The organism is Streptomyces sp. NPDC004051 (assembly GCF_053604275.1).
The window spans coordinates 1-43,823 of sequence record NZ_JBSGHG010000050.1 but is presented as its reverse complement, the minus strand read 5'-3'; the positions used below and the strand labels follow the sequence as shown (position 1 = coordinate 43,823).

The 43,823-nt window shown below is 73.6% G+C and carries 37 protein-coding genes; 13 read left to right on the top strand and 24 right to left on the bottom strand.

The genetic code is table 11. The features are described from left to right. Window positions 1–99: 99 nt before the first annotated feature. The 14 genes from ACWEQO_RS32055 to ACWEQO_RS31990 form a co-directional block, all read right to left on the bottom strand. Window positions 100–906, bottom strand: a complete 807-nt coding sequence (locus tag ACWEQO_RS32055) for an ABC transporter permease subunit (protein WP_452986137.1) — start codon at window positions 904–906, stop codon at window positions 100–102. A 67-nt stretch (window positions 907–973) separates the two neighbouring features. Then, window positions 974–1,930 (bottom strand): ABC transporter ATP-binding protein, encoded by a 957-nt coding sequence (locus ACWEQO_RS32050; protein ID WP_452986136.1) that lies wholly within the window; start codon window positions 1,928–1,930, stop codon window positions 974–976. Between the two features lie 229 nt (window positions 1,931–2,159). Beyond that, window positions 2,160–2,939: an enoyl-CoA hydratase/isomerase family protein gene (locus ACWEQO_RS32045; RefSeq protein ID WP_452986135.1), complete on the bottom strand. Its 780-nt coding sequence runs from the start codon at window positions 2,937–2,939 to the stop codon at window positions 2,160–2,162. Window positions 2,940–2,980: 41 nt separating this feature from the next. Further along, window positions 2,981–3,598 (bottom strand): response regulator transcription factor, encoded by a 618-nt coding sequence (locus ACWEQO_RS32040; protein WP_361459749.1) that lies wholly within the window; start codon window positions 3,596–3,598, stop codon window positions 2,981–2,983. 807 nt (window positions 3,599–4,405) lie between these two features. Beyond that, window positions 4,406–5,659: an FHA domain-containing protein gene (locus ACWEQO_RS32035; RefSeq protein ID WP_452986134.1), complete on the bottom strand. Its 1,254-nt coding sequence runs from the start codon at window positions 5,657–5,659 to the stop codon at window positions 4,406–4,408. 80 nt (window positions 5,660–5,739) lie between these two features. Then, window positions 5,740–7,086 (bottom strand): vWA domain-containing protein, encoded by a 1,347-nt coding sequence (locus ACWEQO_RS32030; protein ID WP_452986133.1) that lies wholly within the window; start codon window positions 7,084–7,086, stop codon window positions 5,740–5,742. Window positions 7,087–7,242: 156 nt separating this feature from the next. After that, the gene (locus ACWEQO_RS32025) at window positions 7,243–8,784 is read right to left on the bottom strand and encodes a PP2C family serine/threonine-protein phosphatase (protein WP_452986132.1); all 1,542 of its coding nucleotides are present in this window, start codon (window positions 8,782–8,784) and stop codon (window positions 7,243–7,245) included. Window positions 8,785–8,787: 3 nt separating this feature from the next. Continuing rightward, window positions 8,788–11,478: a tetratricopeptide repeat protein gene (locus ACWEQO_RS32020; protein ID WP_452986131.1), complete on the bottom strand. Its 2,691-nt coding sequence runs from the start codon at window positions 11,476–11,478 to the stop codon at window positions 8,788–8,790. Window positions 11,479–11,500: 22 nt separating this feature from the next. After that, entirely contained in the window at window positions 11,501–12,847 is a 1,347-nt protein-coding gene (locus tag ACWEQO_RS32015; RefSeq protein ID WP_452986130.1) for a hypothetical protein, read from the bottom strand. 66 nt (window positions 12,848–12,913) lie between these two features. After that, the gene (locus ACWEQO_RS32010; protein WP_452986129.1) at window positions 12,914–13,969 is read right to left on the bottom strand and encodes a glutamate ABC transporter substrate-binding protein; all 1,056 of its coding nucleotides are present in this window, start codon (window positions 13,967–13,969) and stop codon (window positions 12,914–12,916) included. Between the two features lie 11 nt (window positions 13,970–13,980). Then, window positions 13,981–15,423, bottom strand: a complete 1,443-nt coding sequence (locus tag ACWEQO_RS32005; RefSeq protein WP_452986139.1) for a hypothetical protein — start codon at window positions 15,421–15,423, stop codon at window positions 13,981–13,983. A gap of 1,008 nt (window positions 15,424–16,431) precedes the next feature. Continuing rightward, window positions 16,432–17,439 carry an N-acetylglucosamine kinase gene (locus ACWEQO_RS32000; RefSeq protein WP_452986128.1) on the bottom strand — a complete coding sequence of 336 codons (1,008 nt, stop codon included), beginning with the start codon at window positions 17,437–17,439 and terminating at the stop codon, window positions 16,432–16,434. Beyond that, a complete protein-coding gene (locus tag ACWEQO_RS31995; protein WP_452986127.1) occupies window positions 17,430–18,695 on the bottom strand; it encodes a 6-phospho-beta-glucosidase in 1,266 nt (421 codons plus the stop codon). The genes ACWEQO_RS32000 and ACWEQO_RS31995 overlap by 10 nt, the downstream gene beginning before the upstream one ends. 233 nt (window positions 18,696–18,928) lie before the next feature. Next, window positions 18,929–20,014, bottom strand: coding sequence for a mechanosensitive ion channel family protein (locus ACWEQO_RS31990; protein WP_361459739.1), 1,086 nt, complete (start codon window positions 20,012–20,014; stop codon window positions 18,929–18,931). A 323-nt stretch (window positions 20,015–20,337) separates the two neighbouring features. Here ACWEQO_RS31990 and ACWEQO_RS31985 point away from each other — a divergent pair, with 323 nt between their 5' ends. From ACWEQO_RS31985 to ACWEQO_RS31975, 3 genes are all read left to right on the top strand, one after another. Beyond that, entirely contained in the window at window positions 20,338–20,892 is a 555-nt protein-coding gene (locus ACWEQO_RS31985; protein WP_361459738.1) for an HNH endonuclease, read from the top strand. A 226-nt stretch (window positions 20,893–21,118) separates the two neighbouring features. Beyond that, complete coding sequence (locus ACWEQO_RS31980) at window positions 21,119–21,358, top strand: hypothetical protein (RefSeq protein WP_452986126.1); 240 nt, start codon at window positions 21,119–21,121, stop codon at window positions 21,356–21,358. 9 nt (window positions 21,359–21,367) lie between these two features. Next, the gene (locus tag ACWEQO_RS31975) at window positions 21,368–21,772 is read left to right on the top strand and encodes a PIN domain-containing protein (RefSeq protein ID WP_452986125.1); all 405 of its coding nucleotides are present in this window, start codon (window positions 21,368–21,370) and stop codon (window positions 21,770–21,772) included. A gap of 340 nt (window positions 21,773–22,112) precedes the next feature. Here ACWEQO_RS31975 and ACWEQO_RS31970 read toward each other — a convergent pair whose 3' ends face one another. The 4 genes from ACWEQO_RS31970 to ACWEQO_RS31955 all read right to left on the bottom strand — a co-directional run bounded on the left by ACWEQO_RS31970 (window position 22,113) and on the right by ACWEQO_RS31955 (window position 25,117). After that, window positions 22,113–22,463: a hypothetical protein gene (locus tag ACWEQO_RS31970; protein WP_452986124.1), complete on the bottom strand. Its 351-nt coding sequence runs from the start codon at window positions 22,461–22,463 to the stop codon at window positions 22,113–22,115. Further along, the gene (locus ACWEQO_RS31965) at window positions 22,460–22,768 is read right to left on the bottom strand and encodes a hypothetical protein (RefSeq protein ID WP_452986123.1); all 309 of its coding nucleotides are present in this window, start codon (window positions 22,766–22,768) and stop codon (window positions 22,460–22,462) included. The genes ACWEQO_RS31970 and ACWEQO_RS31965 overlap by 4 nt, the downstream gene beginning before the upstream one ends. Window positions 22,769–22,906: 138 nt before the next feature. Continuing rightward, on the bottom strand, window positions 22,907–24,103 hold the full coding sequence (locus tag ACWEQO_RS31960; protein ID WP_452986122.1) for a helix-turn-helix domain-containing protein: 1,197 nt from the start codon (window positions 24,101–24,103) through the stop codon (window positions 22,907–22,909). Between the two features lie 204 nt (window positions 24,104–24,307). Further along, window positions 24,308–25,117 (bottom strand): SDR family oxidoreductase, encoded by an 810-nt coding sequence (locus ACWEQO_RS31955; RefSeq protein ID WP_452986121.1) that lies wholly within the window; start codon window positions 25,115–25,117, stop codon window positions 24,308–24,310. 325 nt (window positions 25,118–25,442) lie between these two features. Here ACWEQO_RS31955 and ACWEQO_RS31950 point away from each other — a divergent pair, with 325 nt between their 5' ends. Genes ACWEQO_RS31950 through ACWEQO_RS31935 form a run of 4 tightly spaced genes read left to right on the top strand, consistent with a single transcriptional unit; the run spans window position 25,443 to window position 28,514 of the window. Beyond that, window positions 25,443–26,870 (top strand): aldehyde dehydrogenase family protein, encoded by a 1,428-nt coding sequence (locus tag ACWEQO_RS31950; RefSeq protein WP_452986120.1) that lies wholly within the window; start codon window positions 25,443–25,445, stop codon window positions 26,868–26,870. After that, window positions 26,867–27,826 (top strand): MBL fold metallo-hydrolase, encoded by a 960-nt coding sequence (locus ACWEQO_RS31945; protein WP_452986119.1) that lies wholly within the window; start codon window positions 26,867–26,869, stop codon window positions 27,824–27,826. Before ACWEQO_RS31950 ends, ACWEQO_RS31945 begins: the two co-directional genes overlap by 4 nt. Before the next feature lie 32 nt (window positions 27,827–27,858). After that, window positions 27,859–28,209, top strand: coding sequence for a YidH family protein (locus tag ACWEQO_RS31940; RefSeq protein ID WP_452986118.1), 351 nt, complete (start codon window positions 27,859–27,861; stop codon window positions 28,207–28,209). Further along, window positions 28,206–28,514, top strand: coding sequence for a DUF202 domain-containing protein (locus ACWEQO_RS31935; RefSeq protein ID WP_452986116.1), 309 nt, complete (start codon window positions 28,206–28,208; stop codon window positions 28,512–28,514). Before ACWEQO_RS31940 ends, ACWEQO_RS31935 begins: the two co-directional genes overlap by 4 nt. Window positions 28,515–28,621: 107 nt before the next feature. On the opposite strand, the gene ACWEQO_RS31930 is transcribed toward ACWEQO_RS31935, so the two are convergent. Next, a complete protein-coding gene (locus ACWEQO_RS31930) occupies window positions 28,622–29,440 on the bottom strand; it encodes an IclR family transcriptional regulator (RefSeq protein ID WP_452986115.1) in 819 nt (272 codons plus the stop codon). Window positions 29,441–29,660: 220 nt separating this feature from the next. On the opposite strand from ACWEQO_RS31930, the gene ACWEQO_RS31925 reads away from it, so the two are divergent. From ACWEQO_RS31925 to ACWEQO_RS31915, 3 genes are all read left to right on the top strand, one after another. Continuing rightward, on the top strand, window positions 29,661–30,644 hold the full coding sequence (locus tag ACWEQO_RS31925; protein WP_452986114.1) for a PDR/VanB family oxidoreductase: 984 nt from the start codon (window positions 29,661–29,663) through the stop codon (window positions 30,642–30,644). Window positions 30,645–30,669: 25 nt separating this feature from the next. Then, on the top strand, window positions 30,670–31,875 hold the full coding sequence (locus tag ACWEQO_RS31920; protein ID WP_452986113.1) for a cytochrome P450: 1,206 nt from the start codon (window positions 30,670–30,672) through the stop codon (window positions 31,873–31,875). Between the two features lie 242 nt (window positions 31,876–32,117). Beyond that, window positions 32,118–33,488 carry an MFS transporter gene (locus ACWEQO_RS31915; RefSeq protein WP_452986112.1) on the top strand — a complete coding sequence of 457 codons (1,371 nt, stop codon included), beginning with the start codon at window positions 32,118–32,120 and terminating at the stop codon, window positions 33,486–33,488. Window positions 33,489–33,562: 74 nt separating this feature from the next. Here ACWEQO_RS31915 and ACWEQO_RS31910 read toward each other — a convergent pair whose 3' ends face one another. From ACWEQO_RS31910 to ACWEQO_RS31890, 5 genes are all read right to left on the bottom strand, one after another. Continuing rightward, window positions 33,563–33,781: a hypothetical protein gene (locus tag ACWEQO_RS31910; RefSeq protein ID WP_452986111.1), complete on the bottom strand. Its 219-nt coding sequence runs from the start codon at window positions 33,779–33,781 to the stop codon at window positions 33,563–33,565. A gap of 779 nt (window positions 33,782–34,560) precedes the next feature. Next, window positions 34,561–35,949, bottom strand: a complete 1,389-nt coding sequence (locus ACWEQO_RS31905; protein ID WP_452986110.1) for an FtsX-like permease family protein — start codon at window positions 35,947–35,949, stop codon at window positions 34,561–34,563. Further along, on the bottom strand, window positions 35,946–36,659 hold the full coding sequence (locus ACWEQO_RS31900; protein WP_452986109.1) for an ABC transporter ATP-binding protein: 714 nt from the start codon (window positions 36,657–36,659) through the stop codon (window positions 35,946–35,948). The genes ACWEQO_RS31905 and ACWEQO_RS31900 overlap by 4 nt, the downstream gene beginning before the upstream one ends. Then, the gene (locus tag ACWEQO_RS31895; RefSeq protein ID WP_452986108.1) at window positions 36,656–37,189 is read right to left on the bottom strand and encodes a PadR family transcriptional regulator; all 534 of its coding nucleotides are present in this window, start codon (window positions 37,187–37,189) and stop codon (window positions 36,656–36,658) included. The genes ACWEQO_RS31900 and ACWEQO_RS31895 overlap by 4 nt, the downstream gene beginning before the upstream one ends. 103 nt (window positions 37,190–37,292) lie before the next feature. Further along, complete coding sequence (locus tag ACWEQO_RS31890; protein ID WP_452986107.1) at window positions 37,293–40,175, bottom strand: beta-N-acetylglucosaminidase domain-containing protein; 2,883 nt, start codon at window positions 40,173–40,175, stop codon at window positions 37,293–37,295. 306 nt (window positions 40,176–40,481) lie between these two features. On the opposite strand from ACWEQO_RS31890, the gene ACWEQO_RS31885 reads away from it, so the two are divergent. From ACWEQO_RS31885 to ACWEQO_RS31875, 3 genes are all read left to right on the top strand, one after another. Beyond that, on the top strand, window positions 40,482–40,757 hold the full coding sequence (locus ACWEQO_RS31885; protein WP_452986106.1) for a hypothetical protein: 276 nt from the start codon (window positions 40,482–40,484) through the stop codon (window positions 40,755–40,757). Between the two features lie 156 nt (window positions 40,758–40,913). Further along, window positions 40,914–43,049 carry a 4-alpha-glucanotransferase gene (gene malQ / locus ACWEQO_RS31880; RefSeq protein ID WP_452986138.1) on the top strand — a complete coding sequence of 712 codons (2,136 nt, stop codon included), beginning with the start codon at window positions 40,914–40,916 and terminating at the stop codon, window positions 43,047–43,049. Between the two features lie 99 nt (window positions 43,050–43,148). Continuing rightward, entirely contained in the window at window positions 43,149–43,436 is a 288-nt protein-coding gene (locus ACWEQO_RS31875; RefSeq protein ID WP_361459724.1) for a hypothetical protein, read from the top strand. The last annotated feature ends 387 nt before the right edge of the window (window positions 43,437–43,823 follow it).

Below are 43,823 nucleotides of genomic sequence, written 5' to 3'. Positions count from 1 at the left end.
GCCGAAGGTGAAACGTGAACGACCGACCCGCAGCGAAAGGTGACCGATGGGCGACACGGACCCCGCCGGGCCGCTTCGGGATGCTTTACGGGGCGTTTCTCAGGCGTTCTTGACGTCCCGTCGGTCCACGGCGTACGTACCGGCGGCGACCAGCGCGACGGCGCCGGCCGCCAGCAGCGCGACCCCGCCCCAGGGGACACCGCCGAGCAGCGGGTCGTTGCCCAGCGCCCACTCCCAGGGCGAGACGCCCGCCAGTGGTTCCAGGGCGTCGGACATCGGCGCGATGGCGTGCAGCAGGTATCCGACGACGAGCACCCCCGCCGCCAGCCCCAGCGCGGGGCCGCGGCCGAGGCCGAACCCGACGGCGGCGTAGGCGACGCCCGCGTGCAGGACGGCCAGCAGGGCGGTGGTCAGCGTCACCGCCGCCACCCCGCCCGCGGAGACGTCCATGTCGAACGAGACGACCGAGCCGTACACCGACAGCCAGACCAGGACGCTGGTGACGGCCAGGCCGAACAGGACGCAGAGGAAGCGCGTCAGGAAGACCTGCCGGCGGGCGACCGGCAGCGCGAGCAGCAGCTCGAGCCGCCCCGCCTCCTCGTCCCCGCCGGTCAGGGCGGTCACGGTGGTCACGGCCATCAGTCCGAGCAGCAGCGGCAGCAGGACCGCGTAGAGGTTCCCCTTGAGGTAGCCGCTCGCACTGCTGATCCGGTCGATCCCGAACGCCGCGGCCACCTCGGGGGAGACGCCCGAGGAGAAGTCCTCCAGCGCGCCGGAGCTCTCCATCGAGGGCCAGGCGCCGACGACGGAGAGCGCGAGCAGGACCAGCGCGGCCGACCAGGCGAGCAGGGTGCGCTTCTGGATCTGTACTCCGCGCCGGAAGATCTCCGAGCTGGGCGATGACATGTGTGTTCCCTTCCGGCCGTCCCGGGGGCGGCCTTGATCACTGAGACCGTCGCGGGTCCGCCCGCGGTCACCGCCGCAGCGGACCGGCGGCCGGGGAGGTCTCCCCGGCGCCGCTCCCGCTGCCCGGGACGTCCTGCCGGTAGTACTCGAGGAACGCCTCCTCCAGGTCCGGTTCGGGCGCGGTGAGCGTCGCGATCCGGTGCCCGGCCAGGAACCGCAGCAGCTCGTCCGGCGAGCCGGTCCACGCCAGGGAGACCTCCCGGCCCTCCGGCCCGCGCGGCTCCACCGCCGACGCGCCCTCCAGGGCGGCCAGCGCGGTGAGCGGCACGTCCCCGCCGTCCGCGAAGGTGATGTGGAAGCGCTGCGCGGCCCCCCTGCGCAGCTCGCGCGTCGGGCCGGAGGCGACGAGCCTGCCGCCCTGCACCACCGCGACCAGGTCCGCGACCCGCTCGACCTCGGAGAGGATGTGCGAGGAGAGCAGCACGCTCTGCCCGTTGTCCCGGGCCTCCTCGACGAAGCCGAGGAACACCTGCTGCATCAACGGGTCGAGCCCGTTGGTCGGTTCGTCGAGGATCAGCAGTTCCGGCCGGGCCATGAAGGCGCCGATCAGGCCGACCTTGCGGCGGTTGCCGGTCGACAGCCCGCGCACCTTGCGGGCCGGGTCGACCCCGAACCGCCGGACCAGCTCGTCCCGGTAGGCGGTGTCGGCCGGCCCCCGCAGCCTGCCCCAGGAGGTCAGGGTCTGCCCGATGGTCAGCCGGTCGTCCAGCCGCAGCTCACCGGGGAGATAGCCGATCCGCCGCCGGACCTCGGGGTCGGTGGGGTCCTGGCCCAGCACCCGGACCCGGCCCGAGGTGGGGCGGGAGAGACCCATGAGCATGCGGATCGTGGTGCTCTTGCCCGCTCCGTTGGGTCCCAGGTATCCGTGGACCACACCCTGGGGGACCGTCAGGTTCAGCCGGCTCAGCGCGGTGAAGTCACCGAACTTCTTGGTGACGTCGGTACATTCGATGAGAGGGGTCACGTCTCTTCTGCTCTCTCCTCTTGCGTCGACGGCTTGTGCGTCCACCGTCGGCCGGAGTCCTCCGGCGGGTGTCTGGGACATCGGGGGGCGGGCCCCGGCGTCCGCCGTACGGTGTGCGCGGCGGGTTCACCGGGGGCCGGATCTGCGGGGCTGGATCCGGTCGGTCTGGTCGGTCTGGTCGGTCTGGTCGACGAAGCCGACGGCGCGGCTCACCGCTGCGGCGAAGCGCTCACCTCCCGTGGCCTTGAAGGCTCCGGCCGGGTGGTGGTGCGGGCGTGCGTCCCGCCGCGGACGCGGCCTGCCACCAGTAACCGTTCTCCACACCGAGCGCCGCCGCGCGGTCCAGATGCCCGGAATCCCGCAGCAGCCTGACGCCCGCCGCCAGGAGCCCCGGGTCCTGGGCGGCCACGGAGGCCGCCAGCGCCTGTGCCTCGGCGAGCGCCCCGCCGTCCGGCACGACGCGTTCCACCGCGCCCAGCCGGGCGAGTTCACCGGCCCGCACGCGCTCCCCGGGAACCAGCAGCAGCCGGGCCGCCACACCGCGGCCGACCCGGCGCAGCAGTGAGTGGACCGCACCGCCGCCCGGCACGGCACCGACCTCCAGCTCCGGAAGGCCGAACAGGGCGCCCTCCCCGGCCACCACCAGGTCGCAGGCGAGCGCCAGTTCGAGCCCGCCCCCGAGCGCGTACCCCTCGACGGCCGCCACCAGCGGGAAGGGGGCTTCGTGCAACGCCGAGAACACCGTGCGGAAACGGGCCCGCCGCACCGCGCGGCGCGACAGGTCCCGCCAGTCGGGTTCACGGGTGTCGGCGCCGCTGGAGAAGGTCCCGCCGGCGCCCGTGAACACCAGCGCACCCGGCGCCTCCTCGCCCTGATGCACCAAATCCTGTAATTCCGAGGCGAGTTGTCCCAGCATGGCGGTGGACATCGCGTTGCGGCGGTGCGGCCGGTTCAGCGTGACCGTGAGGACCCGCCCGTTGCGCTCCGTCAGTAAGGGGCGCTCGCCCATTTCCGTCCTCGCGTCCTTCCCGGTCGCCGTGTCTCGCCGGCTCATCCGCAGGGCCGCAGCAGTCTGAGCAGCTCCTTGCGCCCGGAGACGCCCACCTTGTGGAAGACCCGGCTCGCATAGTTCTTGACCGTCTGCCGGGTGAGGCACAGCTCGTGGGCGATCTCCTCGTTGGAGCGGCGCCGGAGCAGGAGGTCGAGGACCTCCTCCTCGCGCCCGCTCAGCTTCCACGGCTGCCCCGCCCCGGGGCCTTCCGCCCCTTGGGCGGGCTCGGGCTCGTCCGCCCCCAGATGCCAGAAGGTGCGCCCGCTCAGCACGTCGTGCAGCCCCTTGACGATGGACTCGGGCGGGCACGAATCGTGCACGAACCCGGCGGCGCCGCCCCTGATGCAGTCCACCACGCTGCGCGGGGTGTTGTCCCTGCTGTAGAGGATGACCCGGGTCCCGCTGTGCGCCAGATTGCCGCGGATCCCCTGCCACTGCTCGTACTCCACCAGCGCCGCGTCCGGCCGCCCCCCGGGCAGGCCGCCCACGGCGGTGGTGTGCGGGCAGCCGCCCAGCGCGGTGACGCCGGGATCGCCCCGGAAGAGATCGAGAATCGCCTTGCGTATCAAAGGCGACGAGTGCAGGACCAGTAGTCCGTGTCTGCCCTTCTGTGCCATACCGAAATCCCTCGTGCTCCAACAGCGCCGGCTGATGTCGTCTGTTTATCGTTCGACACTTTGTGAATGGTGTGCACTCTGTCGTCGAAGTGATGCCTTCCTTGCTTCGGCGGCAAGACTGTGGAGATTTCTGCGCGCGGCTGTGCGCTGTGCTGCCGGCGATTGTCGTCGGTGCGTGGAAATCCGCGGGAACCGGATTCCCCGGGGGAGCCGGTACCGGGTCTCGACGTGCGGGTGAAGACTCCGTGACATCCGCGGATCGGGGCTCGACGGCGATGGAGGACGGGTCCGCCGGACCGTCCCCGCCCCGCTGCCCTCCTGAGCCCTCACAGGGCTCGGCCTGCGCGTTTCGTTCGATCCGGGCGGTCCCGAGAGCGACGGTGGTGTCGGGATCCCGTGTCGGGCGGCGGCGCACAGGCCCAGGTGTCGTACAGCTTTACATTCGAATTTCCCCCGAAGTCGAACGGTTTCCCCGGAATTCATGAGGAGCTCGAAGAGAAGCGCCCGCCGCTGCGCGGGGCACGCGGCCGCTCATGTGCTCCACATGATGTGAATCCTGAGCGATTCGGAGAGTGACTGTCAACGGATCGAGTCCGCCCCGGCGCCCCGTGACCGAGGACACATTTCCCTCATCGTCCGCCGCTGACCTGCGTGGACCCGCGGGATATCGCCAGGAGTCGGGCCGGCCGGCCGGGGCCGGGCACCGGAAGACTAGGGGAATGCCCATTCATCCGTGGGCGGTGAATCGAGAAGGGCCAGGTGGAACCGGATTGCTCCGGTTCCACCTGGCCCTGACCGCAGGTCTTCTCAGCCCCGGTGGATGGTGATCGTCGTCCAGGCGCCCACGTGGACCCGGTCGCCGTCCTGCAACGGGACCGGGACGAAGGGCTGGATCGGCTCCTCCGAGCCGTTGACCGTCGTGCCGTTCGTCGAGTTCTGGTCGACGACCGCCCAACCGCCGTCCGGCTGCTGCACCAGCACCGCGTGCTGGTGCGAGACGCCCGGGTCCTCCGGCGGTGTCGACAGGTCGATGTCGGGGGTGTCACCGGTGGAGTGGCGCCGACGGCCGATCGTGAGCTGGTTGCCGGTGAGGGCGCGCTGCTGCTCGGGCGAGTACGCGGGCAGGTTCAGGCCCGTGGCCTCGGGGCCGGAGCGCTGCATCATCGCCATGAAGTACTCACGGTCCGGACCGATCGTCGCGGTCCAGGTCACCGGCGCCTGGGACTGCTGCGGGAACCCTCCGGGACCGGACGGCGCCTGGGTCGCACCGGGCTGCGGGTAGCCGTAACCACCGGGACCGTTCGGGCCGCCGGGGCCGTTCGGGCCGCCGGAGGGCGGGGGGATCACCCAGTCGTCGTCACCGCCGCCGAAGGCGGGACCGCCCTGGTGCGGCGGACGGCCGGTCTCCTGCGGGAATCCGGGCGGGGCCGACGGGCCGCCACCGAACGCCTGCGGACCACCCGGACCACCCGGACCACCCGGGCCGCCGTAGCCCCCCTGGCCACCGGGGCCGCCGTGACCACCCGGGCCGGGCGGTGGGGGGACCGGGCGGGAGGGGTCGCCGCCGAAACCGGGCGGGCCCGGCGGGATCGGCTCGGCGGGCCGGTTCACCTGGGACGGACGGGAGCCCTGGTACTCGTTGTAGGGGTCACCGCCGCCGTACGGCGGGCCGGGCGGCTGCTGGTACTGCCCCCCGGGTCCACCCGGACCACCGGGACCGCCGGGACCACCGGGTCCGCCCGGGCCGGGGGGCGTCGGGCGCGGGGCGGCCGGGGTGTACGAGGTGGCCGTGTTCGTCAGGAAGTTCCACCGGCACTCCTCGCAGAACGGCGCGCCGCCCTCACGCGGCGTACGGCACTGGGGGCACAGCTCCGGCGGGCCGCCGAAACCACCGGGGCCGCCCTGGCCGCCGGGCCCGGACCGGCCGCCGGGAGGCGGGAACCCGTAGCCGCCACCGGGCGGCGGGGGAGGAGGCGGGGGCGCGGACCCCGCCATGCGGTGACCGCACACCTCGCACCAGTCGTCGGAACCCGACTGGTGTCCGTTCGGGCAGGTCGGCATGTCGGCGCCTCCTCCTCTCCTTTTCGGTCGCTTCCGACCGAAGTTCTCCGGCCTGGGGGCCGGGCTCGTTCACTTCAGATTCACTTCTTCACGCGGACGGTCTTGGTGGACCGGGTTTCGAGTGTCATCTCGTCGGCCTCCTCGACCCTCGCTTTCAGTCGCACAGTACCTGTCGAGGCGTCGACCACGTCCACCACCTTCGCAAGCAGTTTCGCGGTGTCCGCGTTGCCGGAGGCGCTCGCGAGCTGGACGGCGCGGCCCAGTTTGGCCGTTGCTCCGTCGGAATCGCCTGCTTTGCGCAGGTTGAGACCCTGTTGGATGACTTGTGCCAGTTCGGCCTGCCCGGTGTAGTGGGCGACTTGGGGGTTCAACGATGTGGAGGCGACCATGTCGTCCGTCCACACCGCCCGCACGAGACCTTGCGCGTTGAGCTTCTGAACTCCCTCCCCGGGCTGCGGAATCACCAGGGAGAGCCGGGCGGCGAGCATCTCCTGCCCGATGCCCGCCGCCGGGACCTCGACGCAGAGGTGGTAGTCGCGGGACTCGTCGCCCCAGGACCCCAGCGGGTAGTCGCCCGCCCGCGGGCCGGCCTCGGCACGGCGGTCGGTCAGGTCCTCGACCGTGGGCGCGACCTGTTTGACGAACTTCACAGTCGTGCCCACCGGGGTCCACAGCCGCAGGCAGACGTCCGCGACCTCCTTGCCCATCGCCGCCTCCATCATCCGCGTGAAGTCGGCGGCGAGTCCGGCCGGGTCGGCGACGATGTCGGCGCTGCCGAGGAGGCCGGAGGCGATGGCTGTGACTTCTTTCACTTCCCAGTCGGTGCCCACTCCGCGGGCGTCACAGGTGAACCGCCCGGCGCACGCCTCCAGGGCCGACCGCAGGTCCTCCGGCGACTCGTGCTCGTTGCGCCCGTCGGTCAGCAGGATGCCGTGCCGGATCGCCACGTCCGCCGACGCCAGCAGCCGGTCGGCCAGCCGGAGCCAGGTGCCGATGGCCGTGCCCCCGCCGGCGCTCAGCGCCCGCAGCGCCTGCTTGGCCTGTCCGCGGGTGGCCGCGTCGGCGACCGCGAGCCGCCCGGCACCGGGGTAGACCTCCCGCGCCACGTGCGTGCCGCCGACCACCGCGAAGTGCACGCCGTCGCGCAGGGCATCGATCGCGGCGGCCGTGGCGTCCCGGGCGTTGCGCATCTTGGTCGGCGGGTAGTCCATCGAGCCGGAGCAGTCGACCATGAGCACCACGGCCGCCGAGGGCCCCTCGCCGGGCGCGTAGAGGTGGGGGGCCGCCACCGCGCTGCCGATGGTGCCGCCGCCGGTCGCGGTCACCGTGACGATGGCGTTGACCTCGCGGCCGCCCTCCGGCAGGTACTCGTTCTGGTACACGTCCACCGAGAACTGCGGCACGTTGGATTTCGAGAAGTTGGCCATGCCTGTTTCTCTCCCCCTGGAGAACCCCGCGGCGGTGCGGGGCGACGACAGATGACGGACCGGTCCCCTCCGGTTCGTTTCCGGTTCGTTGGCACCTTCCCGCGGCTTCCCGCGGCTTCCCCGTAGTTTCCCCGCGGGGGCCCGCCGTACGCGGCCTCAGGCCGATCCCGCCCCCTGCCGCACGGCGGGGAACGGGATCAGAGCCACCGTCACGTTGTCGTGGCCCCCGCCGTCGAGGGCGTGGCCGACCAGGACCCGGGCGGCGTGCAGCGGGCGGACGGCGGCGTCGACGGGGAGCACCCGGGCCATCTCCTCGGCCGCCTCCGCGTAGTTCCACAGCCCGTCGGTGCAGACCACGACCACACCGGGCCGGTCCGGCTTGAACGACGCGGTGTGCGGCTCCAGTTCGTAGGCGTCCGCGCCGAGCCAGCCGGTGATCGCGTGGGCGCGCTGGTCGGCGTAGGCCTCGGCCTCGCCCATCAGCCCGGCGGCGACCATCTGGGCGGCCCAGGAGTCGTCCTCGGTGAGCCGGGCCGGGGGCGCGCTGCGGTCGACCGGCACCCAGTACACGCGGCTGTCGCCGACCCAGCCGACGACCAGCAGGCCGTCGGTCACCACACTGCCGACGAAGGTGCAGGCGGGGGCGTTCTGGTGCGGGGACCGCTCACGGTCCGTGGCGGGCTCGTCGGCCAGCGCGTCGACCGCGTCCGCCGCGGCGACGATCGCGTCGTGCATCGCCTGCTGCGGGTGCGTGCCGCGCGGCAGGGCCGCGAGCAGCGACTCGTTCGCCGCCCGGGACGCGGCCAGCGAGGCCTCGTCGGGCCGGGTGGCGGAGGAGACGCCGTCGCAGACGATCGCGACCGAGGCGGGGGAGCCGTCGGGCAGCGTGGTGGTGCCGATCCCGAAGGCGTCCTCGTTGCGGTGGTGGCGCAGACCGCGGTCGCTGACCGCGGCCAGCGGGCCGCATTCCTGTTCCATGTGGTCCCGTTCGCGTGGCTGGGCGTGGCCGCAGTTCTCGCAGTAGCCGTCGTCGTCCACCCTGCCCGCGCGGCAGGCCACGCACACCGTGGGCTCCGGGGCGCTCGTGGTCGCCGGCGTGCCCGCGGGCTCCGGGGCGTTCGCGGAGACCGGGGCGGGCTGTCCGTGCTCGGCGGACACGCGCGGGTCCGGGGCCTGGAGCGGGTACTCCTCGGGCTGCGCGGCCGGCCGGGCGGGGCGGTCGAAGCGCACACCGGAGGACCGGGCCGCGCCGTCGGCGGGAGGCGCGGCGGGCGGGGGCGGAGGCGGGGGTGCGGGCGGGGCGGCCGGACGCGGTGGCACGACCCCGGGTGCCGGTGCCGGTGCCGAGGGTGCGGGGTGGGGGGCGGGGCCGGACAGCGGCAGGCCGGTCGAGTCCGTGCCCGCCAGGTCCGTCGGCCGGTGCGTCGGGGCGGACGCGCCGGAGCCCTCCGGACCGGCGGCGGGCCAGCCCGGCCCGGCCGGCGGCGCCGGTGGCGGCCCCGGAGGCGTCTGCGGGGGCACCACCGGGCCCGGCGCGGGCGCCGCACCGTTCATGACGATCGTCGGATGGTCCGTCGGCGGTGCCGGGACCGCCGACAGGTCGTATCCGCACGCACCGCAGAAACGATCACCCGGCTCGAGGGGTTCCTCGCAGTTCGGGCACTTCGACAGAGCGGCCTGCTGGGGCATTTGCGACATCAACTACACCCATGTCCGGGGGCGGTAACGGTTGGCACGTTCCACCAGGTCGATCCTCTCCTCACCGCTCCGCGCCAGCCGGGCCAGCGTGCGGTACGAACGCTCCAGCCCGAAGCGCAGGCTCCGCTCGTCCAGTCCGCTGCCGAGCAGGGTCCGTCCCTCGGCGGCGCTGCCGGCGCTCCGGTCCCCCCGGCCCGGCGGGGCCGGAAACGGAACGGAACCCCGGCCCCCGGAGAGTACCCAGTCCAGCGCGCAGCCGAGGACCTCGGCCGACAACCGCTCCCGGTGCGCCGGATCCAGTCCGTACGACTCCAGGGCCTCGACCTGGGACGCGGCGGCGCTCAGGTCGTCCAGGAACGGTACGTCACCGGCGGTGGCGGCCCGCCCCCGCAGCCGGGCGCGTACGGCCGCCACCCGCGCGGCCGTGTAGTGGATGGAGGACTCCGGCACCGACTCCAGCGTCCCTACGGCACCGCGCCGGTCACCGGTGGCGAGCCGCACGCGGGCCAGGCCGAACGCCGCGCTCACATGGCTCGGGTCGGTCGACCACACCAGGCGGTAGTACTCGGCGGCGTTGTCGAGCTGGCCCAGCACCTCCGCGCACAGGCCGAGCGCCAGCTTGGGGGCGATCTCGCCCGGGAAGGCGTCGTAGATCGCGTCGAAGGCGAGCGCGGCGCCCTCGTGGTCGCCGGTGACCAGGGCGGCGACCCCGCGGTACCAGACCACCCGCCAGTCGTCGGGGTCCTGCTCCTCCAGGGCCCGCAGCGCGTCCAGCGCGGTGTCCGACTCGCCGGTCTCCAGCCAGGCGCGGACCTGCCGCAGCCGGGTCTCGGCCGACGGCGCGGGCACCGCCGCCAGGGCGTGGACCAGCTCGGCGGGCGCGGAGGCCAGCAGGCCCGCCAGGAAGCCGGCGTTGGGGTCGGCGGGGTCGACGTGCGGGACGGGCAGGGCGAGGGCCGCCGCGGGAGCGTCGACGGGCTTGACGAGGTCCGCCGGACCGGAGGCGGAAGCGGTGCCGGGAGGAGGGGCGGTGACGGCCCCTCCGGCGAGCTGCTTCCGTCCCGGCCCCCGCCGAGGTGACCCGGCGCGCCGCACCGCCCGCGCCCCGAGGCGTGACACATCGCCCCACGGCCGGGGGAACAACTCCGTGTCCGCCACCCGCGGTTCCGGGCCGAACAGGGTCGACAGGGCGGGGCGGGCCCGGCCCGACCGGAGCGAGACGACCTCGCGCAGGACACCGGTGAGCTGCTCGCTCATCTCCTGCGCGGAGGCGAACCTGCGGGCCGGGTCGGGATCGGTGGCGCGGACCAGTAACCGGTAGAACGACTCGTACTGCCGGAAGGCCTCGATGTGGTCGGGGTCGGGCAGCGAGTCCGCGTAGACGTTCGTGTAGCCCTGGAAGTCGAAGGTGAGGACGGCGAGCGTCCGGGCGACCGTGTAGAGGTCGGAGGCGACCGAGGGACCGACGTCGGCGACCTCGGGGGCCTGGTAGCCGACCGTGCCGTAGATGGCCGACTCGTCGTCGTCCGCCCTGCGCACCGCGCCCATGTCGATCAGCTTGAGCTCGTCCTCGGTCTGGATCGCGTTGTCGACCTTGAAGTCGCAGTACAGCAGGTTGCGGCTGTGCAGGTGCCCCAGCGCCTCGAGCGCCTCGATGCCGTACGCGCACGCCTGCTCCACCGGCAGCGGGTCCCGTCTGCCGTCCGGCGTCCGGCGGCTGTTGGCGATCTCCTTCAGGGCCTTGCCGCCGACGTACTCCATGACGATGTAGCCGTCGAGGGAACCGGTGCGCTGGTCGAGGTGCTCCACGAAGTTGTAGATCCGCACGATGTTGGCGTGCTCGATCTCCGCGAGGAAGCGCCGCTCGGAGATCGCCGCGGCCATCGCGTCCTGGTCGCCCGTGTCCAGCAGACCCTTGAGGACCACCCAGCGGTCCGAGACGGCCCGGTCCACGGCGAGGTAGATCCAGCCCAGTCCGCCGTGCGCCAGGCAGCCGACCACCTCGTACTGGCCGTGCACCACGTCGTCGGCCCGCAGCTTCGGGACGAACGAGTACGGGTGGCCGCACCTGGTGCAGAAGCCCTCCGTGCGCCCCGGCCGGCCCGCCCGCGCACGGCCCACCTGGGCCCCGCAGTCCGAACGGGAGCAGAATCGCTTCCGCTCGGGCACCTCGGGGTTGTCCAGCACCATCGCGCGCGGGTCGGGGCGCGGGATCGGCGGCACCTGGACCAGCCCCGCGCCCAGCCGGCCGCGGCCGGAGGAGCCCGTCGACGAACCGGAGCCGCGCACCGACACCGAGCGTTCGGCGCCGCCTCCCGGCAGGGAACGGGAGAGCCGCCCGGACACCGAACGCCGGGACCGGGACGACCGGGACGACCGTGCCGAATGCGAGGGCTGCGACGGATGTGACGGCTGCGACGGCTGCGACGACCCACGCGCACCGCGGCCGCCGGCGGTGAGACCGGTCGGGACCGAGCCGACCATGCCCGTCGTCGGCGACACCACCGGCGCCAGACCGCAGGTGTCGCAGTACAGTTCGCCGCCGCCGACGTCCTCGTAGGCGCCCTCGCAGCCGGGACGCTGACAGGTCCGGGCAGCGGCGGCCCCCGCCTGCGGCTCCGGCTCAGGCTGTTCCGCCCGTGCTCCCTGCCCGCTCCGCCCCTGGCGGTGTGTCCGGTGCTCCGCCTGACTCATGCCGCTGCCTCCCCGTTGTCGCTCATGCGCCGGGCCTCCCGCCCCCCTCGGACGTGCCCTGGCCGGGCACCCGGGGTGCGGCGGCGCCGAGGAGCTCGGCGGCCGCCTGCTGGTAGCGCAGCACCGCCTCCCGGGCGACGCGCAGATCGCAGGGCGCGCTCCACAGCATGCGGCGCGCCCTCTCGTACCGCTCGACCAGCACGGCGTCCTCCGCGAGACCGTGCCGGGCGACCTTCGCCCGGTACGCGTCGAGCCGGCCGCGCAGTTCGGCACGGACCGCCAGCGGGGCGGTGACCGCGGTCAACGACTCGCGGGCGCGCTCCAGTTCGTCCTCCGCCTTCTGCTCCAGGGACTCCAGGAGCGGGGAGAGCCGGTGCCACTGGGCGTGCCTGCGGTACTCGGCGGCCGTCGCCAGCTGCTCCTGCAGTACGGTCGGCGGCCCGCTGACCACCGGAACCTCCGTCGCGGCGATCTTCGCGAGCACCTCGCCGCGCGCGGTGCGCGCCTCGGCGAGCGTGCGGTCGGCGCGCGACAGGACGTCCCGCAGCCGCACGATCCGCTTCTCGGAGTCCTGACGGACCGCCAGCACCGCGTCGATCTCGCGGCGCACCTCCTCCAGGGCCCGCGCCTCACGGTCGTACACCGTCGTGTCCGGTCTGCCGCCGCCCGGCGCCGAACTTCCCTCCGCGGGCTTCCAGAACGCCAGCGGGTCGGACACCACCTGCTCGCGCAGCGCGGTCAGCGAGTGGGTAATCCGCTCCAGGTCGTCGCCCGCCGGATGCTCGCCGGGGCGCACCCCGACCGGGTGCGCGAGCCGGCGGGTGCGGTGGAGTTCGGCGGCCAGCAGATCGATCCGGGCGGGCAGCGCCGACCACACCGCGTCCGCGGCGACGACCACGTCCAGCGACGCGGCGTACAGCTCGTTCATCCGCTCGACCAGCGTGGCCAGCGAGTAGCGCTCGCTGAGCCGGTTCCCCGGCCGGCCGGGGGGCGTCGGCGCGTTCGCGGCGGCGGCGGAGGCGGCCGAGCCGGCGACGGTGACGCACTCGCCGCGCAGCAGCTCCGTCAGCTCCACCAGGTCCTCACGGCTGGACCAGCGGCGCCGGGCACGGATCTCCCGGGCGGTGCGCAGGGCGCCCGTGTACGCGTCGAAGTACGTCCACAGCAGCGTGATCGACGCCTCGGTGGCCGCCCAGCGCTCCGCGGTGCGGCCGGTGAGGCGGGCACCCTCCAGGAGCCTGCGGCCCGCGTGGTCCTGGAGGGCCAGCAGCGAGGTCTCGACCGCCTCGTGCTCCGCGCCGAGCCGCGCGAGCGCACGGTCCACCTCGTCCCGGTCCATCACCGGCCCGGCGGGGTCCGTGTCGCCCATCGGTCACCTTTCGCTGCGGGTCGGTCGTTCACGTTTCACCTTCGGCTGCTGGCCCTTGACGCCCGGTCAACTCGTGCGCAGGTACTGCGGAGCGGGCGGCTCCGACTTCGCGGGATCACTGCCCAGTGTCGCCGACAGCCATGTCTCGTACGCCTTCTGCCACCCGTCCCCGGCGTCCTCGCGGAAGTCCACCAGGATCCGGTTGACCCGGCGCAGCAGGTCCTTCGCGCCCTGCGCCATCGCCACGCCGTAGTACTCCGTCGTGAAGGCGTCGCCCTTGAGCTCGACCGTCGGGTCCTGGGCGGCCTGGCTGGCGGCGAGCGCGCCGTCGGTGACCACCGCGTCGACCTCGCCGAGCTGCAGCCGCACCAGGCAGTCGAGCTGGTTGGGGACGGTGGTGCGGATGTCGGCGGACTTCGGGAGCCTGCCCGCCGCCCTGTCCTCCTCCAGCTTCGCGTACGCGGTGGAGCCCGCCGCCGTGCAGATCCTCCGGTCCGCGAGCGACTTGTCGTATCCCGTGATCGACGACGCCTTCGGGGCCAGGACCTGCTGCCCCGTCCGGAAGTACGGGGCGGAGAAGGCCACGTCCCGGAGGCGTTCGCAGTTGATGGTCATCGTGCGGACGACCATGTCGACCCGGCCGTCCTTGATCGCCGGGATGCGCTGGTCGGTGGGGATCGCCTTGAACTGGACCGCGTCCCGGTCGCCGAGTATGTCCTCGGCGATGCGGTGCGCCAGGTCGATGTCGAAGCCCTCGAGCCGTGCGCCGTCCCCGCCGTTGGGGTCCCGGTAGCCCCAGCGGTAGCTGTTCTGGTCGATGCCGACGATCAGCTTGCGCTTCTCGCCCGGCCGGTTCTTGATCGCGTCGATGGTGACGCCGTCCTCGCCGGAGGGGGGCAGGGTCTGCTTCTCCGGATCGGTGCACTCCGCGTCCGCGTCCGCGTCGATGGCGTCCGTCACGGTGTGCCCCGCGGACTCGGGGGCCTTCGGGGCCTTGGCGGCGGGGGACCCGGCGTGGGTCAGCACCAGCGCGAAGACCAGCGCGAGCACGCACACGGTGGCCATCGCGCCCACCCCGCCCCAGCCCCGCAGGCCGGCCCGCAGGCGTCGTGCGTTCCTCATCACGCCCCCACTCACCGGTACTCCGACAGCCTGCGGCCGATGCCCAGCACCGCGCCGGCCGCGCCCAGCAGGGCGAGGGCCGCCGCACCCTCCGGCAGCCCCCTCAGCGCGTCCCGGCCGGCGCCGGCCGCCTCCGCGAACTCGGCCTTCTCGTGGGCGAGCGCGGCCGCCAGGCTGCTGTCGACGCCGTCGAAGCACTCGCCGGTCGCGCCCTTGCCGCCGATCACCAGGTCCAGCGCCTCCTGGTAGTTGCCCTTCTCGTCCTGGTCCCGGGCGGCCCCGTGGCGCTTCCTCCACTCCGTCATGTTGCTCACGGCGGCGGTGACCGGCTTCTCGCCGCTGCGGTCGTCCGCGAGCTCTCCGGCCCGGGTCAGTCCCTTGCCGAGGGCGGCCATGTCGCGTTCGAAGTCGTGGTCGTAGGCGTCGTACGTCCGGTCGCCGACCTTCTTCGTCTCGGCGCCGCGCGACACCAGCGTCAGGTTCTCGTTGCCCCGGGCCCGCAGGGAGGCGATGCGGGCGTCGTGCAGCACGTCGAGCGAGCGGACGCCGTGGTCGTAGGAGTCGTGCAGCCCCGAGCGGGCGAGGCTGTGGCCGGCGACCAGCCAGAGCAGGACCACCGTGGCCGCCGCCGTGGCCGCGACCAGGCCGTGGTTGAGCACGCGGTGGGTGCGCAGGTAGGTGCGGCGCTGGGTCCAGGCGAGCGCGGCGAGGGCGAGGGCGCCGAGCGCGATGGCCGCCCACGGGTACGGGGTCGCGTCCGCGTAGTCGGCCCGGAGGCGCTGGTTCTCCTTCTGGTAGAGGTCCTCCGCCGCCGGGAGCATCTCCTGCTGCATCTTCTCGTTCGCGTACCGCAGATAGGCGCCGCCCACGGGGTATCCCTGGCGGTTGTAGGTGCGGGCGCGCTCCACCAGGCCCTTGTACTCGGGCAGCAGCCGGTTGAGTTCGGCGATCCTCGCCGCCGACGAGGAGCCGGGGTCGGAGTTGGCCGCGGCGTTGACCAGTTTGGCGGCGGCGGTGCGGATGTCCTTCTCGTAGCGGTCCCGGGAGGCGGCGGTCTCCTGACCGCCGGCCAGGAAGCCGCTGGAGGCCGCGGTGTTGGCGTCCGCGAGGGAGCGGTAGATGTCGGCTGCGTCGGAGGTGAGGGGCTGGCTGCTGGTGAGGACGGCGTCGGCCGCCGCGGCCCGGTCGGTCATCTGCCAGGCGGTGACGGCTCCGAAGGCGACGACCAGGGTGGCGAGGACCGCGCCGATGACCCGCAGGCGCCCGGGTTCGGTGGTGGCGGCCTCGCGCAGGCGCGCGGCGCCCTCGACGAACGCCGTGCGACAGGGTGCTTCCGGAGGCGGGGGCGCGGGAGGCCGGGAGCCGGTGGAGGTGTGACGGGGGGCCGCCGGCGCGCCGCCGGGCCCGGACTGCGGCGGTACGGCGGGCACTGCACCGGACACTGCGGTGGGCATGGTGGGCGCGGCCCCGCCCGGCGGTACCGTGCTGCCGCTCGGCGTCTGTGTCACTCGACCTCCCCCGTGGTCATCCGTCCCGCCAAGTATCGCCGCACGGACCGGCATGTGCACCGGCTTTGGCGTGATCTTGAACCGCCCGCCGGTTCCTCTGTCGATCCGACAGTCCGCCGATCCGACCGGCCGGCGTCCCGCCGGTCCGACGGTCGGCCCGACGGTCGGCCCGGCCGCGATCCGGTGGTGATCCGCCCGCCGGGTTGGACTGCCGCTCCACCCGCCGCTCCACCCGCCGGTCCGACTGCCGGTCCGACTGCCGGTCCGACTGCCGGGCGGTCGCCGGGAGTTCCGGCTGCCGCGGCGCCCCGGCCCTCCCCGCGGACCGGCTCCCGCACGCCCCCTCCGCACGACCCCTGCCCATGAACACGCCGGTGGAATCCGGTTGGTTCCGGGCGCCCGCGAGGGGCCGGCGCCGGTGTGCGGTCGACCGGACCTGCAGGAGCCTCCAAGCCCGCCCCCAGGCCTGTTCTCCGGGCGGTTCTCGCGCCTGCCCTCAGGCCCGCCGCCCGGCCTTCGGGCCCGTTCGGCGGGCCGGGGCGGGGAAACGGACGGCTCCCACCCGGCGAGGACGAGGCGTGCCGGGCCGCGCCGCACCGGCGTGACGCATGGGCCCGACACCGGGCCCTAACCGTTCCTGAAGACTGAGCAGGAGTGAGCCCGCTCGGCCGCACGCCCCGAACGGTCTTGGGCGCACTGGTCCCCGGCGTACTCGACCCCGGGGCGGCGACACGCATCTCGTGCGTGGTCCGGGCCCGGGAGGCCGGCTCCCTGCGCGACCTGGCCATTGAGGACGGCCAGAGGTGACGGGGAGGCCCTGAACCATCACTCCGGTGGAGCAGGGGCCCCGCTCACTGGCGCCGTACCCGGCGTCCCAGATCGCACAGCCACGCTAACCCGGGCAGCCCACGGCGCCGCAAGCCCGGAAGCCGACCACCACACGATCGAGTTACATCACCCTCGTGCACGCTCCTCGGCAAGCAGCTGGCGACCCCGCTCGTAGTGGGCCCGCAGCCGGGCGTGGGCCTCCGGCGGGGCCGCCAGGTGGTCCAGGCCCAGCAGGGCCGCGCCCAGGACCGGGGCAGTGGTGACGACCCGGGGGACCGCCCTGGGGGCGCGTTCGGCGAGCAGGGCGCGGATCCGGTCGTCCAGCAGGGCGTGCCGTGCGGCCAGGACGCTGCCGCCCAGCAGGACGGGCGTCTCCTCGGCGAGCAGGTCCAGGCGGGCCAACGCCACCACGGCCATCGCCACCACCTCCTCGGCCTGGCGCTCGACGATGGCACCGGCGACCGCGTCGCCCCCGGCCGCCGTGGCGAACAGGACCGGGGCGAGTTCGTGACGGCGGGCCGAGGGGAGGTGCCCCAGGTGCAGGGCCTCGATGAGGGCCGGCATGCCGGACAGACCGAAGTGGGCCGGGAGGGCGTCGGCGAGGGCGGTGGCGGCGCCGCGGCCGTCCTGGGCCCGGGCCGCGTGCCACAGGGCCTCCTCGGCCAGCGCCCAACCCCCGCCCCAGTCACCGGAGATGCGGCCGAGCGCCGGGAAGCGGGCGGTACGCCCGTCGGGGCGCATGCCGACGCAGTTGACGCCCGCGCCGCAGACCACGGCGACCCCGCGGGGCTCGGCGATCCCGGCGCGCAGGATCGCGAACGTGTCGTTGCGGACCCGCACGGTGGCACCCCAGCCGCGCGCCGTCAGGGCCGCCGTCAACTGCTGCTCCTCCACGGGGAGGTCGGCGTTGGCCAGACAGGCCGAGACATGGGAGACGGCGGTGACCCCGGCTGCGGTGAACGCGGCGCCGACGGCCTCGGCGAGGGCGTCCACCGCCCGCTCCACACCGACGGCGGGCGGCTGGAACCCGGCGCCGCGGGCCGTGGCCAGGACCTCGCCGTGCAGGTCGACCACGGCGACGTCCGTCTTGCTGTTGCCGGCGTCCACGGCGAGGACGCCCGCGGTCACGCCCACGTCAGGTACTCCCGGTTGTGCGCGAGGAGTTGCCCGGTGAGCCGCTCGGCGTACTCGTACTGGCCGATCAGCGGGTGGGCGAGGAGGGCGCGGAAGACCCGCTCGCGACTGCCGTGCAGGGCCGCTTCGAGGGCGAGGTCCTCGTAGGCGGTGACGTGCGCCATCAGGCCCGCGAAGAGGGGGTCCACCCGGGGCACCGGCAGCGGGCTCGCGCCCTTCGGGCCCACGGCGGCCTGCACCTCGATCACCGCGTCCTCGGGGAGGAAGGGGAGCGTGGAGCCGTTGCGGGCGTTCACCACCTGGTACGGGCTGCCGGCGCCGCGCAGCAGGGCCGCCGCCAGGTCCACCGCGGCCTCCGAGTAGTAGGCGCCGCCGCGCTCGGCCAGCAGGGCCGGTTTCTCGTCCAGGGCGGGGTCGGCGTAGAGGCCGAGCAGCCGGCGCTCCATGTCGGCCACCTCGGCGGCCCGGGACGGCCTGGTGCGCATCTCCCGTACGACCTCGTCGTGGGCGTAGTAGTAGCGCAGGTAGTACGAGGGGACCACGCCGAGGCGGTCCAGGACGGCCCGGGGCAGCCGGAGGTCGGCGGCGATCGCGTCGCCGTGGTCCCGCAGCAGGGTGGGCAGGACGTCCTCGCCGTCGGGGCCGCCCCGGCGCACCGCGGTCTCCCAGGTGAGGTGGTTCAGGCCCACGTGGTCGAGGTGGAGATCGGCGGGGTCGGTGCCGAGGCGGGCGGCGAACCTGCGCTGGAGGCCGATGGCGACGTTGCACAGCCCCACCGCCCGGTGCCCGGCCCGCAGCAGCGCCCGGGTGACGATGCCGACGGGGTTGGTGAAGTCGATGATCCAGGCGTCGGGGTTGCTCCGCCGGACCCGTTCGGCGATGTCGAGCACGACCGGGACCGTGCGCAGCGCCTTGGCGAGACCGCCGGCGCCGGTGGTCTCCTGGCCGACGCAGCCGCACTCCAGCGGCCAGGTCTCGTCCTGCTGCCGGGCCGCCTGGCCGCCCACCCGCAACTGGAGCAGCACCGCGTCGGCGCCGTCCACGGCCGCGTCCAGGTCGGAGGTGGTGACGACACGTCCCGCGTGTCCCTGCCGGGCGAGGATGCGGCGGGCCAGCCCGCCCACCGGCTCCAGCCGCTCCGCGGCCGGATCGACCAGGACCAGCTCCTCGACGGGCAGGGTGTCCCGTAACCGGGCGAAGCCGTCGACGAGTTCGGGCGTGTAGGTCGAACCGCCCCCGACCACGGTGAGTTTCATTGGCGTCGACCCTCTGCTTCCGCTCCGGTGGACGTGACACGGTCGGCGAACGCCTCCCGCGCGAGAGGCATATCAGGCTCCCGGGCGCCATGACCAGAGCGGGCGCGGGCGCGGACGCGGGCACGGGGGTCGGGCACGGGGGTCGGGTGCGGGTCGGGCACGGGAACGGCGGAGGGCGGCACCCGGAGCTCCCGAGTGCCGCCCTCCGCCGTGCTTCTCCGCGCCGCCGCGGTCTACTTCGTGGTGTTCGGCGGGGGCAGCGGGGAGGCCGCCATGGACTGCGGCGAGACGCTGCTCGCGTAGGCGGACGGGGGAGCGACGGCCGCCGCCGGATCGGGGCCCTCCATCTCCACCGGGACCGTGTCACCGCCGACGATGCGGATGCCGGCCGCGTCGAAGGCCCGCTTGATGCGCCAGCGCAGCTCGCGCTCCACCGTCAGCGACTTCCCGGGCATCGTCCTCGCCGAGACCCGGACCACCATCGAGTCCAGCAGGACGGAGTCGAGGCCGAGGACCTCGATGGAGCTCCACAGGAGCTCGTTCCAGGGCTCCTCCTTGCTCATCCGCTCCGCGACGGCGACGAGCGTGTCCTTCACCTGGTCGATGTTCTCGTCCGAGCGGACCGTGACGTCCACGTTGGCGGTCGCCCAGCCCTGGGAGAGGTTGCCTATGCGCTTGACCTCGCCGTTGCGGACGTACCAGATCTCTCCGTGGTCGCCGCGCAGCTTGGTCACCCGCAGCCCGACCTCGATGACCTCGCCGGAGGCGACGCCCGCGTCGACGGTGTCACCGACGCCGTACTGGTCCTCGAGGATCATGAACACGCCGGAGAGGAAGTCCGTGACCAGGTTGCGGGCGCCGAAACCGATCGCGACACCGGCGACACCGGCCGAGGCCAGCAGCGGGGCCAGATTGATCTGGAACGTACCCAGGATCATCAGCGCGGCCGTACCGAGGATCACGAACGACGCGACCGACCGCAGCACCGAGCCGATCGCCTGCGAGCGCTGGCGCCGCCGCTCGGCGTTGACCAGCAGCCCCCCGAGCCCGGTGCCGTCCACGGCCGTACCGGTCCGGGACATCCGGTCGACGAGCTTGGTGATCGCCCGCCGCACGACCACTCTCAGTACCGCGGCGATCACCACGATGAGCAGGACCCTCAGACCGATCGCGAGCCACGTCGCCCAGTTCTCCTCCACCCAGCCGGCGGCGTTGGTGGCGCTCTCGTGGGCGTCCTTGAGGCTGGGAACCATCGGGGTCCCGGAATCCGAGGGCGTCGGCGACGATCCCTCGGCCGGCAGGAGGGCGGGCAAGGACACGGCAGGTACCTCCAGGTGCAGGTTCTGCCCCCGGTGCGGCGGTCAAGGTCTTCAAGGTCTTCAAGGTCACGAAAAGGTCACCGGTGCGGGCAGAAGCACCACACTAACGGTGCATTGTGGGGGGACCGGCGCGATACGTGAAGAAGAGACACCTCTCACCCGCACCTGAACAGGCCAAGATCCCGGAGCGCGGAGGGCCTGTGGTCGAAAACACTCTCAGCCCGTTACCGGGACATGGTGGCGCTACGACCAGGCATGAGGGGAGACTGGCTACGGATCGTCCCGGCGCGAGCCACGCGTCGCCGGCGTACAAGGAGGCATCCGTGCCGCATGTCCTGGTCCTCAACGCGTCGTACGAGCCGCTCGGCGTCGTACCGCTCCGCCGCGCGCTCGTCCTCGTCCTCGAGAACAAGGCCGTATGCCTCGAGGAGTCCGGCGCCTATCTGCACAGCGCGACCGTCACGGTCCCCGCTCCCAGCGTGGTCCGGCTCAAACGCTTCGTGCGGGTTCCCTACCGGGGGCCCGTTCCACTGACCCGCCGCGCGCTGTTCGCCCGCGACGGGGGCCGGTGCATGTACTGCGGTGGCGTCGCGACCAGCGTCGACCACGTCATCCCGCGCAGCCGCGGGGGCAAGCACGTCTGGGACAACGTGGTGGCGTCCTGCCGCCGCTGCAACCACGTGAAGGCCGACCGGCACCTGTTCGAGCTGGGCTGGCGGCTGCGCCACAAACCGGCCCCGCCCACCGGCCTGGCCTGGCGCATCATCGGCACCGGCCACCGCGACCCGCGCTGGCTGCCCTACCTCCAGCCGTACGGCGCGGACGACGCGATGGCCCGCATCGACGGCCTGACCCGAACGGACGGCATCTCCGCCTGACCGAGCTGACCAGGGCCTTCGCTGTCCGTGGTGCCGGGGTGGTCCCGGCACCACGGAAGCCGGGGGTCTTCACGGACCCGGGCCCGGGGCGAAAGATACGGGCCTGCGTGCGCACGGCCAGGCGTGAGTCCATGCCGACGCCCTTTGGCAGCGGACCTCGCGGAACGCGTGTTCGGAGACTCGCTCGCTGTGACGAAACCTGATGTCAGCAGGGGAGAGCGCCCGTATGCTGGTCGTGGAGTCGGTCCCCGCCCTGCTGGAGGTCCTGATGAGCACGCCCGCCCCCGAAGGCTTCGGCTATCCGCAGCCAAGACCGCGCCTGTCGGTCGAGGAGATGCTGGCGGCGAAGAACACCCAGCCGATCCGTTCTCTGGACGACCTCGCCGCCGACACGTTCGAGTCGGACGAGGAACTGGAAGAGTTCCTCGCGTTCACGTATGCCGAGCGTCACCGCGACGCAGCCTGAGGCCCCCGCATGCAACCAGTCATCCTCGACACCGACGTCGCGTCCCTGCTGCACAAGCGCAAGCTGACCGGCCCGCCGGCAACCCGGCTCATCGGTCGTAAGCCGCTGATCACCTTCGTGACTTACGGCGAGCTCACCAAGTGGATGGAGATCCGCCGCTGGGGCACTCGCAGCCGTCAGGAACTCGCCGACTGGCTCGCTGACATTCCGGTTCTGCCCGGCGACGAGGCTGTCGCCACCACTTGGGGGCGGCTCTCGGCGGCGGGGATACAGCGGGGTCGGCCCCGCCCCACCAACGACATGTGGATCGCTGCCACTGCTCTCACCTATGACCTGCCGCTGGCCACCCTCAACCTCAAGGACTACGAGGACTTCCGTCTCCACCACGGCCTGCGCATCCTCGGCGTCGAGTAACAGCCATCCGACGGCAGCACCAGTGGGCAGTGGCTCCGCACAGGGGCGGGTCGTTGCCATCGTCGCAGGGCGGTTCGTGGACAGCAGGACCGTCGAGCGCGGTGAACCGCCCCGCTCCGCCCGTGTCCGGAGATGTGGATCTGGCAGGCAAGCTGGATCTGATCCTGGAGCAGATGGCCGACGCGCGCGAGCGCCTGGAACAGACGAGCCCTCGTCCAGGAGCCAAGCGCTATGGGGACACACCTGACGGCATGCAATGGAGGCCCCCGGAGAGCCTATGGCTCTCCGGGGGATCTACACCGACCCGCCCCGGCTGGGGCCAGGGAGCCGCGAGGCGCAGTCAGCGGCAGACGGCTGGGTACGGGCTGTCCGGCTCGTCTTCCTCATCCTCCAGGTCGTCGTCCATGGGTGTGGGCAGGCGTGCGCCGCGGCTGACCGCGATGCGGTGCACGTTGCCGAGTGCTTCAGTCAACCGGACTGCGAGCAGGTGCAGTTCCCCCTGCGTCCACTGCCGCTTGTCCAGGACGTGCCTGGCCTCCTGGAAGAGTTCCTTGGCCAGGCCGAGCTGGGTTTCCTCCATGGTGTCGGCGAGCCGGGACAGGTACCCGGCCCCGTCGCCTGCGAGGTAGCAGGGCTTGCCCTCGGGCCCGGCCCACGGCAGCAGGCGCAGTTGTCCGGTCCCGCTGGTCATGCTGCGACCTCCATTCCGCAGATCAGCCGGGGATCGATGTCGATACCGTGTACTGCCAGGTGGAGCGTGCGACGCCGAGCCTGTTGTTTCTGTGCCTCCCGTCGCTCGTGCGCGGTCAGGTACGGGCGGACCAGCCCGATCTCCTCGCCGCGCAGTACCCGGGTGGTCGGCACGTGAGCCGGACATGCGGTCGATGCCTCTGCGGCAAGGCCGGCGGGCGGGTGATCTGGTCTGCGATGGCGGCCCGGTGCGGGCCACAGCAGCCGTAGCAGCGGCTCGAAGATGCGGGCGATACGGTGCGGCATGTCGACGCTCCTTGTCAGCGTTGGCCATGCCCCCGGACCGTTTGCCCGGTCGCGGGGGTCCTGGCGAGACGTCAGCCTGCCGACCGGCGATGCACGGCAGTTGCACCGAAGGATGCAACTCCTTCTGCCAGGAATCCGCTATATCCCGACCCACTCCGCGTACTGCGCCAGCGAGCCGTTGCGCGCCCGCTCCTGCCGCTTGAGTGCCAGCATGGTCTCCCGCACGGTCGGGTGGTAGCGGGTCTGCTGCGGAGCGATGCGCCGAGCCTGATACAGGCAGTCCAATGCCCGCTCCGGGTGGCCTGCCCAGGCGTGGGCCCGGCCGAGGTCCATCCAGTGGTGCCCGGCCCGGGAGCGGGTCCAGCCGCGCGGGATGCGTACGCTCTCAGCGAGTTCGATCGCACGCCCGAAGTCGTCGGCCTCCGAGGCGATGGCCACGGCATGCACACCGACGTTCACCGGCCCCCAGGTGACGCCGAAGTCGGGCAACTCGCCTGTGGCCCGGGAAAGAGCACGAGCCTCGGCCAGGCGGGCGTCGGCATGGTCCCGGTCCTTCATGCGACCCGCGATGGTCGCGGCGCGCAGGTGCAGCATGCCCCGCATCGCCTCGATACCCGCCGGGCGGCGTGACTCCTGGCCGTCGAGGCTCCGCAGACCTGTGTCGACCACCCGCAGCCCCACGTCGTACCGACCCGACGACATCGTGGTCTGCGCACGCAGGAAGGCGTGCATGGCGGCCAGTCCCGGCTCGTCGGCGCGCGGTGCGGTCCACGCCAGCCGATCCAGCGCGACGGTCGCCAGATCGTGGAAGCCGAGCTTCCACGCCACGGTGAACACACAGCGGAACGTCTCCGCCAGACACTCGTAGGCCAGCCGCTGCTCCTCCCCGGTACTGGTGTGCACCGCCTGCACCGACTCGTCGATCAGCACGGGCAGGTCGCGCACCATGTCCGTGTACTGCGCCTGACGGCGTTGCTCCAGAGCCCGCTGGACATCCGTCCAGATCAACGCGGCCGGGCGCGGAGCCGTCTCCCAGTCCAGGGCGATGTCCCAGTTCTCCAGCCCCTCACGGAGCGGCTGGATCAGTGCATCCATCCGGTCCCGGCGCAATTCGTCGGCGTACGGCTGCCCCAGCAGCTCGGACGTGGAGACGCCCAGCGCGCGGGCACAGGCCGCGACGAGAGCCGGAGAGGCGGGCTTCTGTCCGCACTCGGCCTTCGACAACAGCGACTTCGACACGTGAGCCCGCATCGCCAGCCCCTGCTGCGTCAGGCCACGCTGCTTCCGGATACGGGCGATCCGAGCGCCGGTGTGCTCCTCGATGCTCTGCGACACGGCGAACTCCGTTCTGCGGCAACACTCAGACGGTACCCCTGCCACACAGTCACGGACCGGCCGAACAAAGATCATCCCGGCTACCCGCAGGACCCCACCACGCCGGCCCGATACTTCGGGCCACACCCCCAGCCGAACGACCAGCCGACGCCTGCGGCATACTTCCGAGGGTCGGCCGTTTCCCGTACCCGACGGACCCCCGGCTCAGCCCCTCGCGGCTCCGGACGCCTCCGCCACTGTGCGATGGGCCGTCAGCCCGCCGTCCACACACAGGTCGGTCCCGTTGACCCACTCCGCCGAGTCGCCCAGCAGGAAGGCCACCACCCGGGCGATGTCCTCCGGTGCGCCGAACCGGCCGAGCAGGGCGCCCGCCCCCTCGACCTTGGCTACGCCGTGGTCGCGTTTGAAGTCGTCGAGGATCGGCGTGGCCACGGGTCCCGGGCTGACCGAGACGACCCGCACCCGGCGCGGCAGGTACTCGGCCGCCAGGTGCTCGGTGAGGTAGCGCACGCACTCCTTGGAGAAGCGGTACGCGTTGCCGGTCACCTCCGCCTCGTCGGCCACCGCGTCCAGCGCCGCCTCCGGGTCCCCGGCGAGGGCGAACTCCCGTACCTCCGCGAGGCGTTCGCGCCAGCCGGAGGCCACCGCCGAGGAGAGGTTGACGACGCAGCCGCCCTCGCGGACCGCCGGGGCGAGGGCGCGGGTCAGCTCCCGCAGACCGAAGACGTTGACGCCGAGCACGGTGCGCCAGGGCGCGGTGCCGGGAACGCCGGCGATGTTGGCGAGGCCGGCGAGGCCGTCCGGGGCGGAGGCCAGAACCGCCCGCGCGGCCTCGCGGACCCCGGCCGGGGAGGACAGGTCGGCCCGTACGAAGGTGCCGGGGAAGGAGTCGGGCACCGACCGGTCGATGCCGACGAGGGGCACGCCCCCCGCGTCGAGGAGGCGGCCGGTCGCCGCACCGATGCCGGAGGCGACCCCGGTCACGACCACGGGCATCTGCGTGTTGTTCGTCATGGCTTCCACTCGTTCGTCGGACGGTCCCCCGAGGCTCCGGGGCGGCGGCGCCTTTGACAAGCGTGCTTTTCACTCCCCGGAAAGTCCGGGGTGCCCTGCGGGAGGACGGGCGCGAAGGGAGGGGTCGGCCCGGTTTTCCACTGAGTGGATGAGCCGCTTGTCCCCCCGCGGGGCGCCCGGGAATCGTGTGAGGCCGGTCCCGGCGGCGCCCGGTCCCGGCGCGGGTGCCCGGCCCCGCCCACCCCAACCCGCGCGGCCGGCCGGCCCCGTACCCGACCGACCGCGCGGCCCGCGGTCGCCCGTCCGCCCATCAGGAGCGTCCCCCATGGCCCAAGAGACGTACGACGTGCATGACCCGGCCACCCTGGAGGTGGTCGGCAGGGCCCCGGTGCACGGCGAGGACGAGGTGCGGCGCGCGGTCGCCGCCGCGCGGGCCGCGGCGCCCGGATGGGCCGCCGACCGGGAGGCCCGGAGGGCCGCGCTGCGCGCCTGCGCGGACCTGGTCCGCGCCCACGAGGACGAACTCGGGCGGCTGCTCTCCCTGGAGCAGGGCAAGGTGCTGGCCGAGGCGGTCGGCGAGTTCCGGGTCGGCGCCGGGCTGCTGGAGCACTACGCCGGGCTCGACTGGGACGAGGTGGAGCGGCTTCCGGACCGGGCCGACCGCACCGTGGAGGTGCAGTACCGGCCGGTGGGCGTGGTCGGTGCCATCACGCCGTGGAACTTCCCCGTCTCCCTGCTGTGCGTGAAGCTCGCGCCCGCCCTGGCCGCCGGCTGCACGGTCGTCGCCAAGCCCTCGGCGTCGACGCCGCTGTCCACGATGGCGCTGGTGGACCTCATGAACCGGGTGCTGCCCGCCGGGGTGCTCCAGTGCCGGACGAGCCCCGGCCGGGCGGTGAACGTGGCACTGAGTTCCCTGCCCGGCGTGCGGAAGATCTCCTTCACCGGGTCGACGGAGGTCGGCACCGCCGTCGCCGCCCAGGCCGCCGCCACCGTCAAGCGCCTCACCCTCGAACTCGGCGGCAACGACCCGGCGATCGTCCTGCCGGACGCGGACGTCGAGACGACGGCGAGCGGCATCGTCGGGTCGGCCTTCCGCAACGCGGGACAGGTGTGCATGGCCGTCAAGCGCGTCTTCGTGCCGCGCGCGCTGCGCGACGAACTGGTCGAGGCGATGGCGGCGGCCGTCTCCCGGCACCGGCTCGGGCACGGCGTGGCCGCCGGGTCGACGATGGGGCCGATGCACTCGGCCGCCCAGCACGGCATCGTCCGCGGCCTGGTGGACGACGCCGTCGCCGCCGGGGCGAGGATCGCGACGGGCGGGGGCCGCGGCTGCGACCTGCCCGGACACTTCCTCGAACCGACCATCGTCACCGACGCCGAAGCCGGCATGGACCTCGTCGACGGTGAGCAGTTCGGCAACGCGCTGCCGGTCGTGGCCTACGACGACCTGGAGGCGGTCCTCACCGGACTGAACGGCCAGGAGTTCGGCCTCGGCGCCTCCGTGTGGTCGCCCGACCTGGACCGCGCCCACGCGGTGGCGGCGCGGATCGAGGCCGGCACGGTGTGGATCAACCAGCACACGCAGGTGGAGCCGGACGCGCCGTTCGGCGGCTGGAAGTCCTCCGGCCTCGGGCGCGAGCGCGGCCGGTGGGGACTGGCGGAGTACCTCGAACCCCGGACCGTCAACGCGCGCCCCCACCGCACCCCCGCGCCGCACCAGGCGGCCCCCGTTTCGGAAGGAACCCTCCGGTGACCGACCCCCTGGCCGCGCCGCGCGGCATGGACCTCATCACGCTCGGCGTCGCGGCCGGGCCCGCCATCCGCGGCCCCGAGCACGGCATCGCCAGCGCGGTCGTCGTCGACGACGCCTTCTACCTCGTCGACTTCGGCATCGGCTGCACCCGCGCCGCGAGCGAGGCCGGCCTGGCCGGGCACCGCTTCCGGGCCGGGTTCCTGACCCACCTGCACTCCGACCACGTGGTCGAGCTGCCCGGGTTCCTGCTGTGGAACTGGGGGCGCCCGGTGAACGGCTTCTCCTCCCCCGTCCGCGTCATCGGCCCCGGACCCGACCCCCGGGACGGCACCCGGCACCTGGCCGGCACCCGCCGGCTGGTCACCTCCGCGCTGGACGCGTTCTCCTACGACATCGCCATCCGGGAAGGCGACGAGGACCGGCCGCCGCTCGCCGAGCTGGTGCGGGCGACGGAGGTGGCGGCCCCGGAGCCGGGTTCCGCGGCCGCGGGCGAGCCGTTCGAGGTCTACGCCGACGAGCTGATCACCGTCACCGCCGTCCTGGTGGACCATCCGCCGGTGCACCCGGCCCTCGCGTACCGGATCGACTCGGCGTACGGATCCGTCACGTTCTCCGGCGACACGGCGGAGTCGGAGAACCTGGTGCGGCTGGCCGAGGGCACGGACGTCCTCGTCCACGAGGCCGTGAACCTGGACTACTACCGAGCCAAGGGCTTCTCACCTGCCTTCCTGGCCCACCAGGAGAACTCGCACACCCCGCCGGCCGGGGCGGGCCGGGTCGCCAAGGCCGCCGGGGCCCGCCGCCTGGTGCTGTCGCACTTCGCGGGCCTCGCCGACGCGGCCCACTGGCACGGAGAGGCCGCGTCGACGTACGACGGTCCGGTCGACGTGGCCACCAGCGGGGCCCGGTACCGGGTGGGCGGTCCCTCCGCCGGCGGCGCCGGCGCTCGGGCGTGAGGCGGCGGAGGGCCGCGGACGGGAGGGACACCGTGGACGAGCACGACGGCACGGAGCCGGACTACCGGTTCACCCTTGCCAACGAGCGGACCTTCCTCGCCTGGGTGCGGACCGCGGTCAGCCTGCTGGCCGCCGCCGTGGCGGTGCGTCAGCTCGTCCCGCCCTTCTCCGTCCCGCACGCACGCGAGATCCTCGCGGTCGTGTGCGCGTTCCTGGCCTTCGTGATCGCTGTACGGTCCTACCCGCACTGGCGGCGGGCCCAGCGGGCGATCCGGCGCGGCGGCCCCTTGCCCGGCTCCCGGCTGCTGCCGGTGCTGGCCGCCGCCCTCGCGGCGGTCGCGGCGTTCACCACCGCACTGGTCTGGGTGGGCGACGCCGCGTGAGCCGGTCCGCGCCCGTGCGCGATCCGGGGCTCCAGCCCGAGCGCACCCGCCTGGCCTGGCGACGGACGACGTTGACCCAGGCGGTGGGTGCGCTGCTGCTCCTGCACACGGCGGCCGGCGGCGCCTCCGCCGCGGCCTGGGCGGCGGCCTGCTGTGCCGCGCTCGCCACGGCCATGACCTTCGTCACGGGCAGCCTGCGGACGGAGACCGCGCCACCACCGCGCCCGGTGATGGCCCTGACGGCGGGTCTGACCGCCGCCACGGCCCTGCTCTGCCTCGTTCCGCCGACAGCCGCCGGCGGGTGACCGGCGCGGGGTCCTCACCGGTGCGGGGCCCTGCTCTGCGCGGGCCTCGCACCGCGCGCCGACGCGCGCTTCCCTTCGTACGGCCGGGCAGCCCCCGTACCGCTCCGCTACGCTGCCGGACCGCCCCGTACCGCCAGGCGACCCGCCTCGCGGGCGATGCTCCGCGCGGCGATCTGCAGCACCGGCACGACGGCGGCGGGCCGGGGCCGCATGCCCACCGTGACCACGCCGAGCGCGGCGAGGACCGAGCCGTCGACGGCGGTGACCGGGACCGCGATCCCGTGGGCGCCCCGGACCGCCTCCTCCAGCGTCACTGCGTACCCCTTGCGCCGGACCTGTTCGAGGTCGCGGCGCAGCCGGGTCGGGTCGACCACCGTGTTCGGGGTGAGTCGCTGCGGGTTGGACAGCGCGGCCTTGGCCAGCTCAGGGGGGCCGTAGGCGAGGAACGTCTTGCCCCCGGCGCTGGCGTGCAGGGCGAGCCGGTCGCCGACCCGGTGCAGGGCCCGACCCGGCCGGGTGCCGGAGATCCGCTCCAGCAGCAGGGCCCGGGCACCGTCGAGGACGAACAGGTTGACCACGTGCTTGGTCAGGAACAGCACGTCGTGCATGTACGGGGCCGCCAGCTCGGCCAGTCCGTGGTGGCTCTCCGAGAGCAGCCCCAGGGTCCACAGCTTGTGCCCGATGCGGTAGCGCCCGCCGGCACGCTGCAGCCCGCCCCACTCGACCAGCTCGCCGACCAGGCGGTGGCAGGTGGCCATCGGCAGTCCGCTGCGGCGGGAGATATCGCTCAGGGACAGCCCGCAGTGGTCGGAGTCGAAGGTGTCCAGGATGCGCAGCGTGCGGGCGGCGACGGACTTCGGGACCAGCCCCGCGGAACCGCGGAGCGGCTCCTTCCGCTCGGCGGCCCCCTCGTCCAGAGAACTCATGAAACCGCACATTACGGCCCATGGGGGACAATGGGAAGCCCTGGGAGCGGGAACTCGCAGGTCGGGCACGGGCACAGGCCACCGGCCACGGAGCAGCCCCACGACGGGTTCCACTGAGTGGAAAGCGGCCGGGAAAGGCACTTGGGGATATCTAGCATTCCCGCACCGGTGCGACACCGCGTCGCCCGGCCCGATCACCACGCGAGAAAGCAGGCTGCAGATGGGCGGACTCAGTGCGCGCAGGGAGGACGGCTCCGTGCCCGGTACCCGTGAGGTGGTCGCGGCGCGCGTGGACCGGGTCGCCGACGACGTCGTCTCGCTGGTTCTCGTCACCCCGGACGGATCGCCGTTCGAGCCCTGGGAGCCCGGCGCCCACATCGACGTCCATCTCGGCGGCGGGCTGGTGCGCCAGTACTCGCTGTGCTCCTCGCCCGGGGACCTCTCCCACCTGCGGATCGCCGTGCTCGACGTGCCCGACTCGCGGGGCGGCTCCCGGTGGATCCACAGCGAGCTGCGCACCGGGGACACCCTGGAGATCTCCGAGCCGCGCAACAACTTCCCCACCAAGGACTCCCGCAAGTACCTCTTCCTGGCCGGCGGCATCGGCATCACCCCGCTGCTGCCGATGATCGAGCGCGCCGAGCGGGCCGGCCGGGAGTGGCGGCTGGTCTACGGCGGCCGCTCCCGCGCGGCGATGGCCTTCGCCGGGCACCTCGTCGACACGTACGGGGACCGGGTGGAACTGGTGCCGGAGGACGAGCGGGGCCGCATGGACCTCGGGGCCGTCCTGGCCCTGCCGCGCGCCCACATGCTGGTGTACGCGTGCGGTCCGGGCGGCATGCTGCGCGCCGTGGAGGAGCTGTGCACGGGCTGGCCCCCGGGCACCCTGCACACCGAGCGGTTCGCCGCCGCCACGCTCGGCCCCGGCGCCGCGGCCGGCCCGTTCGAGGTCGAGCTGGCGCGCACCGGCAAGACCGTGTCCGTGCCCACCGACCGCACGGTCCTGGAGGCGGTGGAGGACGTGGGCGTGCGCGTCCTGTCGTCCTGCCGGCAGGGGCTGTGCGGCACCTGCGAGACCACGGTGCTCTCCGGCGAGCCCGAGCACCGCGACGCCGTCCTGACCGAGGACGACGCCGGCTCGACCATGATGATCTGCGTCTCCCGTGCCGCGGCCGGCTGCGACCGGCTCGTCCTCGATCTGTGAGACCCCTGCCGAAGAGGTTCCCCTCATGACCATCGCACCTGCCCGGGGCGTCGTGACGCTCCCGGACGACCCCTTCTCGCCTGCGAACATCGCGGACCCGTACCCGATGCTGCGGCGTCTGCGCGAGCACGGCCCCGTGACCTGGCTGGAGACGTGCGGCGCCTACGCGGTCGCCGGCTTCGAGGAGGTCCACGAGGTCCTCACCGACTTCGAGACGTACTGCTCCTCCGGAGGTCTCGGCCCCCGGGACATCCGCCAGGACGCGGGCTGGCGCCCGCCGAGCATCCTGGAGTCCGATCCCCCGATCCACACGGTGATGCGGCGTGCGCTGACCGGTGTCATCAACCCGGCGACGGTACGCCCCCTGCGGGAACGTTTCACCGGGCCGGCGGAGGAGATCGCCGAGGAACTGGTGGCGCGCGGCGAGTTCGACGTGGTCAAGGACCTCGCCGAGCGCTACCCGCTGCGGGTCTTCCCCGACGCGGTCGGCATCCCCGAGGAGGGCCGGGAGAACCTGCTGCCTTACGGCAACATGGTGTTCAACGCCTTCGGCCCGCAGAACGACATCTTCGACCAGGCCTTCGCCCACGCCGACGAGCACAGCGCCGCGATCCTGCGCAACTGCGCCCGGGAGAACCTGGACGACACCGGCTTCGGCGCGCGCATCTGGGACCGGGTCGAGGACGGCCTGATCAGCGCCGAGCAGGCCGCGCTGCTGGTGCGGGCGCTGCTGTCGGCGGGCGTGGACACCACGGTCTTCGGCATCGGCAACACCTTCGCCTGCCTGTCCCGTACGCCCCGGGCGTGGGCGGGGCTGCGCGAGGACCCGTCGCTGGCCAAGTTCGCCGTGGACGAGGCGCTGCGGCTGGAGTCCCCGTTCCAGAAGTTCCACCGGACGACGACCGGGCCGAGCGTGCTGGGCGGCGTGCCGATACCGGCCGGCGCGAAGCTGCTGCTGTTCATCGGCGCCGCCAACCGCGACCCTCGCAAGTGGGGCGCCGACGCCGACCGTTACGACCTGGACCGGCAGGCGTCCGGCCACGTCGCCTTCGGCATGGGGCTGCACCAGTGCGTCGGGCAGCCCATCGCCCGGCTGGAGATCGAACTCGTGCTGCGGGCGCTCGCCGCCCGCGTCGAGACCATCGAGCCGGCCGGCGAACCGGTCCCGCTCGTCCACAACGTGCTGCGCGGCTTCGCGTCGCTCCCGGTCCGGGTCACCCCCCGGTCCTGACGGGCGGGGCCCTTTTCGCCCGACGTCCTTCCCGCTCTGCCCGCTCTGCCCGTTCTCCCCGTTCTCCCCGTCCTCCCCGTCCGGCCCCGGGTTGTGCCCGCCGGACGGGGAGCCCCCAGAGGCCCAGGCCCGTCGATGTACGGGTCCGCGGGTTCCCGGGGCCGCCGGCACTTCGTCCGGTGGCCCCGCCCCTCCCTTTCCCGCGGTCCGCTCGCGACCGTTTCTCCGTTCCGGAGGCTTCCATGACGCAACAACTCGCCGCGTCGGCATCGCTCCCGCAGGTCGCGGACCAGGCGGACCCCCGCCACTGGACTCCCAGGAAACGCACCTCCTACGGCTGGCTGATGGCCGTGATGCTGCTGGTCCTGATGATGGTGAGCTGGGCCGACAAGGCCATCCTCGGCATCGTGGCCGTGCCGGTGATGCGGGACCTGCACATCACTCCCGAGCAGTTCGGCCTCCTCGGCAGCGCGGTCTTCTTCCTGTTCGGCGTGGCGCAGCTGGTCGCCGCGCCCATCGCCAACCGCGTGAAGTCGAAGTGGATCCTGCTCGCCCTGTGCCTGGTCTGGTCCGTCGCCCAGGTGCCGGTGTTCGTCTTCGCCTCGCTGCCGGCCCTGTGGTTCAGCCGCGTTCTGCTGGGCGCCGGGGAGGGACCGCTGGCGCCGATCATGATGCACGCCGTCTACCAGTGGTTCCCGAAGAAGAAGGGGGCCACCCCCGCCGCCCTGTCCGCCTCCGGCGTGACGCTCGGCATCGTCTGCTTCGCGCCCGTGCTCTCCTGGATCGCGGCCGACTTCGGCTGGCGGGCGACCTTCATCTTCCTGGCCGTGATCGGCGTGGTGTGGTCGGTGCTGTGGCTGGTGGTGGGCAAGGAGGGCCCGTACACCTCGGAGCGGGCCGAGGCGGAGATCGAGGGGACGGCACTCGCGGCGCCCGAGGCGTCCGGCCCCGCTGCCCCCGCCGTGCCCCCGGTGCGCTACCTGAAGAGCTTCCTCACCCCGTCGTGGCTGCTGGCCGTCCTGTGCTCCTTCCTCGGCTACTGGACCTTCGCCCTCGCCACGTCCTGGCTGCCGGCCTACTACGAGAAGGTCCTCGGCTACAGCACCCAGCACGCCGGATCGATGATCGTCTTCCCCGCGCTGTGGGGCACGTTCGCCACGGTGGGGCTGAGCTGGTTCACCCAGTACCTCGACGGCCGCGGGGTCCGCACCCGCATCTCGCGGGGTGTCGTCCTGTCCGGCGCGACCGTCTTCAGCGGCCTCTCCCTGCTGTGCGGCGCGCTCGTCACCGACGGCACGCTCAGCGTGATCGCCTTCACCTTCGGCTTCGGCACCGCCCCGGCGCTGTTCGCGGTGACGTACCTGGTCGCGGCGGAGATGACGACGTTCGGGCAGCGTGGGGCGGTCCTCCAGGTGACCAACGCGCTGCTGAGCACGGGCGGCCTGTTCGCCCCCGCCATCGCCGGTTTCCTGGTCGGCTCGGCGGCGACCGCCGCGGCGGGCTTCACCCACGCCTTCCTGCTCACCGCGCTGCTGCTGGTGGCCGCGGGGGTGGTGTCGCTGCTCTTCATCGACCAGCAGCGCGACCGGGCCCGCCTGGGCCTGGCCGACTGATCATCCCGGCGCTGACTCCGCCCGGAGTGCCCCCGACGCGCCTGCCGCGCCCGGGGGCACTTCGCCGTGGTGTCTCAGCGGCGGCGCCGGGCGAGGGCGCCGCGGTCCAGGCCCAGGTCCAGGTCCAGGTCCAGGTCCAGGTCCAGGGTGAACTTGCCGTCGTGGCCGCGCCGAGCCCACCACCGCCACTGCCGAGTGTCGACGGGGTACGTCACGAAGTCCGCGAGGTGGGAGACGATCAGGTGGGCCACGCTCGCCCACTGGGCGATCGCGCCCAGTTCCTGGATCTCCACAGGCGACGCGACCGGACTGTTCTGCGACGGCTGCAGCGCGAACGACCCCGGCTGTGTCAGCAGGTGAGAGCGCCCGTATGCCGGCCGTGGAGCCGGTTCCCGCGCTGCTGGAGGTCCTGATGAGCACACCCGCCCCCGAAGGCTTCAGGGAAGCAGGGTGAAGGCGAGCACGTGGGCGGGTCGGACGATGCCGACATGGCGGCGATCCGGTGTCGCGACGTCGATCGCACGGAACTTCTCCGCCACGGCCACGACGAAGGCGTCCGCCGTTCCCGGGGGGGCAGATCCGCGTACCGCTCCACCAGATCGGCGGCCCGCGCGGCCTCGGACGAGGTGACCGGGACCAAGTCGTACACGCCGTCGGCCACATCGCGCAAAAAGTCGGCCTCGGCCTTCACGCCTGCCCGGCTGGAGAGCATGGAGCCGATCTCTGCCACGAGCGAAGGAAGCAGTCGTGCGGAAGCGCCGCCGCGGGCGCTCGGCCCGCTCCACCTCGGCCCACTCGCGCAGCAGCTCTACGGCGTCCAGCAGTCGATCCTCCGGCAGAGCATCCAGCAGGCGGTGCTCTTTCTCACGAACGGTCATGTCAGCCGGTGCACGGTCCGTGAAACCGTCCAGCCCCGGGTCTTCGCTGTCTCCATCAGACCCGGGGAGCGGTTCACCCTCCGTCGACCTGCTCCCGATGGACACCGCGTTGCCGGACTGACTGACTGCGGGCCCCGTCCCGGGGGACCCCCGTTCCCCCGGGAGCGGACCGTGTTCGGGTGGGTGGGCGGTGGTCAGGTGTAGCGCAGTTCTGTCGGGTGGGTCGAACGGTGGAGGAGGGGGAGAGCCGTTGCCGAGGCCAGGAGGCAGGCGGTGTAGGCCGCCGGGGGGATCAGCAGGGCGGCCCAGGGGAGGGTCGGGGTGGCTGTCAGGGTGCTGTAGACGGTGCCGGCCGCCATGCCGCCCAAGCCTGCCAGGAGCAGGGCCGGGGCCAGGGGGAGCGCGGTCTCCAGGAGCAGCGCCCGGTTCAGTACCGGGCGCGGTACACCGGCTGCGACCTGAGCGGACAGGCCCCGTCGGCGAGTGGCCAGGGATTCGGCGGCGCCGACGGCGAGGCTGCTCAGGGTGATGAGCAGAGCCACGGTGATCGCCGCAGCGGTCAGGTTCAGGCCGGTCGTGTAGTACGACATGTCGGTGGCCAGGTACTCCCCGCTGTGCAGGAAGGCGAGCATCGAGTGGCGTACCCCCATGAACGCGGTGCCGACGACCGTGACCAGCAGTACCGCCGCATGGGTACGGGCCGGTGCCCACGGGTCGGCGCGCAGCCGTTCCGCCGCGATCAGCACCGCCGCCGACCGGGCCCGGACCGCGAGCACCTGCCCCACGAGCCGGGAGGCGGCCCCGGCCAGCCACACCGCGCCCGCACCCACCGCGAGCAGCGCGGCGAACAGCGTCAACGGCTTCTGCCAGTCCGCCCGGCCGGACGGGCCGTGCCCGGACACCGCGGTCGCCACGCCCACCGCCGTCACCAGGGCCGCCGAGCCCAGGAACAGCCTGCCCGGTCCGCGGGCCGAACGGACACCCGTCACGCGGCGCACCCAGCCCAGGGGCGAGGCCACCACGCGGCGCAGCGCCAGCACGCTCGCCAGCGCGCCCAGCACGGGCACGGCCACGGCGACCAGGGCCACCGCCACCCAGGCGAGCGCGGTCGGCCGGTCCCACAGGCGCAGCAGGAGCAGCACCGAGAAGAGGGTCGCCGACACCGAACCGAGCAGGCAGGCGAGCCCGGTCTCCAGCGCGGCGATCCGCCGCACCTGCCAGGGCGTCGCCCCGGCCAGCCGCAGTCCGGCCAGCCGCCGGTCCCGGTGCACGGCCCCGACGCGGGCGCACTGCCCGAGGAAGCCGAGCACCGGGATCAGCAGGAGCAGCAGGCCGAAGACCGCTCCGGCGCGCGTTCCGGGCTCGTCGAGCAGGCCCGCGGCGACGGGCACGGCGTAGGAGCCGTTGCCCAGCGACAGCAGGACCCCGGCAGCGAGCGCGCATCCGGTCGCGAGCGCGGCGCCGGTCGCGGTGAGTGTGACCCGCCACCACTCCCGCCGGTCCGAACCCCGGGAGAGCTGCCAGGCCAGGCGGAGATCGGAGCGCAGGGAGGGAGCGGGAGGGGCGGCGGGTGAAGTGCTCACGCGGGCACCTCCAGCGGGGTCACGGTCCCGTCGCGCAGCTGCACCTCGCGGTCCGCGTACGCGGCCACCTGGGCGTCGTGCGTGATCAGCAGGACCGCCGTGCCCGCCTCGCGGGCCGTGTGCGCCAGGGCCGTCATCACCTGTTCGCCCGCGAGCGAGTCCAGGGCGCCGGTCGGCTCGTCGGCGAAGACCACCTTCGGGCCGGTGACCAGGGCCCGTGCCAGCGCCGCCCGTTGGGCCTGCCCGCCGCTCATCTCACCCGGCCGCAGGTCCTCCTGCCCGCGCACGCCGAACCGCTCCAGCCACTCACCGGCCCGCTCCCGCGCCTCCGCGCGGTCGGTGCCGGCCAGCATCAGCGGCAGCGCCACGTTGTCGAGCGCGGTCAGCTCCGGCACGAGCTGCCCGAACTGGAACACCACCCCGAAGTCGGTGCGGCGCAGCTCGCTCAGCCGCTTCTCCGGCAGCTCCTCCAGCCGCTGCCCCGCATACGTCACCGAGCCGGCGTCGGGGCGGACGATCCCGGCGAGGCAGTGCAGCAGCGTCGACTTGCCGCTGCCGCTGGCGCCGGTCACCGCGAGGATCTCGCCGGTGTGCAGCTCGACGGAGGCGCCGCGCAGGGCATGGGTCCTGCCGTGTGCCTTGACCAGGCCGCGGGCCGCGAGCAGCGGCTCCGCCGGCTGCTGGTCGTCCCCGTTGCTCAGGTTGCTCACGCTGCGTCGACCTCCGCGGTCAGAGTGGTGAGCCGGGCCGCCGTGGTGGTCATCCAACGGAGGTCGGCATCCAGGTGGTTGAGGGCGTAGTCCGCCGAGAGCACGGTCGCCAGGCCGGCGCCGCCCGCGGACTTCACCGCGGTGAGTTCCCGCATCCGCCGCATGTGGGCGGCGCGTTGGGCGCGCAGGTACGCGGCCGGGTCGCCGCCGGACAGGATCGACACCACGACCTTGGCGAAGATCTCGTTGGTCACGAAAGGCGCGGGCGGGGCGATCTCCCCGGCCCAGCGGGACAGTTCACGCGTCCCCTCGTCCGTCGTGCGGTACGCCGTCCGCTCCGGGCCGCCGTCGGAGGCGGTGCCGTCGACCTCGGCGAGGCCGTCGCGGACCAGGCGTTGCAGGGTCGTGTAGACCTGGCCGTAGGCCAGCGGGCGGGCTTCGGGGAACCGTTCGTCGTGGCGTCGCTTGAGGTCGTAGCCATGGCTCGGCCCCGAGGCGAGCAGCCCCAGCAGGATGTGACGGGTGCTCATGGAGATCAGTATGCACCCGGTATATGTACTGAGTGAATAGTGGGGCGCGAAAAAAGGCTCCGCCGCCCGGTCGACCAGTCGGCCGGGCGGCGGAGCCGTCGGCTCAGTCCGCGACCGCGTACGCCTCCACCGACCACAGGGAGTAGCCGTACCGGGTGGCGCGGGTCTCGCCCTGGACGCGGACGTGGCGCACGTCGGGTTCGTCCATGCGGACGGTCTCGCGGCCGCCGCCGCTGTCCGGCACCGCCGCCGCCGTGCGCCAGGTGCGGCCGTCCGCCGAGACCTCGACGCGGTACGCCGACGGGTGCGCGTCCTGCCAGTGCAGCGCGACCTTCCCGAGCCGTACCGGGCGTTCCAGTTCGACCTGCCACCAGGAGTCGTCCTCGACCGGGGACGACCAACGGGTCTCGGGATCACCGTCGTTGGCCGCCGACGCCGGGAAGTCGGGCGTCTCGTCGGCCGAAGAGCTCGCCCGGCCGGTACGGGCCAGGTCGGGGCCGGCGGTGCGGGGGACGGCGTTCACCGTGAGCGTGTGGGCCGCCCCGCCGAAGCCGAGCCGGACCTCGTACGAGCGGGCCGGCGTCCCCGGCTCCACCGTCACCTCGACCGGCACCTGGACGGTCGTGCCGCGCGGGACGGTCAGGGTCTCCTTCGGCACCCGTACCTCCACGCCCTTCGGCGCCTCCACGGTCACCTTGCCGCGCACCTCCTCGGGGCGCAGCGAGCCGAGGGTGGCCGTCAGCCGCCGGGTGCCGCCGATGTCGGTGTCCACGGGGGCGTCCGGCAGCTTCAGCGTGGCGGCGGGCGCGTCCGTGAACCACGGCACGACGTGCCGCACCCGGGAGGCGTCCGCGCCGGTGATCCGCACGGCGCCGGCCGGGCCGTCCGCCCGGAACTCGGTGGCCCCGGACGGGGAGAGCGGGCCGAGGCGGCGCCAGCCCGCGCCCGGTACGTGGATCTCGGCCGTGCCGGTGGTGCCGGGCTCGGCCAGCACCGTCACCGTGCTCAGGTCGCGGACCCGCGGCAGGTGCAGGACACCGTCCTCCGTCCGGCCGCCGGACCCCTCGGTCGGCCTGCGGTCGATGCCCGCCCAGTCCTCGTACGCGTCCCGCGCCCGGTCCAGGAACGGGTCGAGGACGCCCTTGCCGACCGTCACCCGGGCCGACTTCAGCCCGGCCCGCTGCTCGGCCAGCTTCCGGTACGCGGTCCAGGCGGCGCCCGCGTCGCCGGACTCCTGCGCCCGCAGCATCTCCAGCGCGGTGCCGCCGGCCTCGCCGTAGCGGGACAACTGGCCGCTCCAGGGGGCGACTTCGGTGGCGAGGGCGGCGGAGCGCGGGGTGCCGGCCAGGCGCTCGGGCAGCTCGCGCAGCACCGTGAAGGCCTCGCTCAGCCGGTCGTCCGCCGCGCGCCCCGCGTCCGTGCCGGCGGTCGCGCGGGTGCGCCAGAACTCCTCCAGCAGCGGCCGCAGATACGCCGACTCCTCGGCGCCGAGCACCGAGGACGCGTCGTTGCCCGCCAGTGCGGACAGGGACTTCTCGAGTTCGGCGTCGCCGCCCGCGAGATCGGCGATCGCGGCCCGCCAGGACTCCTGGGGGCGGTAGTCGCGCGGGTTCCAGGCGAAGTCGGCGGCGGTGAACAGCGGGATGCGGGACGCCTCGGGCTGCTCCATCGCGTTGGCGAGCAGGGCCGCCGAACCGGCGGCGACGGCGGGCTCACGGCCCTGGTAGGGGCCGAGGAAGATCCGGCCGGGGGCGAAGTCGTTGACCGGGTAGTTGTCCATGGTCACCAGCGGACGCCCGAACACCTCCCGCGCCTTGGCCAGATCGCCGCCCGAGATGGTGCGCGGCACCACCCCGACGCCGGTCCACGCCACCTCGACGGCCCTGTCCAGGGCGTGCGAGAGGGCCCGCCGGTACGCGGTCGACCCGTCCTCGTAGTACTCGGTCGGCATCAACGACAGGGAGGCGGAACCGGGATGACGTTCCGCCAGGTTCCGGGCCACCTCGTTCGCCACGTACGCCTGGGCGCGCGCGGCCGCCTCCGGACCGGAGCCGAAGCGGCGGGCGTCCTCGCGGCAGTGCCACTCGCTGTAGCTGACGTCCTGGAACTGCAGCTGGAAGGTGCGGAAGCCCAGCGCCCACATCGCGTCCAACTTGCGCTTCAGCGCGCGCAGATCGTCGTCCGAGGCGAAGCACATGGCCTGGCCGGGCGCCACCGCCCAGCCGAGCGTGACGTGGTTGTCCCGGGCCCGCTCGGCCAGCTCCCGGAACTCCGCGCGCCGCCGGTCCGGGTACGGCTCGCGCCAGCGGGCCTGCCGGTACAGGTCGTCGCCGGGTGCGTACAGGTACCGGTTCTGCTTGGTGCGGCCCATGAAGTCCAGCTGGGCCAGGCGCTGTTCGTGCGTCCACGGGGTGCCGTAGAAGCCCTCGGTGATCCCGCGCACCGCCGTGCCCGGCCAGTCGCGCACGACGACCGCGCTGAAGCTGCCGTCCGGGCGCAGGAGCTGACGCAGCGTCTGGACGCCGTGGAACAGGCCGTCCTCGCCCGCGCCGGCGAGGTCGACGGTGCCGTCGCCGACGGTCAGCGTGTAGCCGCCGGACGGGAGGGAGTGCCGGGGGTTGCTCGTCGGCCGCTGCGCGCCCACCCGCACCACGAGCGCCCCCGCGGGCGCCTGTTCGCCGGTGGCGGTGAACCGGCGCGCCCCGGCCTCCCGCAGCAGCGTGCGCAGGGTGTTGAGGGCGCGGGGGTCGGCCGTCGCGTCGGAGGTCAGGGCGACCACGTCGGTCACCGCGACCGGGGCGCCGTTCGCGCGCAGGGAGTGCGGGCGGGGCCAGACGGCCAGGTCCGTCTCGGCCCGGTCGGGTACGGGAGACGTGGTCGTCCCGGGGACGGACGGTGCCGCCACGGAGGCGGGCGCCGCGCCCAGGGTTCCGGCGACGACCGCGAACGCGAGGGCGGCCGCCCTCTTCCCAGGCCGCAGTTGCAAGGCTTCTCCTCGAGGAGACGAGACAGACCGAGAGACACGAGGGGCATGCAGAACACGCAGGACATGCAGAACACGGAGCCTCTCATTCTGCGCCCCGCCTGCCAACGGGAGAGACCGTTGTGACAGGTTTGTCCTGGTGTGAGACATGGGAACGGGAACAGAATGTGAGCAGGAGCACGTTGTGCGCGTGGGTGGGTCTGGTCCCGCGTCCTGTGGGTAGGGGCTGCGGGAACCCGACCGAACGACGTGCATCGATGCTCAGTGCTCAGTGCTCAGCGATCGATGATCTCGACGAGGAGGCCTTCTGTGGCTGCCGCACCGGCTTACGTCCTGTCCCCGCCCCTGTCCAAACCCGTGGCGGAGCCGTCCGCCGAACCCGAAGGGCTGCACCCCTGTGTCTTCAGCGCGGAGGGACCCCGCGCCGAGGTCCCCCTCACCAGCGAGCCCCCGCTGCCCGACGCCGAACCCCTCACCAGCGAGCCCCCGCTCGCCGACGCCGCCCCGCTGACCAGTGAGTCCGACGCCGCCATGGACCCCACCGGACTCGACTCCTTCCCGGCCCAGTACGTCCCGGAGCCCTAGGTGGCCGCGCCCGGTCCGACCGAGCCGCAGATCGAGCTGCCGACCGAACCGCAGACCGAGCCGTCGTCCTCCGGGCCCCCGCCCGAGCCGCCGTCCGCCGAGCTTCCGCCCGAGCCCCCGCCCTCCGGGCCCCCGTCCGAGCCCCCGTCCGAGGAACTGGCCCTGCTCGCCGCCCTGCACGGCGTCGCCACCTCCTACAGCCCCTCCCCGGACCGTACGGTCGCCGCCTCCGCCACCGCCGTCACCCTCGCCCTGGCCGCGCTCGGTGTGGACGCGAGCACGCCGGAGGCCGTCCGTGACGCGCTCGCCGCCGGCTGGCGGGAGCGGGCCGAGCGGCTGCTGCCGCCCACCGTGGTCGGCTGGGGACCCGGCGTCCCGGCCGCCCTGGCCGCGCTCCCCGAGGGCACCCGCCTGCTGGTGAGCACCGAGCAGGGCGAGACCCGCTCCTCGGCCGCGCACCTTCCGCCCGGCGTGCACCGGGTCACCGCCACCGCGCCCGACGGCCGCACCGCCGAGGCCCACCTGATCGTCGCCCCGGCCGCGTTACCGGCACCCCCGGCCCGCTCGTACGGGCTCCTCGTCCAGCTCTACTCGCTCCTCTCCCGCCGCTCCTGGGGCATGGGCGACCTCGGTGACCTCGGCGAGCTGGCCGCCTGGGCGGGCCGTACGCTCGGCGCCGGATTCGTCCAGATCAACCCCCTGCACGCGGCCGTCCCCGGCGCCCCGACCGACCCCTCCCCCTACCGGCCCTCCTCGCGCCGTTTCCCGGACCCGGTCCACCTGCGGATCGAGGACATCCCCGAGTTCGCGTACGTCGCGGGCGCCGAGGAGCGCGACCGGCTGGGAGCCCTGGGCGAACGCGCCGCGGAACTGCGCGAGGCGGTGCTGGACCGGGGCGCCCTGATCGACCGGGACGCCGTGTGGGAGACCAAGAAGGCCGCCCTCGAACTGGTGAACGAGGTGCCGCTGGGGCCCGGCCGGCTCGCCGCCTACCGCGACTTCCTCGCCGAGCAGGGCCAGGCCCTGGAGGACCACGCCACCTGGTGCGCGCTCGCCGAGGTGCACGGCCCCGACTGGCACACCTGGCCGGAGGGCCTGCGCGACCCGCGCTCACCCGAGACCCGTCGGGCCCGCCGCGAACTGACGGCCCGCGTCGACTTCCACTCCCGGCTGGCCTGGCTCACCGACACCCAGCTCACCGCCGCCCAGCGGGCCGCCCGCGAGGCCGGGATGCCGGTCGGGATCGTCCACGACCTCGCGGTCGGCGTGCACCCCGGCGGCTCCGACGCCTGGGCGCAGCAGGACACCCTCGCCGCCGGCATGTCGGCCGGCGCCCCGCCCGACGCCTTCAACGCCCGCGGCCAGGACTGGGGCCTGCCGCCCTGGCGCCCCGACCGGCTCGCCGCCTGCGGTTACGCGCCCTTCCGCGCCCTGCTCCGGGCCCTCTTCCGGTATGCGGGCGCCCTGCGCATCGACCACGTGATGGGCCTGTTCCGGCTCTGGTGGGTCCCCCGGGGCCACCCGCCCACCGAGGGCACGTACGTCCGCCACGACGCCGAGGCCATGCTCGCCGTCCTCGTCCTGGAGGCGTCCCGCGCCGGGGCGGTGGTGATCGGCGAGGACCTGGGCACGGTGGAGCCCGGGGTGCGCGAGGCGCTGCGCGAACGCGGGGTGCTCGGCACCTCGGTGCTCTGGTTCGAACGGGACTGGGAGGGCGACCGCCGGCCGCTGCCGCCCGCGGCCTGGCGCGCCGACTGCCTGGCCACCGTCACCACCCACGACCTGCCGCCCACCGCGGCCCGCCTCACCGGCGAGCACGTCGAGCTCCGCGACGGCCTCGGCCTGCTCACCCGTCCCGTGGCCGAGGAGCGCGCGGAGGCCGCCGCCGACATCGGGGAGTGGCTGGAGCTGCTGGCCCGGCTCGGTCTGCTGCACGGCACGGACGGCACCGCCGGCTCCGGGGAGCCCGGGGAGCCCGAGGAGCCCGAGGAGGAGGCGCGGATCCAGGCCGTCCACCGCTATCTGCTGCGCACCCCCGCCCGGATGATCGGCGTCTGGCTCCCCGACGGCGTCGGCGACCGGCGCCCGCAGAACCTCCCCGGCACCTGGGACCAGTACCCGAACTGGCGCCTGCCGATCGCCGACGCGCGGGGCCGGCCGATGGCGCTGGAGGACCTGACGGCGTCCCCGCGGCTGCAGGCGCTGCTCGACGTCGTCCGCACCCGTACCGCCTCCGCCGCCCCGGCCGCCCACGTCACCAGCCGACCGAGCGGCGAGGGCGGCGACACCTGAGGACAGACCCGGTCGAACCGGGGCACATCCGGTCCGACCGGGGCCCCGTACGGCACCCCGGGCGCGCGGCCCCCCTGGGCGTTCGCTACTTTGGGCACCGTGGACAAGACGAACGCCCTGCGCGCCGGCGCCCTGGCAGCCGGTACGACGCTGATGATGCTGCTCATGACGTCCCCCGCGCTCGCGCTCACCCGCGACGACGGGGACGACCCCGGCACGGGCCTGAGCGTCGTCGAGACGCTGGGCCTCTACGTCGTGGCCCCGATCGCGATCTTCCTGGCCATCACCGGTCTGGTGATGGTCCTCGACAGGTCGCACAAGCAGAAGGACACGACCAGCTCCAACATCAGGATCAAGCCGGAGGCCAAGGCCGACGCCAAGGCCTGACCCCGGCCCGGACCCCGGTCGGTCCTCCCCGCAGCTTTCCGAGGGCGCCGCCCCCACCGCGTACGTGTGAACCGCCGTACGCGACGGGGACGGCGCCCTTCGTGCTGCGTACCGTTCCGGTTCGAGGAGCGGCTCACCGCACCCGTGGGAAGACGGAGTCGATGTCCGCGACGACGGGCAGCGGTCCGACCGGCCTGGGAGGATCACCAGGACCGTATGAACGAACTCGAGGGTGGGGGGTGAAAGCTGCTAAAGATTTTCTAGTCATTTATAGTCGTTTTTAGTCACATATCTCACGTACGGTGGGCTTGTGAAGCTTTCGGAGTGGGCCCGTCAGCAGGGCGTGAGCTACCAGACCGCCTGGCGGTGGGTGAAGGACGGAAAGAT

Coding starts and splice junctions, on each gene's coding strand:
- ACWEQO_RS32055 (WP_452986137.1), bottom strand. CDS start 906: ATGTCATCGCCCAGCTCGGAGATCTTCCGGCGCGGAGTACAGATCCAG.
- ACWEQO_RS32045 (WP_452986135.1), bottom strand. CDS start 2,939: ATGGGCGAGCGCCCCTTACTGACGGAGCGCAACGGGCGGGTCCTCACG.
- ACWEQO_RS32040 (WP_361459749.1), bottom strand. CDS start 3,598: ATGGCACAGAAGGGCAGACACGGACTACTGGTCCTGCACTCGTCGCCT.
- ACWEQO_RS32035 (WP_452986134.1), bottom strand. CDS start 5,659: ATGCCGACCTGCCCGAACGGACACCAGTCGGGTTCCGACGACTGGTGC.
- ACWEQO_RS32030 (WP_452986133.1), bottom strand. CDS start 7,086: ATGGCCAACTTCTCGAAATCCAACGTGCCGCAGTTCTCGGTGGACGTG.
- ACWEQO_RS32025 (WP_452986132.1), bottom strand. CDS start 8,784: ATGTCGCAAATGCCCCAGCAGGCCGCTCTGTCGAAGTGCCCGAACTGC.
- ACWEQO_RS32020 (WP_452986131.1), bottom strand. CDS start 11,478: ATGAGTCAGGCGGAGCACCGGACACACCGCCAGGGGCGGAGCGGGCAG.
- ACWEQO_RS32015 (WP_452986130.1), bottom strand. CDS start 12,847: ATGGGCGACACGGACCCCGCCGGGCCGGTGATGGACCGGGACGAGGTG.
- ACWEQO_RS32010 (WP_452986129.1), bottom strand. CDS start 13,969: ATGAGGAACGCACGACGCCTGCGGGCCGGCCTGCGGGGCTGGGGCGGG.
- ACWEQO_RS32005 (WP_452986139.1), bottom strand. CDS start 15,423: ATGCCCACCGCAGTGTCCGGTGCAGTGCCCGCCGTACCGCCGCAGTCC.
- ACWEQO_RS31995 (WP_452986127.1), bottom strand. CDS start 18,695: ATGAAACTCACCGTGGTCGGGGGCGGTTCGACCTACACGCCCGAACTC.
- ACWEQO_RS31980 (WP_452986126.1), top strand. CDS start 21,119: ATGCTGGTCGTGGAGTCGGTCCCCGCCCTGCTGGAGGTCCTGATGAGC.
- ACWEQO_RS31975 (WP_452986125.1), top strand. CDS start 21,368: ATGCAACCAGTCATCCTCGACACCGACGTCGCGTCCCTGCTGCACAAG.
- ACWEQO_RS31970 (WP_452986124.1), bottom strand. CDS start 22,463: ATGACCAGCGGGACCGGACAACTGCGCCTGCTGCCGTGGGCCGGGCCC.
- ACWEQO_RS31965 (WP_452986123.1), bottom strand. CDS start 22,768: ATGCCGCACCGTATCGCCCGCATCTTCGAGCCGCTGCTACGGCTGCTG.
- ACWEQO_RS31955 (WP_452986121.1), bottom strand. CDS start 25,117: ATGACGAACAACACGCAGATGCCCGTGGTCGTGACCGGGGTCGCCTCC.
- ACWEQO_RS31950 (WP_452986120.1), top strand. CDS start 25,443: ATGGCCCAAGAGACGTACGACGTGCATGACCCGGCCACCCTGGAGGTG.
- ACWEQO_RS31930 (WP_452986115.1), bottom strand. CDS start 29,440: ATGAGTTCTCTGGACGAGGGGGCCGCCGAGCGGAAGGAGCCGCTCCGC.
- ACWEQO_RS31925 (WP_452986114.1), top strand. CDS start 29,661: ATGGGCGGACTCAGTGCGCGCAGGGAGGACGGCTCCGTGCCCGGTACC.
- ACWEQO_RS31920 (WP_452986113.1), top strand. CDS start 30,670: ATGACCATCGCACCTGCCCGGGGCGTCGTGACGCTCCCGGACGACCCC.
- ACWEQO_RS31915 (WP_452986112.1), top strand. CDS start 32,118: ATGACGCAACAACTCGCCGCGTCGGCATCGCTCCCGCAGGTCGCGGAC.
- ACWEQO_RS31895 (WP_452986108.1), bottom strand. CDS start 37,189: ATGAGCACCCGTCACATCCTGCTGGGGCTGCTCGCCTCGGGGCCGAGC.